This window comes from Streptomyces sp. Je 1-369 (assembly GCF_026810505.1).
Lineage (GTDB): Bacteria > Actinomycetota > Actinomycetes > Streptomycetales > Streptomycetaceae > Streptomyces.
In genome coordinates this window covers 2,904,419-2,960,349 of record NZ_CP101750.1, presented here as the reverse complement: position 1 = coordinate 2,960,349, position 55,931 = coordinate 2,904,419, and the positions used below count along the sequence as shown (strand labels likewise).

54 protein-coding genes (1 of these 54 cut by a window edge) are annotated in these 55,931 nt (G+C 71.0%); 26 read left to right on the top strand and 28 right to left on the bottom strand.

From position 1 onward, the window contains the following. Positions 1-44: 44 nt before the first annotated feature. The 3 genes from NOO62_RS13530 to NOO62_RS13520 all read left to right on the top strand — a co-directional run bounded on the left by NOO62_RS13530 (position 45) and on the right by NOO62_RS13520 (position 4,113). Complete coding sequence (locus NOO62_RS13530) at positions 45-2,144, top strand: MMPL family transporter (protein WP_268771146.1); 2,100 nt, start codon at positions 45-47, stop codon at positions 2,142-2,144. A 62-nt stretch (positions 2,145-2,206) separates the two neighbouring features. After that, entirely contained in the window at positions 2,207-3,433 is a 1,227-nt protein-coding gene (locus NOO62_RS13525) for a sensor histidine kinase (RefSeq protein ID WP_268771145.1), read from the top strand. 59 nt (positions 3,434-3,492) lie between these two features. Then, positions 3,493-4,113 (top strand): response regulator, encoded by a 621-nt coding sequence (locus NOO62_RS13520; RefSeq protein ID WP_414930988.1) that lies wholly within the window; start codon positions 3,493-3,495, stop codon positions 4,111-4,113. Between the two features lie 45 nt (positions 4,114-4,158). Here the strand turns inward: NOO62_RS13520 and NOO62_RS13515 are convergent, their stop codons facing one another. The 5 genes from NOO62_RS13515 to NOO62_RS13495 are packed head-to-tail and all read right to left on the bottom strand — an operon-like array spanning position 4,159 to position 10,828. Further along, positions 4,159-5,094, bottom strand: coding sequence for a dihydrodipicolinate synthase family protein (locus NOO62_RS13515; RefSeq protein ID WP_268771144.1), 936 nt, complete (start codon positions 5,092-5,094; stop codon positions 4,159-4,161). Further along, positions 5,091-6,158 carry an ABC transporter ATP-binding protein gene (locus NOO62_RS13510; RefSeq protein WP_268771143.1) on the bottom strand — a complete coding sequence of 356 codons (1,068 nt, stop codon included), beginning with the start codon at positions 6,156-6,158 and terminating at the stop codon, positions 5,091-5,093. The genes NOO62_RS13515 and NOO62_RS13510 overlap by 4 nt, the downstream gene beginning before the upstream one ends. Beyond that, a complete protein-coding gene (locus NOO62_RS13505; RefSeq protein WP_268771142.1) occupies positions 6,155-8,200 on the bottom strand; it encodes a dipeptide/oligopeptide/nickel ABC transporter permease/ATP-binding protein in 2,046 nt (681 codons plus the stop codon). Before NOO62_RS13505 ends, NOO62_RS13510 begins: the two co-directional genes overlap by 4 nt. Further along, positions 8,197-9,156 carry an ABC transporter permease gene (locus NOO62_RS13500; RefSeq protein ID WP_268771141.1) on the bottom strand — a complete coding sequence of 320 codons (960 nt, stop codon included), beginning with the start codon at positions 9,154-9,156 and terminating at the stop codon, positions 8,197-8,199. Before NOO62_RS13500 ends, NOO62_RS13505 begins: the two co-directional genes overlap by 4 nt. A gap of 28 nt (positions 9,157-9,184) precedes the next feature. Continuing rightward, positions 9,185-10,828 (bottom strand): ABC transporter substrate-binding protein, encoded by a 1,644-nt coding sequence (locus NOO62_RS13495; RefSeq protein ID WP_268771140.1) that lies wholly within the window; start codon positions 10,826-10,828, stop codon positions 9,185-9,187. A 468-nt stretch (positions 10,829-11,296) separates the two neighbouring features. Between NOO62_RS13495 and NOO62_RS13490 the strand changes: the two genes are divergently transcribed. Continuing rightward, on the top strand, positions 11,297-12,580 hold the full coding sequence (locus NOO62_RS13490) for an aminotransferase class I/II-fold pyridoxal phosphate-dependent enzyme (RefSeq protein WP_268771139.1): 1,284 nt from the start codon (positions 11,297-11,299) through the stop codon (positions 12,578-12,580). A gap of 2 nt (positions 12,581-12,582) precedes the next feature. Here NOO62_RS13490 and NOO62_RS13485 read toward each other — a convergent pair whose 3' ends face one another. The 4 genes from NOO62_RS13485 to NOO62_RS13470 all read right to left on the bottom strand — a co-directional run bounded on the left by NOO62_RS13485 (position 12,583) and on the right by NOO62_RS13470 (position 16,109). Beyond that, a complete protein-coding gene (locus NOO62_RS13485; protein WP_414930815.1) occupies positions 12,583-14,226 on the bottom strand; it encodes a PH domain-containing protein in 1,644 nt (547 codons plus the stop codon). Beyond that, positions 14,223-14,741, bottom strand: a complete 519-nt coding sequence (locus NOO62_RS13480; RefSeq protein ID WP_268771138.1) for a PH domain-containing protein — start codon at positions 14,739-14,741, stop codon at positions 14,223-14,225. Before NOO62_RS13480 ends, NOO62_RS13485 begins: the two co-directional genes overlap by 4 nt. Before the next feature lie 78 nt (positions 14,742-14,819). Continuing rightward, positions 14,820-15,497, bottom strand: a complete 678-nt coding sequence (locus tag NOO62_RS13475; protein WP_268771137.1) for an AIM24 family protein — start codon at positions 15,495-15,497, stop codon at positions 14,820-14,822. 39 nt (positions 15,498-15,536) lie between these two features. After that, positions 15,537-16,109 carry a class I SAM-dependent methyltransferase gene (locus NOO62_RS13470; RefSeq protein ID WP_268771136.1) on the bottom strand — a complete coding sequence of 191 codons (573 nt, stop codon included), beginning with the start codon at positions 16,107-16,109 and terminating at the stop codon, positions 15,537-15,539. 55 nt (positions 16,110-16,164) lie between these two features. On the opposite strand from NOO62_RS13470, the gene NOO62_RS13465 reads away from it, so the two are divergent. The 3 genes from NOO62_RS13465 (at position 16,165) to NOO62_RS13455 (ending at position 18,074) form a co-directional block, all read left to right on the top strand. Next, the gene (locus NOO62_RS13465; protein WP_268771135.1) at positions 16,165-16,980 is read left to right on the top strand and encodes an AraC family transcriptional regulator; all 816 of its coding nucleotides are present in this window, start codon (positions 16,165-16,167) and stop codon (positions 16,978-16,980) included. A gap of 45 nt (positions 16,981-17,025) precedes the next feature. Further along, positions 17,026-17,853 (top strand): isocitrate lyase/PEP mutase family protein, encoded by an 828-nt coding sequence (locus NOO62_RS13460; protein WP_268771134.1) that lies wholly within the window; start codon positions 17,026-17,028, stop codon positions 17,851-17,853. 74 nt (positions 17,854-17,927) lie between these two features. Then, positions 17,928-18,074, top strand: coding sequence for a hypothetical protein (locus tag NOO62_RS13455; RefSeq protein ID WP_268771133.1), 147 nt, complete (start codon positions 17,928-17,930; stop codon positions 18,072-18,074). Here NOO62_RS13455 and NOO62_RS13450 read toward each other — a convergent pair. Then, entirely contained in the window at positions 18,052-18,345 is a 294-nt protein-coding gene (locus tag NOO62_RS13450; RefSeq protein ID WP_268771132.1) for a DUF397 domain-containing protein, read from the bottom strand. The genes NOO62_RS13455 and NOO62_RS13450 overlap by 23 nt on opposite strands. Beyond that, entirely contained in the window at positions 18,327-19,160 is an 834-nt protein-coding gene (locus NOO62_RS13445; protein WP_268771131.1) for a helix-turn-helix domain-containing protein, read from the bottom strand. Before NOO62_RS13445 ends, NOO62_RS13450 begins: the two co-directional genes overlap by 19 nt. A gap of 336 nt (positions 19,161-19,496) precedes the next feature. Between NOO62_RS13445 and NOO62_RS13435 the strand changes: the two genes are divergently transcribed. The 4 genes from NOO62_RS13435 (at position 19,497) to NOO62_RS13420 (ending at position 21,627) form a co-directional block, all read left to right on the top strand. Continuing rightward, positions 19,497-19,727, top strand: coding sequence for a hypothetical protein (locus NOO62_RS13435; protein WP_398968689.1), 231 nt, complete (start codon positions 19,497-19,499; stop codon positions 19,725-19,727). Positions 19,728-19,898: 171 nt separating this feature from the next. Next, positions 19,899-20,030, top strand: a complete 132-nt coding sequence (locus NOO62_RS13430; protein WP_268771129.1) for a recombination protein O N-terminal domain-containing protein — start codon at positions 19,899-19,901, stop codon at positions 20,028-20,030. Next, positions 20,027-20,779, top strand: coding sequence for a DNA repair protein RecO (recO, locus tag NOO62_RS13425; RefSeq protein ID WP_268771128.1), 753 nt, complete (start codon positions 20,027-20,029; stop codon positions 20,777-20,779). The genes NOO62_RS13430 and recO overlap by 4 nt, the downstream gene beginning before the upstream one ends. 26 nt (positions 20,780-20,805) lie before the next feature. Then, the gene (locus NOO62_RS13420; protein ID WP_268771127.1) at positions 20,806-21,627 is read left to right on the top strand and encodes an isoprenyl transferase; all 822 of its coding nucleotides are present in this window, start codon (positions 20,806-20,808) and stop codon (positions 21,625-21,627) included. 82 nt (positions 21,628-21,709) lie between these two features. On the opposite strand, the gene NOO62_RS13415 is transcribed toward NOO62_RS13420, so the two are convergent. Genes NOO62_RS13415 through NOO62_RS13400 form a run of 4 tightly spaced genes read right to left on the bottom strand, consistent with a single transcriptional unit; the run spans position 21,710 to position 24,898 of the window. Then, positions 21,710-22,165: a Fur family transcriptional regulator gene (locus tag NOO62_RS13415; RefSeq protein WP_398969968.1), complete on the bottom strand. Its 456-nt coding sequence runs from the start codon at positions 22,163-22,165 to the stop codon at positions 21,710-21,712. A gap of 17 nt (positions 22,166-22,182) precedes the next feature. Beyond that, positions 22,183-23,073 (bottom strand): metal ABC transporter permease, encoded by an 891-nt coding sequence (locus NOO62_RS13410; RefSeq protein ID WP_268771124.1) that lies wholly within the window; start codon positions 23,071-23,073, stop codon positions 22,183-22,185. 23 nt (positions 23,074-23,096) lie between these two features. Next, positions 23,097-23,879: a metal ABC transporter ATP-binding protein gene (locus NOO62_RS13405; RefSeq protein ID WP_268771122.1), complete on the bottom strand. Its 783-nt coding sequence runs from the start codon at positions 23,877-23,879 to the stop codon at positions 23,097-23,099. 32 nt (positions 23,880-23,911) lie between these two features. Beyond that, a complete protein-coding gene (locus NOO62_RS13400; protein ID WP_268771121.1) occupies positions 23,912-24,898 on the bottom strand; it encodes a metal ABC transporter substrate-binding protein in 987 nt (328 codons plus the stop codon). Between the two features lie 209 nt (positions 24,899-25,107). Here NOO62_RS13400 and NOO62_RS13395 point away from each other — a divergent pair, with 209 nt between their 5' ends. Together NOO62_RS13395 and NOO62_RS13390 are read left to right on the top strand one after the other, a co-directional pair. After that, positions 25,108-26,490, top strand: coding sequence for a glycine--tRNA ligase (locus NOO62_RS13395; RefSeq protein WP_268771120.1), 1,383 nt, complete (start codon positions 25,108-25,110; stop codon positions 26,488-26,490). A gap of 121 nt (positions 26,491-26,611) precedes the next feature. Next, positions 26,612-26,827 (top strand): hypothetical protein, encoded by a 216-nt coding sequence (locus NOO62_RS13390; RefSeq protein WP_268771119.1) that lies wholly within the window; start codon positions 26,612-26,614, stop codon positions 26,825-26,827. Here NOO62_RS13390 and NOO62_RS13385 read toward each other — a convergent pair. Next, positions 26,760-27,635, bottom strand: a complete 876-nt coding sequence (locus NOO62_RS13385; RefSeq protein WP_268771118.1) for a helix-turn-helix domain-containing protein — start codon at positions 27,633-27,635, stop codon at positions 26,760-26,762. The genes NOO62_RS13390 and NOO62_RS13385 overlap by 68 nt on opposite strands. Positions 27,636-27,713: 78 nt before the next feature. Between NOO62_RS13385 and NOO62_RS13380 the strand changes: the two genes are divergently transcribed. Then, positions 27,714-28,139, top strand: coding sequence for a hypothetical protein (locus tag NOO62_RS13380; protein WP_268771117.1), 426 nt, complete (start codon positions 27,714-27,716; stop codon positions 28,137-28,139). A gap of 71 nt (positions 28,140-28,210) precedes the next feature. Then, complete coding sequence (locus NOO62_RS13375) at positions 28,211-28,852, top strand: class I SAM-dependent DNA methyltransferase (protein ID WP_268771115.1); 642 nt, start codon at positions 28,211-28,213, stop codon at positions 28,850-28,852. Positions 28,853-28,910: 58 nt separating this feature from the next. Here the strand turns inward: NOO62_RS13375 and NOO62_RS13370 are convergent, their stop codons facing one another. The 3 genes from NOO62_RS13370 to NOO62_RS13360 form a co-directional block, all read right to left on the bottom strand. After that, a complete protein-coding gene (locus NOO62_RS13370; RefSeq protein WP_268771114.1) occupies positions 28,911-29,498 on the bottom strand; it encodes a TetR family transcriptional regulator in 588 nt (195 codons plus the stop codon). A 23-nt stretch (positions 29,499-29,521) separates the two neighbouring features. Beyond that, positions 29,522-30,541, bottom strand: a complete 1,020-nt coding sequence (locus NOO62_RS13365; RefSeq protein ID WP_268771113.1) for an aldo/keto reductase — start codon at positions 30,539-30,541, stop codon at positions 29,522-29,524. A 91-nt stretch (positions 30,542-30,632) separates the two neighbouring features. Beyond that, positions 30,633-32,057 carry an MFS transporter gene (locus NOO62_RS13360; RefSeq protein ID WP_268771112.1) on the bottom strand — a complete coding sequence of 475 codons (1,425 nt, stop codon included), beginning with the start codon at positions 32,055-32,057 and terminating at the stop codon, positions 30,633-30,635. 108 nt (positions 32,058-32,165) lie between these two features. On the opposite strand from NOO62_RS13360, the gene NOO62_RS13355 reads away from it, so the two are divergent. Both NOO62_RS13355 and dusB read left to right on the top strand, forming a co-directional pair. After that, positions 32,166-33,122 carry a helix-turn-helix transcriptional regulator gene (locus tag NOO62_RS13355; RefSeq protein WP_414930987.1) on the top strand — a complete coding sequence of 319 codons (957 nt, stop codon included), beginning with the start codon at positions 32,166-32,168 and terminating at the stop codon, positions 33,120-33,122. Between the two features lie 31 nt (positions 33,123-33,153). Continuing rightward, a complete protein-coding gene (gene dusB / locus NOO62_RS13350) occupies positions 33,154-34,293 on the top strand; it encodes a tRNA dihydrouridine synthase DusB (RefSeq protein ID WP_268771110.1) in 1,140 nt (379 codons plus the stop codon). Positions 34,294-34,325: 32 nt separating this feature from the next. On the opposite strand, the gene NOO62_RS13345 is transcribed toward dusB, so the two are convergent. Beyond that, positions 34,326-35,594 (bottom strand): cytochrome P450, encoded by a 1,269-nt coding sequence (locus tag NOO62_RS13345; protein WP_268771109.1) that lies wholly within the window; start codon positions 35,592-35,594, stop codon positions 34,326-34,328. Positions 35,595-35,664: 70 nt separating this feature from the next. Beyond that, positions 35,665-37,017, bottom strand: a complete 1,353-nt coding sequence (locus NOO62_RS13340) for a glutamine synthetase family protein (RefSeq protein WP_268775604.1) — start codon at positions 37,015-37,017, stop codon at positions 35,665-35,667. Between the two features lie 775 nt (positions 37,018-37,792). Between NOO62_RS13340 and NOO62_RS13335 the strand changes: the two genes are divergently transcribed. Beyond that, on the top strand, positions 37,793-38,584 hold the full coding sequence (locus tag NOO62_RS13335; RefSeq protein ID WP_268771108.1) for an acetoacetate decarboxylase family protein: 792 nt from the start codon (positions 37,793-37,795) through the stop codon (positions 38,582-38,584). On the opposite strand, the gene NOO62_RS13330 is transcribed toward NOO62_RS13335, so the two are convergent. Further along, positions 38,581-40,026 (bottom strand): APC family permease, encoded by a 1,446-nt coding sequence (locus NOO62_RS13330; protein ID WP_268771106.1) that lies wholly within the window; start codon positions 40,024-40,026, stop codon positions 38,581-38,583. The two genes, NOO62_RS13335 and NOO62_RS13330, sit on opposite strands and share 4 nt — an antisense overlap. A 171-nt stretch (positions 40,027-40,197) precedes the next feature. Here NOO62_RS13330 and NOO62_RS13325 point away from each other — a divergent pair, with 171 nt between their 5' ends. After that, positions 40,198-40,776: a MarR family winged helix-turn-helix transcriptional regulator gene (locus tag NOO62_RS13325; RefSeq protein ID WP_268771105.1), complete on the top strand. Its 579-nt coding sequence runs from the start codon at positions 40,198-40,200 to the stop codon at positions 40,774-40,776. Here NOO62_RS13325 and NOO62_RS13320 read toward each other — a convergent pair. Continuing rightward, positions 40,773-41,561, bottom strand: a complete 789-nt coding sequence (locus NOO62_RS13320; RefSeq protein WP_268771104.1) for a gamma-glutamyl-gamma-aminobutyrate hydrolase family protein — start codon at positions 41,559-41,561, stop codon at positions 40,773-40,775. The two genes, NOO62_RS13325 and NOO62_RS13320, sit on opposite strands and share 4 nt — an antisense overlap. 146 nt (positions 41,562-41,707) lie before the next feature. Here NOO62_RS13320 and NOO62_RS13315 point away from each other — a divergent pair, with 146 nt between their 5' ends. From NOO62_RS13315 to NOO62_RS13295, 5 genes are read left to right on the top strand one after another with little or no spacing between them, the layout of a single operon-like run. Next, complete coding sequence (locus NOO62_RS13315; protein ID WP_268771103.1) at positions 41,708-43,246, top strand: aldehyde dehydrogenase family protein; 1,539 nt, start codon at positions 41,708-41,710, stop codon at positions 43,244-43,246. After that, the gene (locus NOO62_RS13310) at positions 43,239-44,153 is read left to right on the top strand and encodes a catechol 1,2-dioxygenase (protein ID WP_268771102.1); all 915 of its coding nucleotides are present in this window, start codon (positions 43,239-43,241) and stop codon (positions 44,151-44,153) included. The genes NOO62_RS13315 and NOO62_RS13310 overlap by 8 nt, the downstream gene beginning before the upstream one ends. Continuing rightward, the gene (locus NOO62_RS13305) at positions 44,150-45,007 is read left to right on the top strand and encodes a fumarylacetoacetate hydrolase family protein (protein WP_268771101.1); all 858 of its coding nucleotides are present in this window, start codon (positions 44,150-44,152) and stop codon (positions 45,005-45,007) included. Before NOO62_RS13310 ends, NOO62_RS13305 begins: the two co-directional genes overlap by 4 nt. A 49-nt stretch (positions 45,008-45,056) precedes the next feature. Further along, positions 45,057-45,245, top strand: coding sequence for a ferredoxin (locus NOO62_RS13300; protein WP_268771100.1), 189 nt, complete (start codon positions 45,057-45,059; stop codon positions 45,243-45,245). Between the two features lie 21 nt (positions 45,246-45,266). Next, on the top strand, positions 45,267-46,484 hold the full coding sequence (locus NOO62_RS13295; RefSeq protein WP_268771099.1) for an NAD(P)/FAD-dependent oxidoreductase: 1,218 nt from the start codon (positions 45,267-45,269) through the stop codon (positions 46,482-46,484). A 95-nt stretch (positions 46,485-46,579) separates the two neighbouring features. Here NOO62_RS13295 and NOO62_RS13290 read toward each other — a convergent pair whose 3' ends face one another. Beyond that, a complete protein-coding gene (locus NOO62_RS13290; protein ID WP_268771098.1) occupies positions 46,580-47,833 on the bottom strand; it encodes a PucR family transcriptional regulator in 1,254 nt (417 codons plus the stop codon). Between the two features lie 303 nt (positions 47,834-48,136). Between NOO62_RS13290 and NOO62_RS13285 the strand changes: the two genes are divergently transcribed. Together NOO62_RS13285 and NOO62_RS13280 are read left to right on the top strand one after the other, a co-directional pair. Then, the gene (locus NOO62_RS13285; protein ID WP_268771097.1) at positions 48,137-48,982 is read left to right on the top strand and encodes a DUF4394 domain-containing protein; all 846 of its coding nucleotides are present in this window, start codon (positions 48,137-48,139) and stop codon (positions 48,980-48,982) included. Positions 48,983-49,105: 123 nt separating this feature from the next. Beyond that, positions 49,106-49,501 (top strand): SCO4402 family protein, encoded by a 396-nt coding sequence (locus NOO62_RS13280; protein WP_268771096.1) that lies wholly within the window; start codon positions 49,106-49,108, stop codon positions 49,499-49,501. Positions 49,502-49,663: 162 nt separating this feature from the next. On the opposite strand, the gene ppdK is transcribed toward NOO62_RS13280, so the two are convergent. The 4 genes from ppdK to NOO62_RS13260 form a co-directional block, all read right to left on the bottom strand. Then, positions 49,664-52,399, bottom strand: coding sequence for a pyruvate, phosphate dikinase (ppdK, locus tag NOO62_RS13275; RefSeq protein WP_268771095.1), 2,736 nt, complete (start codon positions 52,397-52,399; stop codon positions 49,664-49,666). A 482-nt stretch (positions 52,400-52,881) separates the two neighbouring features. Then, positions 52,882-53,790 (bottom strand): carbohydrate ABC transporter permease, encoded by a 909-nt coding sequence (locus tag NOO62_RS13270; RefSeq protein ID WP_268771094.1) that lies wholly within the window; start codon positions 53,788-53,790, stop codon positions 52,882-52,884. A 5-nt stretch (positions 53,791-53,795) separates the two neighbouring features. Further along, positions 53,796-54,707 carry a carbohydrate ABC transporter permease gene (locus tag NOO62_RS13265; RefSeq protein ID WP_268771093.1) on the bottom strand — a complete coding sequence of 304 codons (912 nt, stop codon included), beginning with the start codon at positions 54,705-54,707 and terminating at the stop codon, positions 53,796-53,798. Continuing rightward, positions 54,704-55,931, bottom strand: the 3' portion of a protein-coding gene (locus NOO62_RS13260; protein WP_268771092.1) for an ABC transporter substrate-binding protein. The gene runs 38 nt beyond the window's last position; only the last 1,228 of its 1,266 coding nucleotides appear in the window; the start codon falls outside the window, past its right edge; its stop codon occupies positions 54,704-54,706. The genes NOO62_RS13265 and NOO62_RS13260 overlap by 4 nt, the downstream gene beginning before the upstream one ends.

Genomic DNA, 55,931 nt, shown 5'->3' with positions numbered 1-55,931 from the left:
AAGGGTGGAGCGTGAACCTGTCACTCTGCCGAAGGGGGCCCGTCATGGAGGCCGTACGGACCAAGGCCGCACCGGCGCGGCGACGGCGCGCCGTGCCCTGGGTGTTTCTGGGGCTGTGGATCGTCGTGCTCGCGGTCGCCTCACCGTTCGCGTCGAAGCTCGCCGACGTCCAGAAGGACCGGGCCGTCGACTACCTTCCGGCGAGCGCGTCCTCCACCGAAGTCGCCCGGTTGCAGGAGAAGCTGCCGGGCGGCGAGGCCACCGAGCTCGTGCTCGTGTACCACCGGGACGGCGGTCTCACCGCCGCCGACCGGAGGACCGCCGCGGACCAGGTCGCCGAGGTCGCCGAGGCCCACGAACTCGTGGGCAAGCCCGAGGCCGTGCCCTCCGAGGACGGCACCACCCTCATGTACCCCGTCGCGAGCACCGAGCCGGGGCAGGACGAGGACAAGCGGGACGCGCTGGTCAACGGCGTGCGGGACATCGCGCACGGCGAGGGCGGGCTGAGCGTCGACGTCGGCGGGGCGGGGGCCCTCGACACCGACGCGAGTGAGGTCTACAACTCGCTCGGCGGACCCCTGCTCTACACCACCGCGGGCGTCGTCGCGCTGCTCCTCATCGTCATCTACCGCAGTCCCTTCCTGTGGCTCGTGCCGCTCGCCGTCGCGGGCGTCGCCGACTATCTGGCGATGGGCGTCGCGTACGGCCTGAACCAGGGCTTCGGGACGTCGGTCACCGGACAGAGCTCGGGCATCATGACCATCCTCGTGTTCGGCGCGGGCACGGACTACGCGCTGCTCCTCGTCTCCCGCTACCGGGAGGAACTGCGCAAGGTCGAGCGGCCCTACGACGCCATGGTCGCCGCCCTGCGCGGCTGCGGGCCCGCCGTCCTCGCGTCCTCCGGCACCGTCGCCGCCGGACTGCTCTGCCTCCTCGCCGCCGACCTCAACAGCAGCCGCGGCATGGGCCCGCTCGGCACCGTCGGCGTGCTGTGCGCGCTCGTGACCATGCTGACGCTGCTGCCCGCCGTGCTCGTCCTGCTCGGACGGCGCGTGTTCTGGCCGCTCGTGCCCGCCTTCGGCAGCACCCCCAAGCAGCGGCGCGGCCTCTTCGCCGCGATGGGCGGCTCCGCGGGGCGCAGGCCGCTCACCGTGCTCGCGAGCGGAGCCGTACTGCTCGGCGCGCTCGCCCTCGGCGCGTTCAACCTGCCGGGCGCCCTCAAGCAGGAGGACTCCTTCACCAAGACCCCCGAGTCCGTCTCCGCTGTGCAGACCCTCGCCACCGCCTACCCCGAGCAGGGCACCCAGCCCATCACCGTGATGACCCCGGACGGGCGGGCCGGCGAATCCCTGGCGCGCATCCGCGACACGGAGGGCGTCGGCGGCGCCGAGCGGGGACGTACCGCCGAAGGCTGGACCGAGATCACCGTCACCGCGGCGTCCGCGCCCGAGTCCGCGGGCGAGACCGCGACCATCGAGGCGCTGCGGGACGGGCTCGACGGGTCGTACGTGGGCGGGCCGAGCGCCCAGCAACTCGACTTGCAGGACACCAACGTCCGCGACCGGAACATCGTCGTACCGCTCGTCCTCGGCGCCGTCCTGCTCGTTCTCGTGGCCCTGCTGCGCAGCATCGTCGCGCCGCTGCTGCTGCTCGCCGCGGTCGTCGCGGTGTGGGGCGCCTCGCTCGGCATCGCGGGCCTCGTCCTCGAGCCGCTCTTCGGGTTCGAGGGCACCGACCCGGGCCTCGGGCTGCTGTCCTTCGTCTTCCTCGTCGCACTCGGCGTGGACTACGGGATCTTCCTGATGCACCGGATGAGGGAGGAGTGCCTGAACGGCGCCGAACCGGGCGCCGCCGCGCTCACCGCGCTGCGCACCACCGGCGGCGTCATCGCCTCCGCGGGACTCGTCCTCGCCGCCACGTTCGCGGTGCTGACCAACATGCCGCTGGTCCAACTCGTCGAGCTGGGTTTCGTGATCGCCGTCGGCGTCCTGCTCGACACCTTCCTGGTCCGCACGTACCTGGTGACGAGCGCGAGCGTCGCACTCGGCAGGAAGGTGTGGTGGCCCGGACCGCTGTCCCGGCGTGCCGCGGCCGCGCCGCCGCCGGCCCACGAGGCCGAGCCCGTCCGGGTCCCCTCGCCTTGAGCCGGTCGTTCCGGGTGCCCCTCCTCTCCCGGAGGGGCACCCGCGTGCCCGAAGATGGTGCGGTGGAATCTCTCGTCGAGCGCGTACTCGGCCCGGCCGCCCCCGGCGAACGGCTGCGCACGGACGCGGTGTTCGCCCTCGCGATGGCCGTGAGCGCCGTCGTGGTCGTGCAGGTGGTGCGGGACAACGGGCGGACGCCCGACGTGCTCGGCTGGGCGCTGCTGCTCGTCGCGCACGTCGTCGTCGTGTGGCGGCGCCGCGCCCCGGTGCGCGTCATGGTCACCCTGATGGCGATCCTGCTGGCCTACCACTCCCTGGACAACAACCACACCGCGCCCATGGCCGTGTCGATGGCCGCGCTGTTCACCGTGGCCTCCCGCACCCGGCCCCGCAACACGCTCCTCATCGGCATCGGCGTCATGGGCATCATGCTGAGCGTGAAGTTCAGCGAAGGCATGGCCGAGGGCGCGGAGTCCCTGCGGATCTCCGGCTGGATCGTCGCGTTCCTGCTGCTCGGCGTGTACGTGCGCATCCACCGGCAGTACGTCGCCTCCGTGGTGGAGCGGGCCGAGCGCGCCGAACGCACCCGCGAGGAGGAGGCGCGCCGCCGGGTCGCGGAGGAACGGCTGCGGGTCGCCCGCGACCTCCACGACCTGCTCGCGCACAGCATCACGCTCGTCGGCGTCCAGACGTCCGTCGCCGCGCACGTCCTGTCCGCCGACCCGGACCGGCTCGACCGTGCCGCGGTCGCGAAGGCGCTCGACGACGTCGCGGAGACCTGCCGTACGGCTCGCGGCGAACTCCGCGCCACACTCCAGGTGTTGCGGTCCGGCTCCGACGACGACGAGGACGGGGCGGGCGCGGCCGAGGCGCGCGGGCCGCTGCCCGGCCTCGACGGCCTGCCCGACCTCGCCGACGCGGCCCGCACCTCGGGCGCCCGCGTCGAGCTCGCGGTGGCGGAGTGCCGGGCACCGGCCGCCGTGGGCGCCGCGGCCTACCGCATCGTGCAGGAGGCGCTCACCAATGTCGTACGGCACGCGGGGCCCGGCAGCACCGTGCGGGTGTCGGTGCGCGCCGAGGACGCGGCGCTGTGCGTGCGGGTCGCGGACGACGGGAGGGGCGCGCGCTCCCAAGGGGACGGGCACGCGCCGGGGTTCGGGCTTCTCGGCATGCGGGAGCGGGCCCGCACGGTCGGTGGCACCCTGGACGCGGGCCCGCGGCCCGAAGGGGGTTTCCTGGTGTCCGCGGTGCTTCCGCTCGCACCCGTTTCCCTGGGAGGTCTGTCGTGACGGTGCCGGTCCGAGTACTGCTCGCCGACGATCAGACGCTGGTGCGGGCCGCGTTCGCGATGCTCGTCGACTCGGCGCCCGACATGGAGGTCGTCGGGCAGGCGGGGACGGGGCGCGCGGCGATCGACCTTGCCCGCTCCGAACGCGCCGACCTCGTCGTCATGGACATCCGCATGCCCGACCTCGACGGCATCGAGGCGACCCGGCTGCTGGCCGCCGACGAGGACCTGGCGGGCGTGAAGGTCCTCATGCTGACCACGTACGACACGGACGAGCACGTCGTCGACGCGCTCCGCGCGGGCGCGTCCGGCTTCCTGGTCAAGGACACCAGACCCGCCGAACTCCTGGACGCCATCCGCACGGTGGCGGCGGGTGACTCCCTCCTGTCGCCGGGCCCCACGGCCCGGCTGATCGCCCGGGTGCTGCGGGCGCCGGACACCGATGTGCCGGTCGCGGGCGGGCCCGACGGGCTCTCGGAGCGGGAGCGGCAGGTGCTGCGGCTCGTCGCGCGCGGTCTGAACAACCAGGAGATCGCCGACACGCTGGGCCTCAGCCCGCTGACCGCGAAGACGCACGTCAGCCGCATCATGGGCAAGCTGGGCGCACGCGACAGGGCCCAACTCGTCATCATCGCGTACGAGTCGGGCCTGGTCGCGCCGGGTTCGGTGGTCTCGCCCTGAGGGGCGTCCTTCACGGCCGTCGGCCCAGGGCGATCGCGGCGTGCCTCACAGCAGCCCGGCTGTGGCCAAGTGCTTGCCCACCCGCTCGGTCTCCGCCGCCGACAGCGGGATCTGCGGCTCCGCCGTGGCCGGGCAGTCGATGACCCCGCGCAGGTGCAGCGCCGCCTTGAACGCGCCGAGCGCCGCGGAGCTGCCACCCATCCGCGTCCGATCGCCCACTGTCACCATCCCGAACAGCCCGCACAGCCGCTCCTGTTCGGCCCGCGCCCGTGCCCAGTCACCGTCCCGGCAGGCGCGGTGGAGCCGTACGTACCCCTCCGGGTCGACGTTCCCGAGCCCCGGCACGACGCCGTCCGCGCCCATCGCGAGCGCCGAGTCGACGGTGAGCTCCGACCCGGTGAGGACACCGAACCCCGCGAGCCCCGGCTCCGCCCGCTTGCCGAGGACCACGCGCCGGAAGGAGCCCTCGTCGCCGCTGGAGTCCTTCAGGCCCGCGAGCACGCCGTCCACGGCCAGTTCGAGGACCAGCTCGGTGGGCAGCTTCGTGTGTACGGCCACGGGAATGTCGTACGCGACGACGGGCACCCCGCACCCCTCGGCGACCAGCCGGAAGTGGCGGGCGATCTCGGCCGGGTGGGTGCGGGTGTAGAAGGGCGCGGTGACGACGACCGCGTCCGCGCCCGCCTCGGTGGCGGCCCGCGCACGGTCGAGTACCCGGGGTGTGGTCATGTCGATGGCTCCGGCGAGGACCGGGAGCCGTCCGCCGGCGTGGCGGACGACCGTCTCGACGACGAGGGTGCGCTGCCGGTCCGTCAGGTACGCGACCTCGGAGGTCGAGCCGAGCACGAAGAGACCGTCCACGCCGCCCGTGACCAGGTGGTCGACGAGCCGGGTGAGGGAGGGGACGTCCACCTCGCGGTCCGGTGTCAGGGGGGTGCAGACGGGCGGGACGACACCGGTCAGCGGGGCGGGCATGGTCATGGATGCTCCCTGGGGGTGGCGCCGCTGTGAGGGACAGGGGCGGTGGCCGTGGCGGCGGCCTGGGTGACGAGGTCGTGGGTCGATTCCCCCTCGGCCACGGGATGGAAACAGCGGAACCGGTGTCCCTCGCCCGCCGACCGGTTCTCCGGCATGGCGGTGGCGCACGCCTCGTCCGCCTTCCAGCAGCGGGTGCGGAACGGGCAGCCGCTCGGCGGCCGGGTCGCCGACGGCACGGGGCCGACGAGCGGGATCGGGTCGATGGGGTCGAGCAGCCCGGGCGTGGCGGAGAACAGGGCGCGCGTGTACGGGTGACGGGCGCGGGTCAGGCTCTCCCCGGCCGGTGCCTCCTCCACGATCCGGCCCAGGTACATCGTGACGACGCGGTCGCTCATCCTGCGGACGGTCTGGATGTCGTGGGACACGAAGACGAGCGCGAGCCCCAGCCGCTCCTTCAGGTCGAGGAGCAGGTTGAGGATCTGGGCGCGTACGGACACGTCGAGGGCGCTCGTCGGCTCGTCGGCGACGACCAGGTCGGGTTCGAGCGCGAGGGCGCGGGCGATGGCGACGCGCTGGCGCTGCCCGCCGGACAGCTGTCCCGGCAGCCCGTCGGCGAGGCTCTTCGGCAGGCCGACCAGCGACATCAACTCCCGCACGCGCTCGTCCCGTTCCCTCGGGCTGCCTCGTCTGTGTACGTCGAGGGGGTCCCGCAGGATCCGGCTCACCGGGAGGCGGCGGTTCAGGGCGGTCGACGGGTCCTGGAAGATCATCCCGGCCCGGGTCCCGATGGACGTCCGCCGTTCGGCGGGCGGCATCGTCCACAGGTCGCGGCCGCGGAACGACACGGTGCCCTCGCTGGGGCGTTGGGCGCCGACGAGGACCTTGGCCAGGGTCGACTTGCCGCAGCCGGATTCGCCGACGATGCCGACGGTCTCGCCGGGGGCGAGGGCCACGGTCGCTTCTGTCAGGGCGTACACGTGGTCGCGGGAGAGCAGGCCTCCCGAGCGGGCCTTGTGCACGACGTGGACGTTGTCCAGTGCCACGATGGGAGGCTTGGAGGGTGTCATTTCGGCTCTCGGTCTGTTGTGGCCGGTCGCGCGGTTCCCCGCGCCCCTGAAAAGCCCCCCGGGGGCGCCCCTGGGGCACTTGCCGGTTCCGCCGGGTGGTGGCATGCCGTGGAGTGTGCTGGCGCACCCGCCAGCCGCGGCGGCGTCTCGCGGCACACCTCGCTCGCCAGTGGGCAGCGGTCCGCGAATCTGCAGCCCTGGGGGAAGTCCGCCGGGGACGGCACCACGCCCTTGATCTGTGTGAGGCGTTGCGCCGCCGACTCCAGGGACAGCACCGAACCGAGCAGGCCCCGCGTGTAGTGGTGTGCGGGGGACTCCACCAGGTCCGCCGTCACGCCCGTCTCGACGATCTGTCCGCCGTACATCACCACCACCCGGTCGGTGACGTCGGCGACGAGTGCGAGGTCGTGCGAGACGAGGATGAGTGCGAAGCCCAGCTCCTCGCGCAGCCGCAGCAGGAGCTGGATGATCTGCGCCTGCACGGTGACGTCGAGCGCGGTCGTCGGCTCGTCCGCGACGATCAGTTTCGGATCGCGGGAGAGGGCCATGGCGATCAGGACACGCTGGCGCTGGCCGCCGGAGAGTTCGTGCGGGTAGCTGCGCAGGGTGCGGTCGGGGTCCAGGCCGACGAGTTCGAGGAGTTCGGACGCCGTGCGGCGGCCGCCTCGCCGTACGACCTGCTTGAGCTGCGAGCGGACCGTCATCGCGGGGTTCAGGGAGGACAGGGCGTCCTGGTAGATCATCGCCATGTCGTGGCCGAGCAGCTTGCGGCGGGCGCGCGTCGGCAGGCTGGTCAGGTCCTGTCCGTCGAAGGTGACGCGGCCGCCGACCCGGGCGCCCTTCGGCTCCAGGCCCATCACCGTGAGCGCGGTCAGCGACTTGCCGCAGCCCGACTCGCCGACCAGGCCGAGGACTTCCCCGGGCCGTACGTCGAAGCTGATCCCGTCGACGATGTCCACGCCCGCGTGCCGCTGCGGGAAGGAGATGGTGAGGCCGGTGACGGTGAGGACCGGAGTGCCCGTGGGGAGGGGGCGGGCGCGGGAGCGGAGGCGGTGGGCCGCACGGGTCAGGCCCGGCAGTTCGAGGACGCGGCCGCTGCCGGGTTCGGGGGCCTCCAGGCGGTCCTGGGCGCGGTCCGTGCCGGTGACGTCGCGGGTGGAGGGGGCGGCCCACGCGTCCGACACGCCTTCGGAGAGGACGTTCAGGGCGAGGACGGTGATCAGCATGAGGAGGCCGGGGAAGACCGTCGCCCACCAGCCGCCGATCAGGACCATGTTCTTGCCGTCCGCGATGACGCTGCCCCAGGACGGGTCGGGCGGCCGTACGCCCGCGCCGATGAAGGAGAGCGACGCCTCGAAGACGATGGCCTCGGCGACCTGCACGGTGCAGAAGACGAGGATGGGCGCGGCGCAGTTGACGGCGACGTGCCGGATGAGGATGTGCGGGGTGCGGGCGCCGACGATGCGTTCGGCGACGACGTAGTCCTCCCCGTACTGGTCGAGGACGTTGGCCCGTACGACCCGTGCGATCGGCGGGGTGAACAGGAAGGCGATGGCGCAGATCAGGACGGTGATGCCACCGCCGAACACCGCGACGAGCACGGCGGCGAGCGCGATACCGGGGAACGCCATGACGACGTCCAGGCAGCGCATCAGCGTCTCGTCGACGGCCTTGCGTGAGGTCGCGGCGACCGCGCCGATGACGGCGCCCGCGACGAGCGCGAGCAGCGTCGCGCCGAGCCCGATGGCGAGCGACCAGCGTGCCCCGTACATCAGCCGGCTGAGGATGTCGCGGCCCAGGCTGTCCTGGCCCATCCAGTGGTCGGCGGAGGGCGCGCCGGTGCCGCCGACCTGCGGCTGCTGGTCGAGCGGGTCGTGCGGGGCGAGCAGCGGCGCGAAGAGCGCCACGAGGACGACGAGCGAGACGACGCCGACCGCGATGCGGGACAGGATGGGGAGCTTGCGCAGGGAGCGGAGCCGGATGCCGGGCACGGAGAGCCGCTCGGCGAGCGCCTTACGCGACCGTGGCTGGATGTCCGTCAACTCGTCCCCCTCAGACGTGGGTTGACCAGCAGGTAGAGGACGTCGATGACGAGGTTCACGACCACGAAGCCGACGGCGGTGGTGATGACGACGCCCTGCACGACGGCCGGGTCGCCGTTCTTCACGGCGTCGATCATCAGCTTCCCCATGCCGGGCAGCGAGAAGATCGTCTCGATGACGACCGCGCCGCCGAGCAGGTAGCCGACGCGCAGGCCGAGCACGGTGAGCGGGTTGATGAGGGCGTTGCGCAGGACGTTGCGGCCGACGACGACCACCGGGGGCAGACCGTTGCCGATGGCCGTGCGGACGTAGTCCTTGTCGAGCTCCTCGACCACGGCGGTGCGGATGATGCGGGTGAGGCCCGCCGCCACGGGCAGCGAGAGCGCGAGGGCGGGCAGCGTCATGGTCTTGAGCCAGCCGGTGAAGGAGTCGGCGGGGTTGATGTAGCCGCCGGTCGGGAACCAGCCGAGGTCGACGGCCAGGTACTGGATCATCAGCAGCGCCAGCCAGAAGCCGGGCGCGGCGACGCCGGTCAGGGAGACGACGCGGATCAGCTGGTCGGGCAGCCGGTCGCGGTAGATCGCGGCGGTGACGCCGAGGCTGAGGGAGAGCACGACGGCGATGCCGAGACCGAGGAAGGTGAGCTGCATGGTGAGCGGGAGCGCGGTGGCGATCTGGTCGACGACGGGGGAGCGGTTGAGGACGCTGATGCCCATGTCGCCCTGGAGCAGGTCGCCGACGAACGCGAGGTAGCGGACGGGCAGCGGGTCGAGGAGCCCGTTCTCCTCCCGGAACTGATGCAGCTGCTCGGGGGTGGGGTTGGCGCCCTGGAAGAACGCGGACGCCGGGTCGACGTCGGAGAAGCGCATCACGAGGAAGACGAAGAGCACGATGCCGAGCAGCAGCGGCACGAGCAGGGCGACACGGCGTGCCAGGATTCTGAGGACAGCTGTCACGGGGTGCGGCTCCTGAACTCGCGCTCTGTCATACCCACTTGGCCTGCAACAGGTTGATCCCCGGGTAGGGCTGGGCCTTGACGCCGGTGATCTTCTTGGGGTCCCAGGCCGTCATGAGTTCGTTGTGCACGACCGGATAGAGCACGGCCTGCTGCGCCACGGTGTCGACGTAGTCCTGGATCATGGCCCGCTTCTTCGAGGCCTCGGGTTCGCGGGTGGCCTGGTCCATGTCCCTGAAGAGCTTCTTCGCGACAGCGTTGTCGGCCCAGCGCGCGTAGCCCATCCAGATGTTCCCGGGGCCGTAGTTGTAGTGCATGATCAGGTCGGCGTCGAGCCCGAACTGGTTGGGGTTGGAGGCGGCCGCGACGACCTGGAAGTCCTTCTTCTGGTCCAGCTTCGTGAAGACGGCGGTCGTTTCCTGCGGGTCGAGGGTGACGTCGACGCCGAGCTTCTCCCAGCCGTCCTGGATGGTGGGCAGACAGTCGACGATCCAGCTCACGTTGACGGCCATGAGATTGACGCTGAGCTTGCCGACGCCGGCGTCCTTGAGCAGTTTCTTCGCTCTGTCCAGGTCGTACCCGTACACGGTCTTGGCGGGCCGGTAGGTGGGGTTGGACTCGTTGAGGAACGAGGTCGCCGCCCTGCCGTGGCCCCTGAGGGCGGCCTGGATCATCTTCTCGCGGTCTATGGCGTAGTGCAGGGCCTGCCGGACGCGGACGTCGTCGAACGGTTTGTGGGCGGTATTGAACAGCAGGAAGAGATTGTTCATCCCGGCGCCGCCCTCGACGCTCATCCCGCTCTTCTTCAGCTGCCCGATGTTGGCGTACGGGATGTTGTCGGAGATCTCCGCCTCGGCGCTGCCGCCGGAGATCTTCGCGACGCGGGGTGCGGCGTCCACGATGGTCAGCCAGTTCATCTTCTTGAACGCGGCCTTGCGCGGGCCGTTGTAGTCGCCGAAGGCCTCGAACGTCGTGTTCGACTTCGGGTGGTGCGAGGCCATCTTGTACGGTCCCGAGCCGACGGCCTTCCCCTTGGTCGCGTCGTCCCAGGCGCCCGGCTTCGAGAAGACGTGCTTCGGCATGATCTTGGCGAGGGAGAGCCGGGCGGCGCCGTCGGGGAACGGGAATTCGAGGATCAGCTCGACGGAGGTGGCATCGACCTTCCTGACCTCCTTGAGCCACCCTTCGAAGAACCCCTTGGCGAGGGTCTGGGTCTTGGGGTCGAGGATCCGTTCGAAGACGAACACGACGTCGTCGGCGGTGACGGGCTTGCCGTCGTGCCACTTCGCCCCCGGGCGCAGCGTGAACTTCCACGTCGTCGCCTTCAGGTCGGTCGGGAGCTCGGTGGCGAGCGCGGCGTACGGCTCGCGGCTGATCGGATCGGTCCCGAGGAGCCCTTCGTAGATGTGCTCGTTCCCGGCCATCGCGAAGGCGGACGCGGTCTGGGTCGGATCCCAGCTCCCGTCGTTCCCGTACCCGATGACGGCGGTCAGCGTCGCACTCCCGCCCTGTCCGCCGCCCCCGGTCTCGTTGGTGGACTCGGGCCCCGAGGAGCAGGCGGAGAGCGTGGAGGTGACGGCGGCGGCCGCGCCCAGCGCCCCCGTGTACTTGAGGAAGGACCGGCGGTCCGGCAGGACGGCACGGCACGTGTGCAGAGAGGGCAGATCGGTCACTGTTTCTCCCTTGCCTACCTAAGAGGTCCCACGTCCTACGTCATGGGTGGCGAGGCGACGATAAGAGGGGCGGGAGGGCCGGTCAAGGTCTCCGGCACGGCGTCCCAGCAGTACTGGGCCGGATGGGGTGCGAGAAGGCCAACACGGTTGACGGGTACGGGTGTACGGGGCGCCGCAGCGGCAGGGATGGGAGTTCTGGCGGAGTAAAGGTCGGATGATGCGACCGGGGGGGCGTTCACGGCGTCGGAGGCCCGGCGCCCTCGCCCCTGTGCTCCTCATCACCCCCCACACACGGCGTCCGACCCCCGCACGCGGGTAGCAGCGCAGCGGAGCCGGGGTCTCGCGGTGCGGTCGTGCGCGGCGCGTTCCCGCGCCGGTACGTATCCTCGGCACGCTCCACCCACCGAAGTCCACGACCCGAAGTCCACGACGTCCGCCGAAGAAGCGGCACCTGCGAGAGGCATCACCATGACCACCGAGCTGAGCCCCGACGCCCCGGCCCTCGACGGCCTGCTGGAGCAGGCCCGGAAGGACTACGACGCCCTCGCCGCACGCGGGCTCTCCCTCGACCTGACCCGGGGCAAGCCCGCCCCCGAGCAGCTCGACCTCGCCGAGGAACTCCTCAGCCTGCCCGGCACCCGCCACACCGCCGCCAACGGCACCGACGTCCGCAACTACGGCGGGCTCCAGGGCCTCCCCGAGCTCCGCGAGATCTTCGCCGAGCTGCTCCAGGTGCCCGCCGGCCAGCTGCTCGCCCTCGGCAACTCCAGCCTTGAGCTGATGCACGACTGCATCGTGCACGCCCTCCTCGGCGTGCTGCCCGGCGCCGAGTCGCGCTGGGTGGATCAGGAGCGCATCGCGTTCCTGTGCCCCGTGCCCGGCTACGACCGGCACTTCGGCCTCTGCGAGCGGTTCGGCATCGACATGATCCCCGTGCCGATGACGGCCGCGGGACCCGACATGGACGAGGTCGAGCGGCTCGTCGCCGAGAACCCCGCGGTCAAGGGCATCTGGTGCGTGCCGAAGTACAGCAACCCCGACGGCGTCGTCTACAGCGACGAGACCGTGGCGCGCCTGGCCGCGATGCCCACCGCCGCCCCCGACTTCCGGATCTTCTGGGACAACGCGTACGCGGCCCACCACCTCACCGACGAGCCCGCCGAGATCGCGGACCTCCTGGCTGCCTGCGCCGCCGCCGGGCACGACGACCGCGCGTTCGTCTTCGGCTCCACCTCGAAGATCACCTCCGCGGGCGCGGGCGTCGCCTTCTTCGGCTCGTCGCCCGCCAACGTCAAGTGGCTGCTCGCCAACAACCAGAAGCGGTCGATCGGCCCCGACAAGGTCAACCAGCTGCGGCACGTCATGTTCCTCAAGGACGCGGACGGCGTACGCGCCCACATGGAGCGCCAGCGCGCCCTGCTCCAGCCCAAGTTCGAGACGGTCGCCCGGATCCTGGACGAGGAACTCGGCGGGACGGGCCTCGCGACCTGGACCTCCCCCAAGGGCGGCTACTTCGTCACCCTCACCGTCCCGGACGGCTGCGCCAAGGAGGTCGTGCGCCGCGCCGCCGAGGCGGGCATCGTGCTGACCCCGGCCGGCGCGACCCACCCGCACGGCAACGACCCGCGCGACGCGGTGATCCGCGTGGCGCCGAGCTACCCCGGCCTCCCGGAGCTCGATCAGGCGATCAAGGGGCTCACCGTGTGCGTGCGTCTCGTCGGGTACGAGAAGCAGGCTCAGGCAGCCCGCTAGGTTCAACCGGACGTGTGCCGGGAACTGTGCGGGCCCGTCGTGGCCGGTCGCGCAGTTCCCCGCGCCCCTTCAGGGCTCGGGCCCCGAACCAGGAACGGGCCGACCAGTCCCGGTACCGCTTGCTCCGCGAAGGCGAGACCCTCCGCTTCCCCCACGTCGTACGCCGCGTACGCCTGCGCGCCCGCCGCCGTCGTCGCGCTCAGCGTCACCAGACCGGCGCGGCGCTGCAACACGGACTGTTTGACGGTCCAGCCGATGACCCCGCCGCGCCGCAGCGCCACCGTGGAGCGGCGCAGGGTCCCGGACCGTACGACGAGATAGTCGGCGTCGAGCGCGTGTCCCAGGCTGCGGTACGCGTCGCGGGCGAGCGCCACCGCGACCGGCAGGAGCACGACCGCGGTACCCGCCCCGAGGTACGTCAGGACGGCCAAGTCGAGCAGCGCCCCGAGCGGCAGCAGGACCAGCGCGGGCGCCAGCGCCGCCGACACCGCCCACCGGATGCGGCGGGCCCGCGCCGCCCGCGGATGCGGCGCGAGCGGCACCGCCGTGGGCGTCACCGGCTCCCGCAGGACCCGCGCCGCCACCTCGTCGGCGAGCCGCCGGGGCGCGGCGGGCAGCAGCGTGCTCGGCCCCGCCTGGTCCTCCTCGTCGCGGTGGGACAGACCCGTGGCGACCGCGTCCACGCGGGCCGCGCCCGACAGCCGCAGGCCCAGCGGCTCCACCACGTCGACACCGCGCAGCCGCGCCTCCTCCAGGGAGATCGAGCGGGTCGTGAGCAGCCCGCGCCGCACCCGAAGCGTCCCGCCGGGCTCCCGCTCCAGCCGGTAGTTCCACCACATCTCGATCCACAGCCCGAGCGCCCCCACCGACCCGGCGGCAAGCCCGATCCCGATCAGCGCCAGCACCATCCCCGTCACGGACATCCCGCGGAACACGTCACCCACCCACTCGATGACGTCCTCCTGCACCCCGAACCACTCACTGACCTGCATCACCGCGCCACCGGCAGCGGCGGCGAGCGCGGAGGTGACGAAGGAGAGCGGGGCGTACCGGATCCAGCGCGGGTCGAGGGAGGCGATCGTGCCCTCCGCGTCGGACGCGCCGCCCGTCGCCGCCCGGCTGAGCAGCTCGCGCCGCAGCCGCTCGCCCTCCGCCCTGCGCACGGGCCGCAGTTCGAGCGTGGCCTCCTGGCCCGCGCTCTGCTCGCCGGTGCCTATACGGACCTCCACCAGACCGAGGAGGCGCAGCAGCGGGTGGGCGACGAGGTCGACGGAGCGTATGCGCTCCCGGCTCAGGGAGCGGTGCTTGACGAAGAGGATGCCGCTGCGCAGCTCGGCCCGCTCGGGCCCGACGCGGTACCGGCTGTGGCGCAGCCGCAGCGCGTCGATGCCGACGCCGCTCCCGATGACGAACAGGCCGATGCCCACCGCCCAGGCGATCACGGGCCCCATGGCCACCCACCCCTGGAAGCTGAGGGTGATCGGCACACCGATGGCCGTCACGACGCCGCCGGTCATCTGGACGGTGACGAGCAGCGAACGCCGGTCGAGCCGCCGCCAGCGCACGTCCTCGGCGGCGTCCGGGCCACCCGGGCCGTCCGGGCCATCCGGTTCCGCCGCCGGTTTCGTGGCCGCGAGCCCGCTCACGTGGCGTCCCCCGGCGTCGCCTGGGTGACGAGCGCCAGCCGCTCCGCGAGCTCGGTGGCCGTCGCGTGATCGAGCCCCTTGACCTTCAACGCCCCCCGGGCGGACGCCGTCGTCACGGTCACCGTGGTCAGCCCGAAGATCCGCTGGACGGGCCCGCGCATCGTGTCGACGGTCTGCAACCGCGACATCGGCGCGATGCGCCCCTCCATCCAGAAGAACCCGGTCCTTACGTACACCGCGTTGTCGGTGACCTCCCACCGGTGGACCCTGTACCACCACAGCGGCAGCAGCACGCCGACGAGCAGCCCCGGCACCGCGATGACCACGGCGGGCAGCAGCAGCCAGAAGCGGGCCGGCGCGATGAGCGCGCCGAGCAGGCCGAGGACGGCGACGGGTGCGGCCACCGTCAGCAGCAGCTGCGTACGCCACCAGGCGACGGCGCGTCGGTCCAGGGGATGGCGCGGCGGACGCAGCCGCAGATCCTGCTTCCGCTGGTTGCCTTGGTCAAGAACCATGAGACGAAAGGTACTTGCCACAGGTGACCGCCTGCGCACCGGCGGTCCCCGGCGGCCCCGGCGGCTACTGGTGGACGCTCAGTGCTGCTGCGCCTTCTGCGGAGTCGCCTCGCTCGGCCGCACGATGACGTACCCCTCACCCTCCAGCTTCAGCTGCACGGCCTCGCCGGAGCCGCCGCGGATCATCGAGCCGATGGACTGCGAGCGGTGCAGGGAGGTGGAGAGGTGGGCGGTCCAGCCGACCACCGCGTCCGTGTCGACGTACACGGGCTGCTGCGGCGACACGGGGATCACCAGCGGCGTGCCCTCGCAGACCAGGCCGAGGCGGCCCGCGCCGGTGAAGACGCTGTTGAACAGGCCGCCGCCGGTCATGCCCGCGCCCTTCACCGTCTTGATCTCGTACGAGAGGGTCGCGTCGAAACAGAGGACGTTGCGGCCGTTGACGGTGAGGACGTCGCCGGGCTCGATGTCGACGATGAAGCAGTTCTGCGCCTCGTGCGCGAACCACGCCTCGCCCTGCCCGCGCACGGCCATCAACGGCAGCCCCTCGCCGGTCACCGCCCGCTTGAGCATCCCGCCGACGCCCTGGCTCTTCCGCTCGAACTGGAGGTCGCCCCGGTAGGCGATCATCGCGCCCTGCCGGGCGTGCATCTCGCCGCTGACCGCGTACTTGATGGATTTGGCGCTCTGGAGGGTCATGCCGGGCGCGTGGGCGGGCTGGGCCATGTGGTCGCTGGAGAACAAGTCACTCTTCATGTCCACATCTTGAGCTACGCCTTGAGCGCGCGGAAGCAGCTACGCCTTGTGCGCGCGGAAGCGCAGCGCACCGCTGCGCGGATGCAGACCGACGGCGACGTCCGAGAACCCCGCGGCTTTCAACCGGTCGGGGAGCCGGGCAGGGTCCACAGTGTTCCGGGTGTCGCGGATGTGCAGAACCCGGAACGCGAGGCTCGGCTGCCCGTCGCTGCCTGCGAAGACGCCACCGGGCCGCAGCACGCGGAACGCCTCGGCGAAGATGCGGTCCTGGAGTTCGTCCGTAGGGACGTGATGAAGCATCGTGAAGCACACGACGGACGAATACGCCTCGCCCGGCAGCGGCATGGCGGCGCCGTCCGCGTGCAGGACGCGTGCGCGGTGCCCCCAGCGCCGCTCCAGGAGCCGCGCGGTCTCCGCGTCGATCTCGACGGCGGTGAGGTGGGGCGTGAGCTCGACGAGCGCGCGGAGATTGGCCCCGTACCCGGGCCCGATCTCCAGTGTCTCGTCACCGAGCAGGACACCCTCAAGTGCCCAGGGCAGCACGTGTTCCTCGACCATCCGCGCCCATTTCTCGGAGCTGCAGAATTTCCGGTGTGCGAAGTTCATCGGCATACGTCGATGCTGCGCCCGGTCCCGTACGGGCCGCCACGGGCTAGGCTGCCGACCCATGTCGCGCAACGGACAGCGGAGGCCGCCCGAGCAGGCAGGCCCGACCGTCCCGATCTTCCCGATCGCCCCGACCGTCACCGCGCTCTTCATCGGCGACTTCCCCATGCCACGCGGCCACGCACTCCCCACGCACCGCCACACGTCCCACCAACTGGCGTGGCCCGCACGCGGCTTGCTCCGCATCCGCACGGACCTGGGCTCCTGGCTGCTCCCGCCGTCCCTGGCCCTGTGGATCCCGGCGGGCGTGGCGCACGCGCCGGAGTCCGAGGGCGACGCGGTGCTTGGCAGCCTGTACCTGCGCCCCGAGCGCTGCCCGGCGTCCACGTCCTGGCAGGCTCCGACGGTCCTGACGGCCGACCCTCTCCTCCGGGCGCTCCTCGACCACTTGATCCGCGACGACTTGGCGCCGGAGGCACGCGCCCGCGCGGAGGACGTGCTCTTCGACGTGCTGAGCCCGGTGCCGGTGACGGACGTGTCCGCACCGGAACCGAAGGACGTGCGGGCGCGGGGAGTGGCACGGGCGCTGGCGGCGAACCCGGCGGACGGCAGGGCTCTGTCGGCGTGGGGTTCGGGGGTTGGCGCGAGCGCCCGAACGCTGGCGAGGCTCTTCGCCACGGAGACGGGACTGTCCTTCGGCCAGTGGCGCCGGCGCCTGCGGATGCGCGCGGCCATGCCGCTTCTGGCCGAGGGCCTGCCGTTGGAGGCGGTGGCGCGGCGAGTGGGTTACGCCTCCGCGAGTTCGTTCGCGGCGGCGTTTCACGAGGTGGTGGGCCTGACGCCGAGGCAGTACTTCCCGCTGGGCGGGGAGGGTTGAGACATGTCGGCGGGCGGCGAAGGGTCCTGCCCTTACGGTCGTGGCATGACGACGCTTGCGTACGACGGACTCCCCTACGAGGAATTCCGCGCCCTGCACCGCGCCGGTGCGCCCCTGCTGTTGCCCAACGCATGGGACCACGCGTCCGCCGCGGCTCTGTCCGCCGCCGGGTTCCGCGCGGTGGGGACGACCAGCCTGGGCGTGGCGGCCGCGGCGGGCCTCCCCGACGGTACGGGCGCGACACGGGCGGAGACGGTGCGCCTTGCCCGCGGCCTGACCCGCCTGGACGCGCTGATCAGCGTCGACGTCGAGGGCGGCTTCAGCGACGAGCCGGGGGACGTGGCGGCGCTGGCGGCGGAGTTGGCGGAGGCGGGCGCAGTCGGCATCAACATCGAGGACGGCCGCGCGGACGGCACGCTGCGGGATACCGGGCACCAGGTCGAGATTCTGGCGGCGGTACGGGAGGCGGTGGAGGGTCGCTTGTTCGTGAACGCGCGGACGGACACGTACTGGTTGCGGGGCGCGGGGAAGGCGGCCTCGGAGACGGGGGAGCGGCTGGAGGCGTACCGGGGGGCGGGCGCGGACGGGGTGTTCGTGCCGGGGCTGGGGGACCTGCGGGTGATCGCGGAGCTGACGTCGGCGTCGGGCGACACCCCGCTCAACGTCCTCCACGCCCCTGACGGACCTTCGATGCCGGAACTGGCGGAGGCGGGGGTGGGCCGGGTCAGCTGTGGCTCGCTGCTCTTCCGGGCGGCGCTGGGGGCGGCGGTGACTGCGGCGCGGTCCGTGGCGGACGGCGCGGGCAGCCTTCCGTCGGCCGAGGACGTCCCCTCGTACGCGGAGACGCAGGCGTTGGCGGACGGGTTCTCCTAGCGTCGCGCCGGTGGAGGACAACGAACTGACCGATGCCGAGCGGCGGGTGTGGGAGACGTATCCGTACGGGCGGGATGTCGACTTCCGGGAGCGGGCCCACGCGGGCGGCGGCGTGGCTGCTGTCGCTCGTGCTGGTCGGCACGGTGACGTTCGCGCTGCGTCGACCGCCGGCGCTGAAGCCGGAGGAGTCCCCGGAGTTCAACGCGCTCGCGTACACGTAGCGGCGGCGTGTGCGACGAACGCGGTCCAGGCGGCGGCGCCGATGACCAGGGCGGGGCCCTGGACGACCTTGCTGTCCCGTACGGGGACGACGCCGGGGACTCCGTCGGCGACCTCGACGCAGTTGTCACTGTCGTCGCCGCTGCTGTAGCTGCTCTTGCGCCAGCGGGCGGCGCCCACGAAGTCGTACGAGACCTCGACGCAGCTGCCGCCCTCGCCGTTGCTGTAGCTGCTCTTGCGCCAGCGGGCGTTGGTCAGGTCGTACTCGTGCATCGTCTGTAGTCCTCCGCCGCCGACTCGACCATGGCGAGGGATGCCTCCGGCGACAGCGCGGCTCCCCTGAGCAGATCGTATGCGCGCTGCGCGCGCATCACCACAGCCGGTTCGTCGACGAGAGTTCCCGAAAACGAGGTCTCTGTATAGGCGGTTGGCGGCGCATCCTCGAACCCCATGAGTGTCAGCATCCCGCCCATCGTGGCGTGCGCCCCTGCCCCGTACGGAAGCAGCATCACCAGTACCTGCCGCTCCCGCATCAGCGCCGCCACGTGGTCCAGCTGCTCGGCCATCGCCGCTGAACCGCCCACCGGGATGTACAGCACGTTCTCGTGCAGGACGACCCAGTACTCGGGCCTCGTCGCGTCCTTCAGGACTCCCGCCCGTTCCAGTCGAGCGGTGACGATCTCCTCGACGTACGCGTCCGTGACGAACGGATTGGCCGCGAGCGTCACCGCTCGCGCGTACGCGGCGGTCTGCAACAGGCCCGGGACCAACGTCGGCGCGAACTCGCAGATCCGCGTCGCCAGCGCCTCCAGCTCGACGACCGCCGCGAAGTAATCCGCGTACCGTTTGTCATCGATCAGTTTCCGGCACATTCGCTCGAAAAAACCATCGGTTTGTAGCACCTCATCAATACGTTGAGCCACATCCAGCTGAGGTTTTCGAATCGCCTGCTCGAACTGGCCGATGTAGCCGCCGGAAACGAATACGCGGAGGCCCAGCGCCGACTGGCTGAGCCCCGCGTCCTCCCGTCTCCGCTTCAGCTCCGCGCCGAAGAATTCCCACGCCGCCTGCCTCGAACCATTGGCCATGGCCAACCGCCTTTCGCTGCCTCGCAGTTGTAGAGGGCAGACTCCTGCCGAGTGTAGGTCGAGTGCGTCACCGTAGGGGCGAGAAGAGTGAAATCCGAAGGTAAAGGGGAGCCACGTGAAGGCGGACGGAAAGCAGCACGCAGTGGCATGTATCGAACAGGCGGAGGACACCGTGAAGGAATTGCGCGCCGCACTCGCACGGGTGGGAATTACCCTGCCGTCGCTGAGGATGGACCCCTCGTCGCTCGCGAGGGAAATCCCGTGTCCGAGGATCGAATTGGGAGGTTGTTCGGTCGACGCGACGGCACGACTCGCCGCCGTGCTGAGGAGTGCGCCATGAATGACCTTCCGCTGAACCCGCCCGTAGGGGCGTACGTCGTGGATACGCGGAGCGGCGAGGTGGGCCGGGTGATGGGCCACGAGGGCCCGTACGTCCAGTTGCGCCCCTACGGGGGCGGCCGGGAGTGGGACTGCGCCCCGGAGGCGGTCCGCACGGCGACGACCGCGGAACGGCTGCGCGCGGCGACGGCGTACGCGAACGCGAGGAGCCGGGGCGAGGTGCCCTGACGGTCAGCCGTACCGGCCGGTCACGGACCGGCCTCCGCTTCCGCCGCGTCCCGAATGGGCTGTGCGCTCACGGGGGCGTCCGGCGCGGGACGCGGAGGGCGTACGTGGCGAACCGGTCCCGGTCGGGCACCCGGGCCCGGCGACCCGGCGGCATACGCGAGAATGGACCCCATGAGTCTGTTCCGCGACGACGGCATCGTGCTGCGCACCCAGAAGCCGGGTGAAGCGGACCGCATCATGCCGCTGTCTCCCGGGGGGCCACCCCCGTACCACCGACCGGACACCCGGGGTGGCAGGCGGTGAGCCTCTTCAGGGACGACGGTGTCGTCCTGCGCACCCAGAAGCTAGGCGAAGCGGACCGCATCATCACCCTGCTCACCCGCGGTCACGGCCGCGTCCGCGCCGTCGCGCGCGGTGTGCGGCGGACCAAGTCGAAGTTCGGGGCCCGCCTTGAGCCGTTCTCCCACGTCGACGTGCAGTTCTTCGCGCGGGGGAGCGAGCTCGTCGGGCGGGGGCTGCCGCTCTGCACGCAGAGTGAGACCATCGCTCCTTACGGTGGCGGCATCGTCACCGACTACGCCCGCTACACCGCCGGTACGGCCATGCTGGAGACCGCCGAGCGGTTCACGGATCATGAAGGCGAGCCCGCCGTGCAGCAGTACCTGCTGCTCGTCGGCGCCCTGCGCGTCCTGTCGAGGGGCGAGCACGAGCCCCACCTCGTACTCGACGCCTTTCTGCTCCGCTCCCTCGCCGTCAACGGCTACGCGCCGAGCTTCACCGACTGCGCGAAATGCGGCATGCCGGGCCCCAACCGGTTCTTTTCGGTCGCCGCGGGCGGATCGATTTGCGTCGACTGTCGGGTGCCCGGCAGCGTCGTCCCGTCGGCGGAGACGCTCACGCTGCTCGGCGCGCTGCTCACCGGCGACTGGGAGACGGCGGACGCGTGCGAGGCGCGGCACGCCAGGGAGGGCAGCGGGCTTGTTTCCGCCTATCTGCACTGGCACCTGGAGCGCGGACTGCGCTCATTGCGTTACGTAGAGAAAAGCACGTGAACAGCTAGGTAGGAGAGAGACCCCCCATGGCACGACGCGGAATCCTCGGACGGTCCCGCCGCGAGTACCAGCTGCCCGAGCCGCACCCCTCGGGCGCGCGACCGCCGAAGATCCCCGGCGAACTGGTCCCGCGGCACGTGGCGATCGTCATGGACGGGAACGGACGGTGGGCCAAGGACCGCGGCCTGCCGCGCACCGAGGGGCACAAGGTCGGCGCCGAGCGCGTCCTCGACGTACTGCAGGGCAGCATCGAGATGGGCGTCGGCGCGATCTCGCTCTACGCCTTCTCCACCGAGAACTGGAAGCGGTCCCCGGACGAGGTGAAGTTCCTGATGAACTTCAACCGCGACTTCATCCGCAAGACCCGCGACCAGCTGGACGACCTGGGCGTACGCGTGCGCTGGGTGGGCCGGATGCCCAAGCTGTGGAAGTCGGTCGCCCGGGAGCTGGAGATCTCCCAGGAGCAGACCAAGGACAACGACAAGCTGACCCTGTACTTCTGCATGAACTACGGCGGCCGCGCCGAGATCGCTGACGCGGCCCAGGCCCTCGCCGAGGACGTGAAGGCGGGGCGGCTCAACCCGTCCAAGGTCAACGAGAAGACGTTCGCGAAGTACCTGTACTACCCGGACATGCCGGACGTCGACCTCTTCCTCCGCCCGAGCGGCGAGCAGCGCACCTCCAACTACCTCCTCTGGCAGAGCGCCTACGCCGAGATGGTCTTCCAGGACGTCCTGTGGCCGGACTTCGACCGGCGCGACCTGTGGCGCGCCTGCCTCGAATACGCCTCGCGCGACCGCCGCTTCGGCGGCGCGATCCCCAACGAGGAGCAGATCGCCAACAGTTAGAGATGCTCGTAGCTCGTACGTGAGAGGGGCCCGCACCGTCAGACCGACGGTGCGGGCCCCTCTCACGTACACCTGCGTACCGCTACTTGTTCGCGCACTCCCGACACGTCCCGAAGATCTCCACCGTGTGCGCCACGTTCACGAAGCCGTGCTCCGAGGCGATCGCCTCGGCCCACTTCTCGACCGCGGGGCCCTCCACCTCGACGGCCTTGCCGCAGACGCGGCAGACCAGGTGGTGGTGGTGGTCGCCGGTCGAGCAGCGGCGGTAGACCGTCTCGCCCTCGCTCGTGCGCAGCGCGTCGACCTCACCGGCGTCGGCGAGGGACTGGAGGGTGCGGTAGACCGTGGTCAGACCGACCGAGTCGCCCTTGTGCTTGAGCATGTCGTGCAGCTCCTGCGCACTGCGGAACTCGTCCACGTCGTCGAGTGCCGCGGCCACCGCCGCACGCTGGCGGGTAGACCTGCCTCGAACCGGGGCTCCCACGGTTGCCTCCTCGCGTCTGCGCTCTGGTCTGGGCCTGCCGGGCCATTGTGCCAGGTCGGCCTGGACGCAGGTCAGGTCTTGGCCACCGGCTGGGCCGGTACCGAGCACTCCGCGGGATCACCGGCCGCCTCCGCCGCGGCCGCCGCCCGCGCTCTGCGCCTGGCCAGCGGCGTCGCGAGGACCGTGAGGGCGATGAAGACGCCGATGGTGAGCAGCACGATCGTCGCGCCGGGCGGCACGTCCTGGTAGTAGGACGTCACCGTTCCGCCGAGCGTCACCGAGATGCCGATCGCCACCGAGACGGCGAACGTCGCCGCGAAGCTCCGGGTGAGCTGCTGGGCGGCCGCCACCGGCACCACCATCAGCGCGGAGACCAGGAGCAGGCCCACGACGCGCATCGCGACAGTGACCGTGACCGCCGCGGTGACGGCGGTGAGCAGGTTGAGGGCGCGGACCGGCAGGCCGGTGACCCGCGCGAACTCCTCGTCCTGGCTGACCGCGAAGAGCTGGCGGCGCAGCCCGACCGTGACGAGAACCACAAACGCGGCGAGCAGGCAGATCGCCGAGACGTCCTCCTCGGAGACCGTCGAGAGCGAGCCGAACAGGTACGACTGGAGGTTCGCGTTCGAGCCGCCGGGGGCGAGGTTGATGAACATGACGCCGCCCGCCATGCCGCCGTAGAACAGCATCGCGAGCGCGATGTCGCCGCGCGTCTTGCCGTACCAGCGGATCAGCTCCATGACGACGGCGCCGACGATCGCGACCGCCGTCGCCATCCACACGGGGGAGGTGGAGAGCAGGAAGCCGAGGCCGACGCCGGTCATCGCGACGTGGCCGATGCCGTCGCCCATGAGGGCCTGGCGGCGCTGGACGAGGTAGATGCCGACGGCGGGCGCGGTGATGCCGACCAGGACGGCGGCGAGCAGGGCCCGCTGCATGAAGGCGTAGTTGAGGAGTTCCATGACTGACTCTCGCGTCCTCAGGCTCAGGTGAGCAGGCCGGTACGGACCGGCTCCGCGTCGGCGGTGTGCGGGTGGACGTGGTCGTGGCCGGGCAGCGCGTGCTGGCCGACCGCGCGCGGCGGCGGGCCGTCGTGCAGGACGCAGCCGTCGCGCAGGACCACGGCACGGTCGATCAGCGGCTCCAGAGGGCCGAGCTCGTGCAGGACGAGCAGGACGGAGGCACCGGCCGCGACCTGCTGGCGCAGGGTGGCGGCGAGGACCTCCTGGCTGGCCAGGTCGACGCCCGCCATCGGCTCGTCCATGATCAGCAGCTCCGGCTCGGAGGCCAGCGCGCGGGCGATGAGGACCCGCTGGTGCTGACCGCCGGAGAGGGCGTCGACGGAGTCCTTGGCGCGGTCGGAGAGCCCCACGAGGTCGATGGCGCGGGCGACGGCCTCGCGGTCGGCCTTGCGCAGGATCCCGAGGCGGGCACGCGAGAGCCGCCCCGAGGTGACGACCTCGTTGATGGTGGCGGGGACGCCGCCCGCGGCGGTGGTGCGCTGCGGTACGTACCCGACGCGGGCCCAGTCGCGGAAGCGGCGGCGCGGGGTGCCGAAGATCTCGACGTCGCCGCCGGTGACGGGGACCTGCCCTATGACCGTGCGGACGGCCGTGGACTTGCCGGAGCCGTTGGCGCCGAGGAGGGCGACGACCTCGCCGCGGCCGACGGTGAGGTCGATGCCGCGCAGCACGGGGCGCGAGCCGAGCTCGGCCGTCACCTTGCGCAGGGATATGACGGCGTCGCCGGTGTCGGCCTTCTTGTTCATGGCTCGTGCCTCCGTAGCCGCGGGAGTGGGGGTCACTTGGCGCCCAGGGCCTTCTGCAGGGCCTTGAGGTTGGACTCCATGACCTGTATGTAGTCGTTGCCCTTGGAGTCCTCGGTGATGCCCTCGATGGGGTCGAGCACGTCCGTCTTCAGGCCGGTGTCCTTGGCGAGGGTCTGTGCCGTCTTGTCGCTGACGAGGGTCTCGTAGAAGACCGTGGTGACGCCGTCGGCCTTCGCCATCTTCTGGAGGTCCGTGACGCGCTTGTTGCTCGGCTCGCCCTCGGGGTCGAGGCCGCTGATGGCCTCCTCGGTGAGGCCGTAGCGCTCGGCGAGGTAGCCGAAGGCGGCGTGGGTGGTGATGAAGACCTTGGAGTCGGTGTTCTTCAGGCCGTCCTCGAACGACTTGTTCAGGCCACCGAGCTTCTTCACCAGGGCCGCGGTGTTCTTCTCGTACGTCTTCGCGTTCTCCGGGTCGGCCTTCTCCAGGGCCTTGCCGACGCCCTCGGCGACCTCGGAGTACTTCACCGGGTCCAGCCAGATGTGGGGGTCGGCGCCTTCGTGGGAGTGGCCGTGGTCGTGTCCCTCGTGCCCCTCCTCGTCCTCGGCGTGGTCGTGCTCCTCGGCGTGCCCGCCGACCTCGTTGCCGTGCTTCTCCATGCTGGTCAGCGACGCGGCGTCGACCTTGGTCCTGATGCCGGACTGGTCGATGGCGTCGTCGACGGCGGGCTGCAGGCCCTTGAGGTAGAGGGCGACGTCCGAGTCCTCCAGCTCGCCGCGCTGCCGGGCGGAGATGTCGAGGTCGTGGGGCTCCTGGCCGGGCTCGGTGAGGGTGGTGACGGAGACGTGGTCGCCGCCGATCTGCTCCGCGAGGTACTGCATCGGGTAGAACGACGCCACGACGTCCAGCTTGCCGTCCTTGTCGTCCGCGGCGGAGGTGGAGCAGGCGGTCAGGGCGGTGAGGCCGAGGACCGTGGCGGAGGCGAGGGCGGCGGTGGGTATCAGGCGTCGTCGTACGTTCATGACACTCATTTTCAACAAATATGGAAACGATTGTCAACAAGGTCTCTGTGAGGTCTCTGTGCGGGCGTGCGCGGGGACGTCCGCGGGGACGGGTACGGGGAACCGATTTGATTAGGGGGGTAAGGCCGCCGGTAACCTGAAGCATTCGCTCCCGAAGCCGTTGCTCCAGCAGCACTTGCTTCGTCCGCCGTCGTAATGAAGAGAGCACCGTGGCCGCCGACAAGATCGACACCATCGTCAGCCTGAGCAAGCGCCGTGGCTTCGTTTTCCCCTGCAGTGAGATCTACGGCGGTCAGCGCGCCGCCTGGGACTACGGACCGCTGGGCGTCGAGCTGAAGGAGAACCTCAAGCGCCAGTGGTGGCGCTACATGGTCACCTCGCGCGAGGACGTTGTCGGTATCGACTCCTCGGTGATCCTGGCGAGCGAGGTCTGGGAGGCCTCCGGCCACATCAAGACCTTCTCCGACCCGCTCACCGAGTGCCTCTCCTGTCACAAGCGCCACCGCGCCGACCACCTGGAAGAGGCCTACGAGGCCAAGCACAACCGCCCGCCGGCCAACGGCCTCGCGGACATCAACTGCCCCAACTGCGGCACCAAGGGCCAGTTCACCGAGCCCAAGCAGTTCTCCGGCATGCTCGCCACGCACCTCGGCCCCACGCAGGACAGCGGCTCCGTCGCCTACCTGCGCCCCGAGACCGCGCAGGGCATCTTCACCAACTTCGCCCAGGTCCAGCAGACCTCGCGCCGCAAGCCGCCGTTCGGCATCGCGCAGATGGGCAAGTCCTTCCGCAACGAGATCACGCCCGGCAACTTCATCTTCCGGACCCGCGAGTTCGAGCAGATGGAGATGGAGTTCTTCGTCAAGCCGGGCGAGGACGAGAAGTGGCAGGAATACTGGATGGAGCAGCGCTGGAACTGGTACACCGGCCTGGGCCTGCGCGAGGAGAACATGCGGTGGTTCGAGCACCCGAAGGAGAAGCTCTCCCACTACTCCAAGCGCACCGCTGACATCGAGTACCGCTTCCAGTTCGGCGGCAGCGAGTGGGGCGAGCTCGAGGGCGTCGCCAACCGCACCGACTACGACCTGGGCGCGCACTCCAAGGCGTCGGGCCAGGACCTGTCGTACTTCGACCAGGAGGCCGGCGAGCGCTGGACCCCCTACGTCATCGAGCCCGCGGCGGGCGTCGGCCGCACCATGCTCGCCTTCCTCCTCGACTCCTACATCGAGGACGAGGCCCCCAACGCCAAGGGCAAGCTGGAGAAGCGGACGGTCATGCGCTTCGACCACCGCATCGCGCCGGTGAAGGTCGCGGTGCTCCCGCTCTCCCGCAACCCGGAGCTCTCCCCGAAGGCCAAGGGCCTCGCCACGGCCCTCCGCCAGAACTGGAACATCGAGTTCGACGACGCGGGCGCCATCGGCCGCCGCTACCGCCGCCAGGACGAGATCGGCACGCCGTACTGCGTGACGGTCGACTTCGACACGCTGGACGACAACGCGGTGACGGTGCGGGAGCGCGACACGATGAAGCAGGAGCGGGTGTCTCTCGACCAGATCGAGGGCTACCTCGCGACGCGCCTCGTGGGCTGCTGACGCTTCGACCGAGTGACCGCGTGACGGGGTGACCGTGTGACTGGGTGACCGTGTGACTCGGCGGGAAGCCCCCGGTTCCGAATCCTGGAACCGGGGGCTTCCGTGCGTGCACACTGAGCGCATGTCTACGCCCACGACCACGAGCAAGGTCAGACGATGGGACCAGCACGGACGTGAGCACGTCGTCCAGGTCCAGAAGGCGGGTGTGCTGCGCCAGTTGAGCTGCGACACCTGCGGGTGGCGCAGGAAGGCGCAGTTCCTGCCGTGGCTCAAGGCCGAGGAACACCTGACGCTGGAGCATCAGGCGACGGTGAATCCTTCGTCGCCGGTTCCGTAAGGGACTTGGGGGTCATGACGAGGATGACGGCGCCCTCCGGCCCCTGCGGGGTGAGCAGCAGGTTCATGCCGTACGAGCGCGGTGTACGACCCCGGTGAGAGGTGAGCCGGACGGTCCGCGGGGCGAAGTCCCCGACGGATCGGCAGGCCCACCAGTCGTCGAGCTCGGGCCGGGCGCTCCGCAGCCGCGCGGTGAGCCGCTCGAACCCCTCGTCTCCGGGACGGCGGTCGGCGCGGCTGCGCAGCTGCCGGTACAGATCGACGACGACGGGCTCCCACTCGCTCAGCACGCGCTGATGAGCCTCGTCACCGGCGAGCAGGAGCAGCAGATTACGCCGACCGTCTGCGGGGACTCCGGCCGGATCGGGCCATACGTCGACGTAGGCGCGGTTCCAGGCGAGGAGGTCGAGGGCGGGTCCGAGGACGACGGCGGGGCTGTCGGACCAACGGTCGATCATGTCGACGAACCCCGGCTCGACCACTGCCGGGACGTCGGCCGCCGCCGCCTCGCCGGGGGCGAACCCGGCGAGGGCCAGCGCGTGCCGGTGGGCCGTGTCGTCGAGGCGCAGGGTGCGGGCCACGGCGTCGAGCACCTGCCTGGACGTGTCCACGCGGCCCTGTTCCAGCCAGGTGTACCAGGCCACGGAGACTCCCGAGAGCGCGGCGACCTCTTCGCGGCGCAGCCCCTTCGCGCGGCGGCGGGCGGTGTCCGGGAGCCCGACGTCACCGGGGGAGAGGCGCTCGCGATGGGCGCGCAGGAACCCGCCGAGTCCCAGTCGCAGCTCCGAGGCCGCCTTCATGGTTGCCATGACCTCAGGGTATGACCTGGGGGCACCCCCATAAATCACCGACTGGTCGGTGCGGTTGTGGAGGGCGAGCCTGAACCCATGACTGAGACCCCGACGATGTGGCGTCGCCGCACCGACTCCACGAACCTGCCCGAGCCCCGCCCCTTCATCCGCGTCTACACACCGCCCGGCACGCTGGACTCCCTGGCGTCGTCCTACGAGCGCCTGCTCGACATGGAACGGGACATGTGGTTCGCGTACCCGGAGAAGGGACTGAACCTGGCGGTAGTGGGAGCGTTCCTCCTGATAGAGGGCACGGAGGAAACCCTGTCCCCCTTCCGCGCCGTCGACGGCACGCTGCTGGTCGACTCGGCCCAGACGTACCTGACGCGCCTTGCGGCGGAAGGCGCGGAGATCACGGCTCCCCTGATCCGGGTCCCCACGGGCTCGGGCTTCACGGCCCGCCACCGGGACGGCACGGTGATCGAGTACGTGGAGCACAGGCCGACGGAGGAGGGCCTGTAGGAGGGCCTGTAAAAGGGCCGGTAGGGGGGCCTGTAGGGGTGCTTGTCAGAGGCAGCCCCTAGGGTCCACTCGTGACTACCACTCCCTCCACACACCTCACGCAGACAGCAGACGCCTACGACTCCATCGCCACGGTGTACGCGGGCCTGCCCCGCGACGACCTGCGATCCCCCTCGCTGGACCACGCGTGGATCACCGCGTTCGCCGAACGGGTCCGGGCCGAAGGCGGGGGCCCCGTCGCGGAGTTCGGCTGCGGGCCGGGCCCGGTGACGGCACTCCTCCGGGACCTGGGCCTGAACGCGTTCGGCATCGACCTCTCCCCGGCGATGATCGACCTGGCCCGAGAGGCCTACCCGGACATCCGCTTCGAGGTCGGCTCGACGGAGGCGCTGACCCTGCCCGGCGAGGAGTTGGGCGGCATCGTCTCCTGGTACTCCCTGATCCACACGCCCCCACAGGAACTCCCCTCATACTTCGCGGAGTTCCACAGGGCTCTGGCCCCCGGCGGCCACCTCGTGCTCGCTTTCTTCGAGTCGGAGAACGCCCCGCTCACCCCGTTCGACCACAGGGTGACAACGGCGTACCGCTGGCCGATCGACGACCTGGCGGGCCTCGCCCGCGAGGCGGGCTTCACGGAACTGGGGCGGATGCTGCGGGAGCCGGGGGAGGGGGAGCGGTTCAGGCGGGGGCATCTGCTGATGCGCCGAGGGTGATGCGGGGGGTTTACCGCTGTTCGGCGGTGATGGCCGCCCGCCGCGGCGGGACCTCTACTCAGGCCCGCAGGCCGCGGAGGGTGAGGTCCAGGACCGCCGTGAACGCGTCCTCGATGCCGGGGCGGGACCAGTGGGGCGCGTAGCACGGGTCGTGGAAGCGGGACGTGGCGTCGAAGACCGCTCGGGCCGAGAGGGTGGGGTCAACAGACGTGAAGTCGCCTGTTTCCGCGCCCTCTTGGATGATCGACGTCAGTTGGGACGTCAGGTCCGCGATGTGCGCGTCCACCACTTCGCTGTTCTCGTCGACCAGGACCGAGTACGTGGCGAAGAGTTCGGGGTCGTCGCCCGCCTTGTGCTGCTTCGCGGCGAAGAGGCCCGCCAGCCACAGGCGGAGCTTCGCCTCGGGGGACTCCGGGCCGGTGACGATCGTGGAGAGCGTCTGCGACGTACGGTCCAGCCAGCGCCGCGTCACCGCGCCGCGCAGCTCCGCCTTCGTGCGGAAGTGGCGGTACACCGTGCCGTGGCTCACCCCGAGCGCGCGGGCCACGTCGACCACCGTGGCCTTGGCCGCGCCGTGCCTGCGCAGCACCTCCTCGGTCGCTTCGAGGATGCGCTCGGGGGTCAGGGGAGCCGCGGTTGCTGCCATGGCTAGACCGTACCCGGGGGCGATCAGTGCTCGCTGTCGAGGTGTGCCATCTGGGAGTCCGGGTAGCGGGCTCCGGCCGCCGCGCCCGCGGGGACCGCTGCCTCGATCGCGGCCAGGTCGGCGGCGTCGAGCGTTACGTCCAGGGCGGCGAGTGCCTCTTCGAGGCGGGCGCGCGTACGAGCGCCCACCAGCGGCACGATCGACGCGCCGCCGTGCCGGGTGCCCTGCGCCAGGACCCAGGCGATCGCGGTCTGCGCCACGCTCACGCCCTTCTGGTCGGCGATCTTCCGCAGCGCGTCGACCAGGTCGAGGTTGCGGTCGAGGTTCTCGCCCTGGAAGCGGGGGCTCATCGAACGGAAGTCGTTCGCGGCCAGCTTGCGGTCGCGGGTGAAGTGGCCGGAGATCAGGCCGCGCGAGAGGACCCCGTACGCCGTCACGCCGATGCCGAGCTCCGCGACCGTCGGCAGGATCTCCGCCTCGATGCCGCGCGAGATGAGGGAGTACTCGATCTGGAGGTCGGAGATCGGTGCCGTGGCCGCCGCCCGGCGGATCGTGCCCGGGCCGACCTCGGAGAGGCCGATGTGCCGTACGTAACCTTTCTCGACCAGTTCCGCGATGGCGCCCACCGTCTCCTCCACCGGTACGTCCGGGTCGATGCGAGCGATGCGGTACACGTCGATGTGGTCGACGCCGAGGCGCTGGAGCGAGTACGCGGCGAAGTTCTTGACCGCGGACGGGCGGCCGTCGTAACCCGACCAGCCGCCCGCCGGGTCGCGCAGCGCGCCGAACTTCACGCTGGTCAGCGCCTGTTCGCGGCGGGCCGCCGGGGCGGAGCGCAGGGCTTCGCCGATCAGCATCTCGTTGTGGCCCATCGCGTAGAAGTCGCCGGTGTCGAGGAGCGTGACGCCCGCCTCCAACGCGGCGTGGATCGTCGCGATCGACTCCGTGCGGTCCGCTTCCCCGTAGAGCGCGGACATGCCCATGCAGCCGAGGCCGAGTGCGGACGTCCGGGGGCCGGTGTTTCCAAGAGTGAGAGTACGCATGCCTTCACCATGGCATGACGGATGACAGATTTCAATATCTGTCATCCGTTATCTGTCATCCGTCATCTGATACCGGTCACGTGTCCGGCGCTCAGGTCATTGCTCGCGGCAACCGCAGGCTCAGGCCCGCAAGCCCCAGAAGTCCCACCAGCTGCACCCCCAGCGCGCCCACGAACGCGTCCCGCATGCCGATGTCCGGCACCAGTGCCAGGAAGAGCGAGCCGACCGTCGCCACGCCCAGGGCCAGGCATGATTGCTGCACCGTCGCGGCCAGACCGCTGCCCGCGCCCGCCCGCGCGGCAGGCACCGCCGAGAGCGCGATCCGGTAGTACAGGGCCAGCTGCACGCCCTGCCCGAGGCCGCACAGGAGCAGCCCGGGGGCGAGGGCGAGCGGAGGGAGGGTGGACCACCGCACCGTCAGGGCCAGGACCGTCAGGCCCGCGGCGTGCACCAGGGCCGCGCGCGTCATCGCACGCGTACCCCAGCGCCGCACCAACCGCGGCACGAGCATCGCCGCCGGGACCTGCGTCAGACCCATCGGGATCACGGTCAGGCCCGCCTTCAACGCCCCGTAACGCAGGCCCTGTTGGAGGACGATCGCGAAGCAGAACATGAAGCCGCTGAAACCGACGAAGATCGGCAGGCCCAGGGCCAGGCTCTTGCGTACGGCGGGCTCGCGCAGCAGCGACGGGGGCAGTAGCGGGCTGCCGCCGGTACGTTCGGCGCGGCCCTCCACCGCCCCGAACGCCCAGCCGAGCAGCGGCGCCGCGAGCAGCAGGAGCACGGACCACAGCGGCCAGCCCGTCGTACGCCCCTCCGTCAGCGGCAGCAGGAGCGCGGTCAGCGCGGCGGCGAACAGGACGGTGCCCAGGACGTCGCCCCGCGCGGGCCGCTCCGCGCGGCTGTCGGGCACCGCCCGCACCCCGACGAGCAGGGCCGCGGCCGCGACCGGCACGTTGACGAGGAACGCCGCCCGCCAGCCGGTGCCGCCCAGGTCAGCGGCGACGAGGGCGCCGCCGAGTGCCTGGCCGAGCAGGCCCGCGATGCCGCTCACCGCGCCGTACAGCGCGACGGCCCGGGCCCGGCGCTCGCCCCGCGTCGTCGCGTGCAGCGTGCCGAGGACCTGCGGCAGCATCAGCGCGGACGCGGCGCCCTGCGCCACCCGCGCCCCGACCAGCCACCACGCGCCCGGCGCGAGCCCGCAGGCCAGCGAGGTCACGCCGAAGGCTGCCACGCCCCACAGGAACAGCTTCCTGCGTCCGTACGTGTCGCCGAGCCGGCCGCCGAGCACGAGCAGCACGGCGTACGCCACCGCGTACCCCGCCACGACCATCTCCAGCGTGGCGGGGGAGGCGTGCAGGTCGCGCTCGATGCTGGGCAGGGCGACGTTGACGATGAAGAAGTCGATGCTGGAGAGGGAGGCGCCGAGGAGGAGGGTGAGCAGGCCGGGGGTCGTGAGGGGAGACGGGGGGCGGGTGGGGGTGGGGGCGGCGAGGGAAGGGGGTGTGAGAGTCACGGGTATGAGGGTGGGGCGGGCCTCCAGGGGGGTACCAGAGTCTCTTTATCCTGGTAGCAGGCGCACCTGGAAACAGGCTGCGGTATGGGTCAGTCTTGAACGGTGACTATTACAACGGGGACCTCAGGGGCCGGGGCGACGGATCCCGCTGAGCCCGCCGCCGACATCCGCCGCCAGGAGCTCGCCGCATTCCTCCGCAGCCGCCGCGAGCGCGTCACGCCCGAGCAGGTGGGGCTGGTCCGCGGGACCCGACGCCGCACTCCGGGGCTGCGGCGCGAGGAGGTCGCGCAGCTCTCCAACGTGGGCGTCACCTGGTACACGTGGCTGGAGCAGGCCCGGCCCATCAAGGTGTCCGCGCAGGTCATCGACGCGATCGCGCGGGCGCTGCGCATGGACCCCAGCGAGCGCGCGCACCTCTTCGCACTCGCCGGTGCCATCGACACGCGCCCCGAGGCGGAGTGCAACGCCCTCTCCGCGGAGGTGCGGCGACTCCTCCGCCGCCTCACGCCCTACCCGGCCACCGTGCAGAACGGCCGCTACGACGTCCTCGCGTACAACCGCTCCTGGACCCACGTCTTCGGCGACTTCGACGCGATGGAGCCGCGCGATCGCAACTGCCTGTGGCTCCTCGCCACCAGCGGGAGCTGGCGGGAGACCTTCCTCGACCGGGACGAGATGCTGCGCGACCTCGTCGCGAAGTTCCGCGGCTCCATGGCCGAGCACGGCGCCGAGCCCGCGTGGAAGGAGCTGCGGGACCGGCTCGTCGGGGCGTCCGCGGAGTTCCGCGAGCTGTGGGAGCGGCACGAGGTCGCGACGATGTCGCCGCACGTCAAGCGCTACCAGCACCCGAAGGTCGGCCTGCTCCGCCTGGAGCACCGGATGCTGTGGATGGCCCCGCTGGTGCAGTCGTACCGCCTGATCGCGTACGTCCCCGCCGACGACGCGACCGAGGAGCGGCTGGAGAGGCTGGCCGAGTTGTCGGAGCCGCCGAAGCTGCCAGTGGGGGAGGGCGGGGCGGCCGTCGGTACCGGGGGAAACGGGCGGTCCGCGCGTGAGGGACAATAGAGGGTCCCGTCGTCCGTCCCGGAGATCATCGATGCCGTCCCTGCCGAAGCCCCTGTCGATCGGCCCGCACACCGTGCAGCCGCCCGTCGTGCTCGCCCCCATGGCGGGCATCACGAACGCGCCGTTCCGGACGCTGTGCCGCGAGTTCAGCGGCGGCAAGGGCCTCTTCGTCAGCGAGATGATCACCACGCGCGCCCTGGTCGAGCGCAACGAGAAGACCATGCAGCTGATCCACTTCGACGAGACGGAGAAGCCCCGCTCGATCCAGCTGTACGGCGTCGACCCCGCCACCGTCGGCAAGGCCGTCCGCATGATCGCGGAAGAGGGCCTCGCCGATCACATCGACCTGAACTTCGGGTGCCCCGTACCCAAGGTCACCCGTAAGGGCGGCGGCTCCGCGCTCCCGTACAAGCGGCCGCTGCTGCGCGCGATCCTCCGCGAGGCCGTCAGCGGCGCCGGGGACCTGCCCGTCACGATGAAGATGCGCAAGGGCATCAACGACGAGCACATCACCTTCCTGGACGCGGGCCGCATCGCGGTCGAGGAGGGCGTCACGGCGATCGCCCTGCACGGCAGGACGGCCGCCCAGCACTACGGCGGCACCGCCGACTGGGACGCCATCGCCCGCCTCAAGGAGCACGTCCCCGAGATCCCCGTGCTCGGCAACGGCGACATCTGGTCGGCGGCCGACGCGGTCCGCATGATGAACGAGACGGGCTGCGACGGCGTCGTCGTGGGCCGCGGCTGCCTCGGCCGCCCCTGGCTCTTCGGCGACCTGGTCGCCGCCTTCGAGGGCACGGGCGCGCCCAAGGCGCCGACCCTGCGCGAGGTCTCCGCCGTCATGCTGCGCCACGCGACGCTCCTCGGCGAGTGGATCGGCGACGAGGCGCGGGGCGTCATCGACTTCCGCAAGCACGTGGCCTGGTACCTGAAGGGCTTCGCGGTCGGTTCGGAGATGCGCAAGCGTCTCGCGATCACCTCCTCGCTCGCCGAACTGGAGGACGGGCTCGGCGAGTTGGACCTGGACCAGGCCTGGCCCGTCGGGGCCGACGGTCCCCGTGGACGTACCTCCGGGAACAACCGCGTCGTGCTGCCGGACGGCTGGCTGAAGGACCCCTACGACTGCGCGGGCATCAGCGAGGAAGCGGAACTGGATACGTCGGGCGGCTGAGGTCCTCAGGTCTGAGATTGAGGTCCTCAGGCCTAAGTGAGTGTCACCGTCACGGGAAGCTCCTTGATCCCGTTGACGAAGTTGGAGCGTACGCGCCGCACCTCACCCGCGACGCGGATGTCCGCGAGTCGCGGCAGCAGCTCCTCGAACATGATCCGCATCTCCAGGCGGGCCAGGGAGTTGCCGAGGCAGAAGTGGGGGCTGCCCTTGCCGAAGGTGACGTGGTCGTTGTTCTCGCGGGTGACGTCGAAGCGGTACGGGTCCGGGAAGGCGTCCTCGTCGCGGTTGCCGGAGGCGAACCACATGACGACCTTGTCGCCCGCCCTGATCAGCTTCCCGCCGAGCTCGACGTCGCACGTCGCCGTCCGCCGGAAGTGGTAGACGGGCGAGGCCCAACGCAGGCACTCCTCAACGGCGTTCGGTATGAGCGAGGGGTCTCGGACGAGCCGCTCCCGCTCCTCCGGGTGCTCGATCAGTGCGAGCATGGAGTGCGAAATGGCGTGCCGGGTCGTCTCGTTGCCGGCGACGACGAGCAGCAGGAAGTAGTTGTCGAAGTCGGTGGCGGAGAGCGGCACGCCGTCCTTGGGTGAGCTGTTCACCAGCGCCGTCACGAGGTCGTTCCCGCCCCCGCCCCGCCGCCGGGCTGCCAACTCCCGCCCGTACGCGAAGACTTCGAGGGAAGCGGGGGACCTGAAGGGAAGATTGCGGTACTGCCCGCTCTCCTCGCTCTCCAGGAGTACGTCGGCGTAGTCCGGGTCGGTGTTGCCGATGATGCGGTTGCCCCAGTCGATGAGCTGCTGCGTGTCGCCTCCCGGGACGTCGAGCATGCGGGCGAGCACGTTGATGGGGAAGTCCGCGGACACCTCACGCACGAAATCGAACGTGCCTTTGGGCAGGGCGGCGTCGAGCGTACGGGCGGTCAGGCCCCGCAGGAACGTCTCGTACGTGGCGACGGCGCGCGGCGTGAACCGCTTCTGCAGGATGAGCCGCATCGCCCGGTGCCGGAGCCCGTCGGTTTCGAGGAGCGACCGGCGCACAGCGATGTAGTCGTCGTCCACCTCCTCCAGGTTGGTGAACATCTCGGAGGTGAAGGTCTCGGGGTCGCGGTCGACGCGCACGATGTCGGCGTGCCGGGTGACCGCCCAGAAACCGGAGTTGGGCGGGGGCTCGGGCTGCCAGTGGACGGGGTCCTCGCGGCGCAGCACGTCGAACATGCGCCAGGGCAGCTCGCGGTCGGTGAACCGGTCGTTGTCGGCGAGGTCGACGTCGGCGAGAGGGAGGGGCGGGGTGTCCGTACGCATGGGGATGCTCCCTTTCGAGGCTCGGGTTCGGGCTTTCGGGGCTCGGGGGTGTCGACCCGGCGCCCGGCGGTCAGATGAGGAGTGCGTACTCCTCGAACTCCCAGTCCGTGACGGCCTGTTGGTACCGCTCGACCTCGTTGCGCTTGTACGTCAGGAACGCGCGGGTGAAGTCCGCGCCGAGGAGGCCGGTGAGCGCCTCGTCGGCCTCCAGGGCGTCGAGGGCCTCGGGGAGCGTGGCGGGGAGGCGGGGTGCGGAGGACTCGTCGTAGCCGTACCCCTCCAGCGGGGCGGGCGGTTCGGGGCGGTCGCGCAGGCCGAGCAGGACGGCGGCGACGGTGCCGGCGACGAGGAGGTAGGGGTTGGCGGAGGCGTCGCCGAGGCGCAGCTCCAGGCGGGTTCCGGTGCCGCGCTCGGGCGGGATGCGGACCATGGCGCTGCGGTTGTCCAGTCCCCAGTCGATCAGCCAGGGGGCGAGGGTGTCGGGCCCGAAGCGTTTGTACGAGTTGACCGTCGGGTTGAGCAGGGCGGCCAGCGCGGGGGCGTGCCGCAGGACGCCGCCGACGGCGTGCCGGGCGGTGGCGGAGAGCCCGTACTCGGCGCGCGGATCGTCGAAGACGTTCCGCCCGTCGCTGTCGACGAGCGACAGATGCACGTGGAACCCCGACCCGCCGAGCCCGTTGAACGGCTTGGCCATGAAGGTCGCGAGGCGCCCCTCGTGGCGGGCGGTCTCCTTGACGGCGGCCTTGAAGAAGAAGGCGCGGTCGGCGGCGTCCAGGGCGCCGGAGTGGTCGAGGTTGATCTCGAACTGCCCGCCGTCGAACTCGTGGTTACCGGCGATGACGCCGATGCCGAGTGCCTCCAACTGGCGGAGCGTGCGCAGCAGATGGCCGTCCGGGTCGCCGCGTCGTCCGGCGCTGTAGACGTTGCCGGTGGCGGCGCCGTACGGGGTCCAGCCGGAGGGGGCGGTGGGGGAGGAGTCGCAGAGGAAGTACTCCAGCTCGGGGCCGACGATCGCGGCGAGGCCGGGGTGTCCGACGGTGCCTTCCTGTCCTGAGGTGTAGTCGTCGGCGTGCGCGAGTACGCGCTTCAGCAGGGCGCGTGGGGACTCCGGTACGGGTCCTTCGGTGAGCGGGTCCAGGCTGTCGCCCAGGCACCAGGCGACGCCGGGCTCCCACGGCAGGGGCTTCAGGGTGGCGAGGTCCGGCTGTACGCAGATGTCGGGGAGTCCCGCGTCGAGTCCGCCCGCGACGGGGACGACGTCGCCTCGCGGGGTGGTGTGGTAGACGGCCCTGCAGAAGGTCAGGCCGTGTGTGCAGGCGCTCGGCAGCTGGCCCAGGAGGACGTCTCTGCCTCGGTCGGCGCCCAGGAGGTCGGGGTAGACGACGCGGACGACGTCGGTGCCGGTGGCTCGGAGGTTCTCCACGGTGACCGTGGCCGTGGCCTGAACGGTCTTCGCCTTGCCCTGTGATGGTGCGCTCGCTTCACTCACCCGTGTCCCAGCCTTTCCGGGGGCGCGGTGCGCGATTTGTTTGACTCCAAACGGTAGGGAGGGCGGGGCGGGGCCGCAAGTGTCTGTGCGGGTGGGTTTGTTGCCGTGACCCCCTGCGACGTCCTGCGCGGGTAGGAGCGCCGAGCCCGCCGCTTCGCGGCGGATCACTCCCGCCCGCCCGCCCGTTCACCCCGCGACGCCGTGTGCGGGTAGGGGCGCCAAGCCCGCCGCTTCGCGGCGGATGTTCCCCACCCGCCCGCCCGTTTGCCCCGCGACGTCCAGCGGGAGTAGGGGCAGGGGCGGCGGTCCCACCGGGCCGCAGTCGCGAGCGCGCCGGAGGGGACGTGGGGGTATGTGCGCACGGAGCACCGAGCACACCCCCACGGCCGGGAATGTCGGGCGCGGCGCAGGGATAGCGAGTACGTACATACCCGCGCGGCCCCGCCCCCACAGACGAACCGAAGGCGCACCCACCCCCACCGACCCGCACCGACCCGCGAGACGCGAGGGGACACAGGGGTATGTGCGCGCGGCCGCAGGGACAGCGAGTACGTACATACCCGCGCCGCCCAGCCCCCCGCTCCCCCCGCCCCCCGGCGGGCCGAGGCGCAGACCCCGCCCGAGGCGCCCCCGCCAGAAACCGTGACAGCCCCCCGCCCCCCGGCGTATCGTACGGCCTCAAACGACACCGAATGGGGGTGCGCCGATCATGATCGGAGTCCGTGGGTTCTATCCGCCCAAGAGCGCCACCGGCCGCTCCTCCCTGATCCCCGCACCCCCTTGGCGCTACTCCGGCGACCTCCTCACCATCGAGTACCGCACCAACCCCGCCCGCGTCCGCGAACTCCTCCCCGAGCCGCTGGAACCGGCCCCCGAGGACCCCGGCGCCGTCGCCCTCATCTGGGCCGACTGGCAGTCGTGCGGGGATGACAGGGCGGAGCTGCTCGACCCCGTCCGCGCCCAGTACAAGGAGTGCTTCGCGGTGGTCCGCTGTGCCTACCGCGCCCGCACCTACTCCCGCTGCGTGTACATCTGGGTCGACAAGGACTTCGCCGTCGCCCGCGGCAATCACCAGGGCTACCCGAAGAAGCTCGGCTCCATCCACCTCACCCGGCCCCACCCCTACGGCCCCGCCCCCCGCATCGAGCCCGGCGCCGCCTTCGGTGCCACGCTCGCCGCCGCCGACCGCCGCCTCGCCCAGGCCGTGGTGACACTGCGGGAGCCGTCCGAGACCAACGGGTTCGTGAACGCGCATCCCATGGCCCACCACCGCCAGCTTCCCGCCATCGACGGCAAGGGGCTCGCCCTCGACGAGCTGATCGCGTCGGGCGCCGCCGCGTTCGAGGGCGGTCAGGCGTGGTCGGGCGACGCGGACCTGGCCCTCTTCGACGCGCCCACGGAGGAGCTGGCCGAGCTCACGGTCGACGAGCCCATCGGCGCGTACTACCGCCAGGTGGGCGTCACATGGAACGGCGGCACCTTGCTGGAGCGAAACCTCTAGCCACCCACGACGCGCCTTTCCTCCCCCTCCCCGACCCCCGCATAGATCTCCGGCCGCTCGACCCGCAGCCAAGCTCCCCACCCGACCCCCACCCCCGCCGCGACCAGAATGAGCCCCGGCAGGATCCACCGCAGTGGGTTGTCCGACGAAACCCCCAGCTGGACGCTGAAGTTGGTGAGGGCGAGCCAGAAGATGACGGCGAGTGCGGCGCCCGAGAGGACGGGTGCGATCAGCCGGTGCCAGAGGGGCTCGCCCAGCTCGGGCCGGCGCGCGAAGTACGCGACGACGGACGCCGACGTGGCGAACAGGAGCAGGATCACACCGAGCGCGCCGAGGTTGGTCAGCCAGGTGAAGACGTCGGCGACGGGGTCGCGCCCGGCCAGGGCGAAGACCCCGATGACGGTGGCGGTGACCGCGGTCTGCAGGAGCGAGCCACGGTGCGGCGAGGAGTGCCGCCGGTGGAGGACGCCGAGGCCGCGCGGCAGGACACCTTCCCGGCCGAGCGAACGCACGTACCGCGCGACGGCGTTGTGGAAGGAGAGCAGCGCCGCGAGCAGGCTGGTGATCAGGAAGAACTGGGCGAGGTCGGAGAAGACCGTGCCGAGACTGGAGTCGCTGAGCGAGAACATCATCTGCGGCCCCTGCTCCGCGGCGACCCGCGTAGCCCGCCCCGTCCCCGCGCCGCTGACCATCGCCCAGGCCGTGGCGGCGTAGAAGACGCCGATGAGCCCGACGGCGATGTACGTGGCGCGCGCCACGGTGCGGCGCGGATCCCGGCACTCCTCGCTGTACAGCGCGGCCGACTCGAAGCCCATGTACGCCGCGAACACGCAGCACAGCGCGACGCCGAGTGAGCCGTCCGTGGCGGCGCCCCAGGTGAGCGGCGCGGCCGAGACGCCCTCGGGGGCGTGGGCGAACGCGCCGATGTCGAAGACGAGCACCGTGCCGAACTCCAGGACGAGCAGCACGGCGAGGACCCGTACGCCCACGTCGACGCGGCGGTAGCCGAGCGCTCCGACGACCGCCGTGCAGGCGAGCACGAGGACCCACCAGGGGATCTCCACCCCGGTCCGCGCGTCGATGAATTCCGCGGTGGTGGCGCCGAAGAGGCCCGCGATGCCGATCTGCATGGCGTTGTACGAGAGCAGCGCGACGAAGGCCGCGCCGACGCCCGGGATGCGGCCGAGACCGCGGGCGGTGTACGCGTAGAACGCCCCGGCACCCGTGATGTGGCGGCTCATCGCCGCGTATCCGGCGCTGAAGAGCGCGAGTACGACGGCTGTCAGGAGGTAAAGGAGGGGTATCCCGAGGATGCCCGTGATGCCGAGGGACTGCGGGACGCCGCCCGCGGCCACGGTCAGCGGCGCGGACGCGGCGATCACGACGAAGACGATGCCCGCGACGCCGATGCGGCGTTCGGGGACGGTGGGGGAAGCGGGCATGGTGGGGGGAGTGGGGGGTGTGGGTGTGGCGGGGGAGTCGAGGGCCATGCCGAACTCCGTTGAGAGGTGGGCGCATCCGCTCGGGACGCGTTATCGTTTGAGCCCGTACGAAATTCGAGTGGCGCCGATGGTACGGAGGCGCATGCACCGCGGCAAGAGGGGGACACGGACGTGACGGGCGATCGCACCATCCACGAGACCGAGAAGGCGGTCAGGGCCAAACTCGGCGGCACACCCATGGCGTACGAGCAGATGGCCGCCGTGTCGAACATCTACCGGGCGGCCGCGGCCGTCCGCCAGCACTTCGAGAACTCCGTCCTGCGCGGCGCCGAACTGACGTGGACGTCGTTCGTCGTGCTCTATGTGGTCTGGATCTGGGGCGAGATGGAGACGCGGTACGTCGCCGAGGAGGCGGGCATCTCCAAGGGCACGCTGACGGGTGTCGCCCGTACGCTCATGGGCCGGGGCCTGCTCGAGCGCCGGGGGCACCCGGAGGACGGCAGGCTCGTCCTGCTCCGCCTCACGGACGAGGGGGAACGCATGATGGGAGAGGTCTTCCCCGCCTTCAACGCGGAAGAGGCGTTCGTGACGGAGGGGTTGACGGACGCGGAGTGCGAAACGCTCGCGGACCTGCTCCGCAAGATCGTCGTACGGACGGAGGAGAAGGGCGACGACCGCAGGCAGAACCTCCTGAACGGCGCACCCCCCACCCCCCGCCGCAGCGGCCGCAAGCCTCGCCCGGTCAGCTAACCCAACAGCCCCACCCCCGCCCCCCGCCCCGCCCACGCCTCCGCAGCCTGGACCAACCCCCCGAACAACCCCTGCTGTCCCCCGTCCACGGCCGCCGTGTCCTCCGGGTGCCACTGGACAGCCGCGAACCACCCCCGCGCCTCCGGCAGTTCGAGCGCCTCGACCGTCCCGTCGTCCGCCCATGCCGAGGGGACGAGCCCTCGCCCGGGCCGCTCCACGCACTGGTGGTGGTAACAGGACACGTCCGTCTGCGCGGCACCGAGCGCCCGCCCCACCACCGACCCCGCCGCCACCCGCACCGCATGCACCTTGTGCCGGTGCTCCGCCGCCGGGCCGCCCATGTCCTGGCGCAGCGTGCCGCCGAGCTCGACGTTGACCACCTGCATGCCCCGGCAGACCGCCAGGGTCGGGAGCCCGCGCGACAGTGCGCAGCGGGCGAGCGCGAGGTCGAACTCGTCCTGCGCGTCGTCGACGTCGTACACGGCGCCGTGCACCTCGACCTCGGCATCGGCCTCGACCTGCGCACCGGCCTCGGCCGCGTACCGCCAGGGCGCGACGTCCCCGCCGCCGGGGAGCAGCAGCCCAGCGCAGCGTGAGAGCCGGTCGGCCGCCTCGTCCGGTGGCCCGGGATGCATCATGAACGGTTCGCCGCCCGCGCGGACCACCGCGTCGGCGAGGGCGCGCGCGGTGACGACGGCGGCGTAGCGCAGGGCGGAGGTCGTCGCGGCGTACCGCTGGGGGAGGGCGATGAGGGGGCGAGCGTGCGCGGGCCGGGGCATCGGCATGGCTGGCTCCCGGAAGCGGACCTGTCGTGCGGGTACAAACTCGTTTGGATTCAAACAATAACTCAACACCGAACCCGCTACGAGGGGTTGACCCCACCCCAACCCCTCCCTAATGTTGTTTGGGTTCAAACGAATTGGAGGCAGTGATGGCTCCTCCCACCCCCGCACCCACGGGGCACCCGCCGCACACCGCGACCGTCGCCGGCGTGCCCGTCGACACCCGCCACTGGATCGACGGCACCCGAGTCGCCTCGCCCGCCGCCTTCACCGACCACTCGCCCATCGACGGCACCCCGCTCGCCGGGATCGCCCGCGGCACCGCCGCCGAGGCCCGCGCCGCCGTGGCCGCCGCCGACGCCGCCTTCACCGGCGGGTCCGGCCGGACCGGCTGGGCCGCGACGCCCCCCGCCGAGCGCGCCGCGCTGCTGCACGCCGTCGCCGACGGCGTCGACGCCCGCGCCGAAGAGCTCGCCGCCGTGGAGACCGCCGACAACGGCGCCCTCCTCCGCTCGCACCGCCGAGGCGTACTGCCCCGCGTCGCCCACAACTTCCGCTACTTCGCCGACCGCCTCCTCGCCCTCTCCCACGACGACTTCGACACCCGCGGCCACACCAACCACGTCAGCTGGGACCCGGCGGGCCCCGCCGTCCTCATCACGCCGTGGAACGCGCCGCTGATGCTGTCCAGCTGGAAGATCGCCCCCGCGCTCGCCGCGGGCTCCACCGTCGTGCTCAAGCCCTCCGAGTGGACCCCGCTCACCGCCTCCCTCCTCGCGGACATCACGCACGAGGCGGGGCTGCCGCCCGGGGTCTTCAACGTCGTGCAGGGATACGGGGACGAGGCCGGCGCGGCCCTCACCGCCCACCCCGACGTGCGCCGCATCAGCTTCACCGGCTCCGTGCCCACCGCTCGCCGCATCGCCGCGGCCGCCGCCGCGCACCTCGTCCCGTGCGGCTTCGAGCTCGGCGGCAAGTCACCGCTGCTCGTCCTCGCCGACGCCGACCTGGACCTGGCCGCGGACCTCGCCGTGGAGCAGTACGACAACGCGGGCCAGATCTGCCTCGCCGCCACCCGCATCCTCGTAGAGGAATCCGTGCGCGACGCCTTCCTCGGCCGCTTCCTCGACCGCGCGGCCAAGCTGACCCAGGGCGACCCGCGCGACGAGGCCACCGACATCGGGCCCAGCATCCACCCCCGGCACGTGGAGCGCGTCGACGGATTCGTGCGCCGCGCACTGGCCGCGGGCGCCACAGCCGTCATCGGCGGCGCCCGCGGCCCCGGGCCGACCGACGCACCGGGCGGAAACTACTACCTCCCCACCCTCCTCACCGACGTCGACCAGGACTCCGAGATCGTCCAGGAGGAGGTCTTCGGACCCGTCCTGACCCTCCAGACCTTCCCCGACGGCGACGAGAACGAGGCGGTGCGCCTCGCCAACGGCACCCGCTTCGGGCTCGCCGCCACCCTCGTCGCGGGGGACCGCGAACGCGCGGCGCGGATCGGCGCTCGGCTCGTCGCGGGCACGGTCTGGGTCAACTGTTTCTACGTACGCGACCTCTCCGCACCCTTCGGCGGTGCACGCCGCTCCGGCATCGGGCGCGAGGGCGGCGACTGGTCCTTCGACTTCTACTGCGACCTCAAGAACACCGTGACCGCGCCGAAGGGCTGGGCCGACCATGGGTGAGATCGTCGGAGCCGGGCTCCTCGCCCACGTCCCCACCATCGTGCTGCCCGAGTCCACCCGCAAAGAGCTCAACGAGGGCCGCGAGATCAGCCTCGTCCCCGGCCTGCGCAAGCTGCGCGCCGACGTCTTCGAGACGCTCGACTACGACACCGTCGTCGTCCTCGACTCGCACTGGGCGACCACCGTCGAGTTCGTGATCTCCGCGCAGCCCCGCCGGGCAGGCCTCTTCACCTCCGAAGAGCTGCCGCGCGGCATGTGCCGCATGCCGTACGACTACCCCGGCGACCCCGAACTCGCCGCCTCCGTCGCCCGTTTCGCGGAGAAGCACGGCACCTGGATCACCCCGATCGACGACCCCTTCCTGCCCGTGTACTACGCCACCATCAACCTGTGGACGTACCTGGGCCACGGCCTCCCCGCGAAGAAGTGGGTCTCGATCGGGGTCTGCCAGACCGGTGACGCCGAGGACCACCTGCGGCTCGGCCGGGCGCTCGCCGACGGCATCGGCGCGCTGCCCGGACGCAGGGTCCTGCTCATCGCGTCCGGCGCCCTCTCGCACACGTTCTGGCCGCTGCGCGAACTCCGCGCCCACGAGTCCAGCGACCCCGCCCACATCCGTACGCCCGAGGCACGCGCGGCCGACCACGCACGGATCGAATGGCTCGAACGCGGCGACCACGCCCAAGTCCTGCGCACGATGCCGGAGTTCCTCACCCACAAGCCGGAAGCGCGGTTCGGGCACTACCTGATGATGATCGGCGCCCTCGGCGAGGAGCGCTGCACCGCGCCCGGGCGGGCCTACAGCGCGTACGAGAACTCCATCGGCACGGGACAGATGCACCTGTGGTTCGACCGCCCGGCGTCCGGCTGGACCGGCTCGACCCCCGAAGCGGAGGCGACGGCATGAGGGCGACCGCGACGGAATACCGCCGCATCCTGCTCGACGGGTCCGCCGTCCAGGTCGTGCGCGAGGGCGACGAACTGATCGCCGCGGACGGCCGCCGCGTCAAGACGTCCGAGGCCCACCACCTCCCGCCCGTACGCCCGTCCAAGGTCATCGCGGTCCACCTCAACCACCGCAGCAGAGTCGAGGAATTCGGAGCCACGCTGCCACCCGCACCCACCTACTTCCACAAGCCGGTCTCCGCCCTCAACAGCCACGGCGGCGCCGTCGTACGCCCCGAAGGCTGCAAGTACCTCAACTACGAGGGCGAGATCGGCATCGTCATCGGCCGCACCTGCCGCAACGTGGCGCCGGACGAAGCCGCCGCGTACATCGCGGGCTTCACCGTCGCCAACGACTACGGCCTGCACGACTTCCGCGACACCGACGCCGGTTCGATGCTCCGCGTCAAGGGCTCCGACACGCTCTGCCCACTCGGCCCGGGCCTGGTCACCGGCTGGGACTTCCACGGAAAACACCTCCGCACGTACGTCAACGGCGAGCTCGCGCAGGACGGTTCGACCGACGAGATGCAGTGGGACATGCACTACCTCGTCGCCGACATCGCCCGCACGATCACCCTGGAGCCGGGCGACGTCCTGCTCTCCGGAACACCCGCGGGCTCCCGCCCGGTCAGCCCCGGCGACGTCGTCGAGGTCGAGGCGGAGGGCCTGGGACGCCTCACCAACCACATCGTCACCGGCCCGACGGCCATCCGTCCCGATGTCGGGGCCCAGCCCACGGAGTCCGAGGAGGTCCTCTCCACGGCGCTGGGCGGCGACTGGGAGTTCCGAGGCGTCAGACCGCCGCGCCGCTGAGCGAACCCACACCCAAAAGGGCAACCCATCAAAGGAGTTGATCAGCTAAATGAGGGTGATAGTCGACCTGGACGTCTGCCAGGACCACGGGCAGTGCGTCTTCGCCGCGCCGGACATCTTCCGGCTCGACGACGAGGGCCGCCTCGCTTACGTGGACGCGCCCGACGCGGCGCTGCGCGCCGACGCCGAGGACGCCGCCGACGTATGCCCGTTGCAGGCCATCCGGGTCGAGGGCTGAGACATGGAGGGAACGGGCACCGTGCAGAGGCCACGCGGCGACGAGACGCACGGCATCGCGGTCGTGGGCGCGTCGCTCGGCGGACTGCGCGCGGCCGAACAGCTCCGCGCCGCGGGCTGGCACGGCCCGATCACCCTCTTCGGTGACGAGCCCCATCTCCCGTACAACCGCCCGCCGCTCTCCAAGGCCGTACTCGCGGGCCACGCGCCCGCGGCCGGCACGGAACTGCGCAGGCGCCCCAGCGTCGAGGACGTCGAGTGGCGGCTCGGTTCAGCCGTCACGGCCGCGGACCTCACGACGCGCACGCTCACACTGACCGACGGATCGGTCCACATGTACGAGGGTCTGGTGGCCGCGACGGGGGTGCGGCCACGCAGACTCCCGATGCCCGGGGGCCCGCCCCGGCACGTCGTCCGCACGCTGGAGGACTCGGCGGCCCTGGCCGCCGGACTGGCGGCGGGCGCCCGGGTGCTAGTGATCGGATCGGGTTTCATCGGCTGCGAGGTGGCGGCCACCGCGCGCTCGGCGGGGTGCGCGGTGACCGTCGTCGCGCCGGAGACGGAACCGATGGTGCTCGCGCTCGGCCCGCACTTGGCGCGGGCGCTGCGCCACCGCCACGAGGCGCGGGGAGTACGTTTCCGCATGGGCTGCCTGGCGACGGAACTGACCCCACAGGGCTGCCTCCTGAACGACGGCACCGAACTACGGGCGGACCTGCTCGTCGAAGCGATCGGCTCCCTCCCCAACACGGAATGGCTGGCGGCAACGCCCGGCCTCGACCTCACCGACGGCATCCTCTGCGACGCCCACCTGCGCATAGGCGGCATCCCGCACGCGGTGGCGGTGGGCGACGTCGCCCGCTTCCCCAACCCGCGCTACGGTCCCGTGCCACGCCGCGTGGAGCACTGGTCGCTCCCCGGCGAAACGGCCCGCCACGCGGCCCGCACCCTGGTCGCGGCCCTCACGGACACCCCCCGCGACCCGGCGCCCTGCGCCCCGCTCCCCTCCTTCTGGAGCGACCAGTTCACGCTCCGCCTCCAATCGTTCGGCCAACCCGCACTGGCCGACCGCTGCGAACTCCTCCAAGGCGACCCCGCCGCACCCGAAGGGGACCTCCTCTACGCCTACTACCAGGGCGCCCGCCTCATCGGCGTAGCCGCGCTGGGCGGCCCCTCGGCAGCGGCCGCGGCAGCCCGCCACCGCGCCCACCTCATGACGCTGCCGGAGCCGGTGGTCTGACCCGGCACAGGTATGCGGAAGGGGCAGCACCTCTGGCCGGGTGCTGCCTCGTCACGTCCCCATGACGACGGTCCGCATCAGCCGACATGCGGGCTTCAGTGCCACGCTTCCGACAGGCGCCGCGTGACGACCGAGCTGAGAATGCGCACGCCGCGCGTCGAGCCGGGATCGATGCCGGTGAGCTCCCGCACCCGGCGGAGGCGATAGTCCAGGGTGCGGGGGTGGACGTTGAGGGCCGCCGCCGCGGCGCCGCGGTGCATGTCGTGGCGGTAGTACGCGTCAAGCGTGACAACGAGGTCCGGACCGGGCCGCAGGCTCCGGCCCACGGCGCGGAGCCATGCGTCGACGAACGGCGCGTCGGCGACGGCGAGTTCCACGAACACGTCCGACATGGTGTGCGGCCGCGGCCGAGCGGACGCCCGTCGCAGCGGCGCCGCCCTGCTGACCCGCCGGGCCAGGTCGAGGGCGTCGGCAACCTCGGACAGCGATGAGGTGACGGTGCCGGCGGCGCAGGGGCGACCCAGGGCCTGGGCGAAGTCCCGTACGAGATCGGATACCGGGTCGGGCACGGAGTGCGGCTGTACGGTCTCGGCGTTACCGGACCCCGTAGACGCCGGGGGTGCGGCGGGACGTAAGGGAATCAAGGCGATCAGCTCACCGCTCCTGCTTCCCTTGCCCGGCCACCATGTGATCGGCGCGTGGTGGGTTTTCACCAGCACTTCGATCTCGCTCTCCAGGTCGCGATCGCCGACGGGACGGTCCGGCACCCGGATCACCGTCACCGCGCAGTGCTCGGGCAGTTCTATGCCCAGGGCCGAGGCGAGTCCCGCCGATATGGGGTCTCCTTTCAGCAATGACCTGGCCAGCAGGGCGGCCTGTTCGACGTACGGCAGACGGTGTCGCAGCGCCGTCACGAATCCCTGACTGTAGGCACGGATACCGCGTTCTCCCTGCGGGGCGAACCAGTGCATCATCCGCATGAGTTCGCCGACTCCGACGCCGACTCCGACGCCGCGCTGAGCGTCGGTCGCTTCGTTGATCTCGCGCAGCATGAGTGAGGTGTGCAGTCGCAGGACCCGCTGCCGTGCGTCCAGCGACATCCCCGCCGCGGCCCTCGTCTCGCCGATCGCGGCGATGTAGCCGAGGTCGTCGTCGCTCAGTTCGCTGTTGTCCGGGGAGAGTTCGATCGTACGGCGGCGGAACCACAACGCGTACTCCAGCGTCTCGGCCCGTGCCCGGGAGTTCGTGTCCAGGAACTCGAGCTCCGCGATCTCGCGCGCGTACGCCTCGACCTCCCGGCGCGCGTTGGCCGACGCCTGCCGGGCCAACTCGGCGAAAAGGCTCTCCATGGGCGCGAGCATGCCATTCCGGTCGAAGAAGCCCCAGGGGAAATCCAGACGGCATTCATCACTCTGCGCACATCGGAGACGACCACGTCTGGGGCGCTTTGTCACAGTGCGCAAAATCCCTTGATCGGAGCATAACCATCGCCTGTTCTCCTTGTGGAGGCACTGCGGACCGGCATTAATTGGAACCGCGTATCGGTACGTAAATCTCTTATCTGCGCGCCACTCAATGGTGCTTGCTCAATCGGGAGGGAAACACCGATGAAAGCAGGAACGAGAAAGAGAATCGCGGCGGCGGTAGCGGTCATGGCCACGTCGACAGCACTCATGCTGAGTGCGCCGGGCAGCGGTTCGGCCGCCCCCGCCGCCGCTCCCGGCCTCCGCGCGTTCGGGATCACGGGTGACGGCACCCAGATGGCCACGTTCACCACCGACCGGCCGAATGTGCTCGACTGGGTCAGGGACATCGTCGGCCTCAGTGGCGACACGGCTCTGATCGGCATCGACTTCCGGGTGCAGAACGGCCTCATGTACGGCGTCGGCGACAAGGGCGGCATCTACACGATCAAGACCCCGCCCGCCACCCCCGACGTCGTGATCACCAAGGTGTCCCAGCTCCAGTACTCGCTGCACGGCACGAACTTCGGCGTCGACTTCAACCCGGCCGCCGACCGGCTGCGCGTGGTCAGCGACAACGGCCAGAACCTGCGGCACAACCTCAACGACCACACGACCATCCAGGACCTGAACCTCACGACCCCGCCGGCCGAGGGCACGACCAAGGGCGTCTCCGCCGCCGCCTACACGAACAACGACCTCAACGGGGCCACCGGGACCACGCTCTTCGACGTCAACACGGCCGGCGACCAGATCGTCATCCAGTCGCCGGCCAACAACGGCACGCTGGCACCGACCGGCAGCCTCGGCATCGACGCGCAGACCAACGCGGGCCTGGACATCTTCAGCAGCCCGTCGGGCGGCAAGACGGTCAGCAACGCCGCCTACGCCACTCTCACCGCCTCCGGCGCCACCAGACCCTCCCTCTACAGCATCAACCTCTTCACCGGCGAGGCCACGCCCGTGTCCGACGCCCTCGGGTCCAGGTTCCCCCTGAACATCACGGACCTGGCCATCTCCCTCACCGGCAACTGAGCCCCTCCCACGGGTCACCCGCTCGCCGCGGACCCGGCTGCCCACGGACCGCGGCGAGCTCCGCCCACTGATCGCTGCCGCGGTGCCTGAGTCACCGCCCTGTCGGCTGCCTAGGCTGGGGCCATGAACGACGATGCGCGATGCCTGGCGAACTCCCGGGTCAACCTGGTGCCGGCGGTGCTGTCGCTGGCCAATCCGCCCTGGCAGCGGGACGTCTGGCTCGACCCGACGACGTTCGAGAACCTGGACCACATCTTCCACGTGCTCTTCGACGACTTCTGCGACGCCGACGAACCCGAGCGCTACCTCGGCACGAGTCTGCGGACGCAGGAGGAGGTCACCCTCATGCGGGAGCTCGGCGCGGCACTCAACACGGCCGCGGGCGAGGCGCCCCATGACACCGATGCCGAGCACCTCATGGCGGCCTCCTGGCCCGACGTCGTGGCCGTCGCCGGACGGCTCGCTCACGTCATGGTGGGCAACGACCTGGCGGAACTCGTCGCGCTGCACGAGGCCTGACCCGCGAGCAACGCGAGCAACGCGTGTAACGCAGGAAGAAGCGGCACCCCCGCACAGGATGCCGCCCCTTCATCGCGAACCGGAACCGCCGCCGCATCGGTACTGAGGGTCGGGGACACGGCGGCGGTCCCGGGGTTTGGTTACCGGTGGTCTACCGGCGGGCTATCGGTGGTCGCTGCCCGTGGAGTGGGACGCGGCGCGGCCGGCCTCCAGGCGGGCCACCGGGATGCGGAACGGGGAGCAGGAGACGTAGTCCAGGCCCACCTCGTGGAAGAAGTGCACGGACTCCGGGTCGCCCCCGTGCTCGCCGCAGACGCCGAGCTTGAGGTCGGGGCGGGTGGCCCGGCCCGCCGCCACCGCGTCGCGGACCAGCTTGCCGACGCCGTCCTTGTCGATGGTCTCGAAGGGGGAGACCCCGAAGATGCCCTTCTCCAGGTACGCCGTGAAGAACGAGGCTTCGACGTCGTCGCGGGAGAAGCCCCAGACCGTCTGCGTGAGGTCGTTCGTGCCGAAGGAGAAGAACTCCGCGGCCTCCGCGATCTGGTCGGCCGTGAGGGCCGCGCGCGGGAGCTCGATCATCGTGCCGAGCGCCAGCTTCAGGTCGACGCCGGTCGTCTCGATGACCTCGGCGATGACCTGCTCGGCCTCCTCGCGGACGATCTCCAGCTCCTGGACGGTGCCGACGAGCGGAATCATGATCTCGACGCGCGGGTCGCCCTTGGCGTTCTTGCGTTCGGCCGCGGCCTCGGCGATCGCACGGACCTGCATGGTGAACAGGCCGGGGATGACCAGGCCGAGGCGTACGCCGCGCAGGCCCAGCATCGGGTTCTGCTCGTGCAGGCGGTGGACGGCCTGGAGCAGGCGCAGGTCGTTCTCGTTGGCGTCCTTGCGGGACTCGGCGAGGGCGACGCGGACCGAGAGTTCCGTGATGTCGGGGAGGAACTCGTGCAGCGGCGGGTCGAGGAGGCGGACCGTGACCGGGAGGCCGTCCATCGCCTCGAAGAGCTCCACGAAGTCCCGCTTCTGGAGCGGGAGGAGTTCCTTCAGCGCGTCCTCGCGCTCGCCGTCCGCGTCCGCGAGGATCAGGCGCTCGACCATCTCGCGGCGTTCACCGAGGAACATGTGCTCGGTGCGGCACAGGCCGATGCCCTGCGCGCCGAAGCGGCGGGCACGGAGAGCGTCCTCGGCGTTGTCCGCGTTGGCGCGGACACGGAGCCGACGTACCCGGTCCGCGTACGCCATGATCCGGTGCACTGCGGCGACCAGCTCGTCCGCGTCGTCGGCGCCCGCGTGCATGCGGCCCTCGAAGTACTCCACGACGGGGGAGGGGACCACGGGCACCTCGCCCAGGTAGACCTTGCCCGTCGAGCCGTCGATGGAGACGACGTCGCCCTCCTCGACGACGGTCTCGCCCACCGTCATCCGGCGGCGCTTCGTGTCGACCTCCAGGTCCTCCGCGCCGCACACACAGGTCTTGCCCATGCCGCGCGCCACGACGGCGGCGTGGGAGGTCTTGCCGCCGCGCGAGGTCAGGATGCCCTCGGCCGCGATCATGCCGTCGAGGTCGTCGGGGTTGGTCTCGCGGCGGATCAGGATGACCTTCTCGCCCGAACGCGACCACTTGATCGCGGTGTACGAGTCGAAGACCGCCTTGCCGACCGCGGCACCGGGTGACGCGGCGATGCCACGGCCCAGCTGCTCGACCGACGCGCCCTCGTCGAAGCGGGGGAACATGAGCTGCGCGAGCTGGGCGCCGTTGACGCGCTGGAGGGCCTCGGCCTCGTCGATGAGGCCCTGGTCCACGAGCTGCGTCGCGATGCGGAAGGCGGCACCGGCGGTGCGCTTGCCGACGCGGGTCTGCAGCATCCACAGCTGGCCGCGCTCAATGGTGAACTCGATGTCGCACAGGTCCTTGTAGTGCGTTTCGAGGGTCTCCATGATCTGCATGAGCTGGTCGTACGACTTCTTGTCGATCTGCTCCAGATCGGCGAGCGGGACCGTGTTGCGGATGCCCGCGACGACGTCCTCGCCCTGCGCGTTCTGCAGGTAGTCGCCGTACACGCCCTGGTGGCCGCTGGCCGGGTCGCGGGTGAACGCGACGCCCGTGCCGGAGTCGGGGCCGAGGTTGCCGAAGACCATCGAGCAGACGTTGACGGCCGTGCCGAGGTCGCCGGGGATGCGCTCCTGGCGGCGGTAGAGCTTGGCGCGGTCGGTGTTCCACGACTCGAAGACCGAACGGATCGCGAGGTCCATCTGCTCGCGCGGGTCCTGCGGGAAGTCCCGCCCCGCCTCCGTCTTGACGATCTTCTTGAACTTGGTGACCAGCTTCTTCAGGTCGGCGGCCTCGAGGTCCGTGTCGACCGTGACCTTCTTGGTCTCCTTGGCCTTCTCCAGGGCGTCCTCGAAGAGTTCGCCGTCGACGCCGAGGACGGTCTTGCCGAACATCTGGATGAGCCGGCGGTAGGAGTCCCACGCGAAGCGGTCGTCGCCGGACTGCTTGGCGAGGCCGGTGACCGACTTGTCGGAGAGTCCGATGTTCAGGACCGTGTCCATCATGCCGGGCATCGAGAACTTGGCGCCGGAGCGGACCGAGACGAGCAGCGGGTCGTCGGCCTGGCCGAGCTTCTTGCCCATCTTCTTCTCGAGGGCGTCGAGGTGCGCACTCACCTCGTCCCGCAGCTCGACGGGCTCCTCGCCGCTGTCGAGGTACGTCTTGCAGGCCTCGGTGGTGATCGTGAAGCCCGGAGGGACGGGCAGCCCGAGGTTGGTCATCTCGGCGAGGTTCGCGCCCTTCCCGCCGAGAAGGTCCTTGAGGTCCTTGTTGCCCTCGGTGAAGTCGTAGACGAACTTCACGCTCTCGCTCGTGTGAGCTACGTGGGGATCTTTGTTTTCCGACACGGGTCTCGACTCCTCGAGAGCTCGGTGGCTGCCCTGACGGCGAGGAACATACCCAGATCGAAGGCACCTGGGTACGTCCACTTGTGCGTCATGCGGCCGTAACCACCCGTCCGCCGCTAGATCGAAAGTGACTGGGCGGTAGCCGAGATCTCGATCATGTGTTTAAGTCTTGAACGCTCACCCTCCCCGTTACCCACTAAACGCTCAGATGAGCGGCTAGAACTCAGATGTGAGTTCACGTCGTGAATGATCGAGCAGTGGCACTGAGTGCCACCCCTTGGAGAAGTGCAGCCGCGCACGAAGCGCTCATCTGAGCGCAACCCCTATCAGGGGTGGCGAGAATCACGCCGTTTCAAGCGGCCCGATGTCAGCATCCGGACCCCCTGTGGACGGCCTGCGGGCGGTCCGGGCTCCCTGAAGTGCGGTGGAGTGCTTCGCCGACGGCGGCGAGGGAACGGAGTTCCGGACAGATCTCGGCGATCTCAGTCGTCGATCCCCGACCTCTCCACCCCCGCCACGATCCACCGCTGGAAGAACAGGAAGACCACGAGCAGCGGCACGATCGACACCGCGGCCGCTACGAACAGCACGTGCAAGCGGATGACCTGGGACGTCGTGAACGTGGCCAGGGCGACCTGGACCGTCCAGGCGTCGCGGTCCTGGCCGATGACCAGGGGCCACAGGAAGGAGTTCCACGCGCCGATGAACACGATCGTGCCGACGGCGGCGAAGGCGGGGCGGGAGTTCGGGACGACCACGCGCCAGTACGTACGCCAGTAGCCCAGGCCGTCCACCCGTGCCGCGTCCTCCAGTTCCCTCGGGAAGCCCAGGAAGTACTGGCGGAAGACGAAGCACGCGAAGGCCGAGAAGAGGGTCGGGACGATCAGGCCGCGCAGGGTCGAGACCCAGCCGAGGGACGAGACCAGGACGAAGCTCGGGACGAAGGCGACGGCCGCCGGGACCATCATCGTGCCGAGGATGGCGTAGAAGACGTGGTCGGCGTAGCGGTAGGGGATGCGGGCCAGGCCGTAGCCCGCGAGGGAGGCGAGGAGCAGGGTGCCGATCGTTGTCGCGATCGCGATCAGCGAGGAGTTGAGCAGGGCCCTGGCCATCGGGACCGTCGGGTCGTCGAAGAGCTCGGTGATGTTCGACCAGTGCAGCGTGGAGGGGAAGAACGTCCAGTCGGGGGACGTGATGTCGTCCTCGGACGCCAGGCCGTTGCGTACGAGGAGGTAGAAGGGGATCAGGAAGAGGAGTGCCAGGGCGATGAGGAGGGCTACGCGCAGGGCGCGGCCCGCTCTGACCAGGGCGTCGTCCGTCGACCTGTTGCGGGGTGCGGTCGCGGAGCGTTTTGCGGGTGCGGTCGCGGGACGTTTGACGGGTGCGGTCATGGGGGTCAGTCCTCCTTTCTGCCCAGGCCGAACCAGCGCGCCTGGCCGATCGTCACCACCGCGATGATCAGTGCGAGGAGCACGGCGCCCGCGCTGCCGAGTCCGAGGTTCTGCTCGCGGCCGAGCGCCGTGTAGTAGAGGTAGACGAGCGGCGGGCGGGCGTGCGGCGGGTAGCCGCTGGAGGTCGAGAGCAGGTTGTAGAACTCGTCGAAGGCCTGGAACGCGTTGATGACGAGCAGCAGCGTGACGGCGACGGAGGTCGCGCGCAGCTGGGGGAGCGTGATGTGGCGCAGGACCTGCCAGCCGGGCCGGGCGCCGTCCACCGCCGCCGCCTCGTAGAGGGTGGGGGAGATGCGTTGCAGGCCCGCCAGGAACAGGATCATGTAGAAGCCCGCCTGGAGCCAGAGCCGTACGGTGACGATGACCAGCCAGTACCAGGGCGGTTCCGTGGTCGACAGCCATGCCGTCTGGTCGACGCCGAACCAGCCGAGGACGGTGTTGGCGAGCCCGAACCGCACCCCGTTGAAGATCGACAGCTTCCAGATCATCGCCGCCACGACGTAACTGCACGCCGCCGGTAGGAAGAAGACCGAGCGGAAGAACGCCTGGGCGCGGCGCAGGCGGTTCACCATCAGGGCGAGCGCGAGCGACAGGACGAAGGTCGTGGGGACGATGAACGCCGAGAAGACCGCGAAGGTGACGAGGCTGTCGGTGAACGCGTCGTTCCGCAGCATCGACGTGTAGTTGTCGAAGCCGATGAAGTCGTCGGGCGAGACGGTGTTGTGGGCGTCGAAGAAGCTGAGGTAGACGCTCCAGGCGAGCGGCACGTACGTGAAGAGGATCAGGCCCAGCGCGAACGGCCCGACGAAGACCCAGAACCAGAGGGTGCGGTTCTGACTGCCCAGGAGTCGGCTCACGAGTCCTTCTTGACCCGGTCCAGTTCCGCCCGCACCTTGCGTACGACGGACTTGAGCTCGCTCTCCGGGTTCGCGCCGGACTTGATGATCCGGCTCAGCGCGTCCTGGTACGCGGTGCGGCTCGCCGGGGTCCACAGCAGCGGCTCGGAGTAGCCGTACTCGGTGGAGTAGCGCACCGCGTCCGCCGCCGCGCCCTCCTTCAGTTTGGCGGCCTTCTTCGCGAGGGAGAGTCTGGCCGGGATGTGGAAGCCGTACGAGAGCGCGAAGTCCTCCTGGTAGTCGGACTTGTCGATCCAGAGCCACTTGAGGAAGTCCTTCGCCTGCTCCTTGTGGTCGCTGCGGGCGCTCACCGCCGCGCCGTACGACCCCACGGGCAGCGACGGCTTCCCGTCGGTGCCGTCGGCGGGCAGCGCCAGCACGCCGAAGTCGTCGCCCAGCTCCTTCCGCACGGCGGGCAGCGCCCACAGACCGCACCACTGCATGGCGCACAGCTCCTGCACGAACGCCGACGGGTCCGACCAGTCGGCGGGCGCGCCGAGCAGCAGCGACTTGTCGGCGTACAGCTGGCGCAGCTTGCCCAGGGCGCGGGCGGCCGCCGGGTCGTCGAAGCCGACCTCGCCGTCCTCGGTGACGGAGGACAGGCCCGCCGCGTACAGGGGCGTGACGCCGAGGGCGCCCGCTCCGCCGTCGTTGCCGAGGAAGAGGCCCTTCACGTCCTTCGTGGTCAGCGCCTTCGCCGCGTCGACCAGCTCGTCCAGGCTCTTCGGCGGCTCGACGCCCGCGTCGTCGAGCAGGCTCCTGCGGTAGTAGAGCAGGTGCATGTCGACGACCTGCGGGATCGCCCAGATCTTCCCGTCGTACGTCTTGGGGGCGAGGACCGCCGGGTTGAAGTCGTCCTTCACGCCGTCGAACAGCTCGGTGAGGTCGACGACCTGGCCCTGCCTGATCTGGTCCAGGGACGGGCCGTTGACCTCGAACACGTCGGGGCCCGAGTCGGTGAGGAGCGCGGCCGCGGTCTGCTCGTCGTAGTTGCCGGGGCGCCACTGGACGCTGACGTTCGCTTTCTTGTACGCCGCCGCGTACCGCTTCACGGCGTCCTCGGTGCCCGGTTCGCCGTACTGGTGGTACCACTGCGCGAGCCGCGGGCCCTTGCCGCCCGAGCCGCCGCCGTCGCGTCCCGTGTTGGACCCGCACGCGGTGAGCAGCCCGAGGGCGGCGCCCGCC

Coding starts and splice junctions, on each gene's coding strand:
- NOO62_RS13530 (WP_268771146.1), top strand. CDS start 45: ATGGAGGCCGTACGGACCAAGGCCGCACCGGCGCGGCGACGGCGCGCC.
- NOO62_RS13520 (WP_414930988.1), top strand. CDS start 3,493: ATGCTCGTCGACTCGGCGCCCGACATGGAGGTCGTCGGGCAGGCGGGG.
- NOO62_RS13515 (WP_268771144.1), bottom strand. CDS start 5,094: ATGACCATGCCCGCCCCGCTGACCGGTGTCGTCCCGCCCGTCTGCACC.
- NOO62_RS13510 (WP_268771143.1), bottom strand. CDS start 6,158: ATGACACCCTCCAAGCCTCCCATCGTGGCACTGGACAACGTCCACGTC.
- NOO62_RS13490 (WP_268771139.1), top strand. CDS start 11,297: ATGACCACCGAGCTGAGCCCCGACGCCCCGGCCCTCGACGGCCTGCTG.
- NOO62_RS13480 (WP_268771138.1), bottom strand. CDS start 14,741: ATGGTTCTTGACCAAGGCAACCAGCGGAAGCAGGATCTGCGGCTGCGT.
- NOO62_RS13475 (WP_268771137.1), bottom strand. CDS start 15,497: ATGAAGAGTGACTTGTTCTCCAGCGACCACATGGCCCAGCCCGCCCAC.
- NOO62_RS13470 (WP_268771136.1), bottom strand. CDS start 16,109: ATGCCGATGAACTTCGCACACCGGAAATTCTGCAGCTCCGAGAAATGG.
- NOO62_RS13465 (WP_268771135.1), top strand. CDS start 16,165: ATGTCGCGCAACGGACAGCGGAGGCCGCCCGAGCAGGCAGGCCCGACC.
- NOO62_RS13460 (WP_268771134.1), top strand. CDS start 17,026: ATGACGACGCTTGCGTACGACGGACTCCCCTACGAGGAATTCCGCGCC.
- NOO62_RS13455 (WP_268771133.1), top strand. CDS start 17,928: ATGTCGACTTCCGGGAGCGGGCCCACGCGGGCGGCGGCGTGGCTGCTG.
- NOO62_RS13450 (WP_268771132.1), bottom strand. CDS start 18,345: ATGCACGAGTACGACCTGACCAACGCCCGCTGGCGCAAGAGCAGCTAC.
- NOO62_RS13445 (WP_268771131.1), bottom strand. CDS start 19,160: ATGGCCAATGGTTCGAGGCAGGCGGCGTGGGAATTCTTCGGCGCGGAG.
- NOO62_RS13435 (WP_398968689.1), top strand. CDS start 19,497: ATGAATGACCTTCCGCTGAACCCGCCCGTAGGGGCGTACGTCGTGGAT.
- NOO62_RS13430 (WP_268771129.1), top strand. CDS start 19,899: ATGAGTCTGTTCCGCGACGACGGCATCGTGCTGCGCACCCAGAAGCCG.
- NOO62_RS13420 (WP_268771127.1), top strand. CDS start 20,806: ATGGCACGACGCGGAATCCTCGGACGGTCCCGCCGCGAGTACCAGCTG.
- NOO62_RS13410 (WP_268771124.1), bottom strand. CDS start 23,073: ATGGAACTCCTCAACTACGCCTTCATGCAGCGGGCCCTGCTCGCCGCC.
- NOO62_RS13405 (WP_268771122.1), bottom strand. CDS start 23,879: ATGAACAAGAAGGCCGACACCGGCGACGCCGTCATATCCCTGCGCAAG.
- NOO62_RS13400 (WP_268771121.1), bottom strand. CDS start 24,898: ATGAACGTACGACGACGCCTGATACCCACCGCCGCCCTCGCCTCCGCC.
- NOO62_RS13390 (WP_268771119.1), top strand. CDS start 26,612: ATGTCTACGCCCACGACCACGAGCAAGGTCAGACGATGGGACCAGCAC.
- NOO62_RS13385 (WP_268771118.1), bottom strand. CDS start 27,635: ATGGCAACCATGAAGGCGGCCTCGGAGCTGCGACTGGGACTCGGCGGG.
- NOO62_RS13380 (WP_268771117.1), top strand. CDS start 27,714: ATGACTGAGACCCCGACGATGTGGCGTCGCCGCACCGACTCCACGAAC.
- NOO62_RS13370 (WP_268771114.1), bottom strand. CDS start 29,498: ATGGCAGCAACCGCGGCTCCCCTGACCCCCGAGCGCATCCTCGAAGCG.
- NOO62_RS13365 (WP_268771113.1), bottom strand. CDS start 30,541: ATGCGTACTCTCACTCTTGGAAACACCGGCCCCCGGACGTCCGCACTC.
- dusB (WP_268771110.1), top strand. CDS start 33,154: ATGCCGTCCCTGCCGAAGCCCCTGTCGATCGGCCCGCACACCGTGCAG.
- NOO62_RS13345 (WP_268771109.1), bottom strand. CDS start 35,594: ATGCGTACGGACACCCCGCCCCTCCCTCTCGCCGACGTCGACCTCGCC.
- NOO62_RS13335 (WP_268771108.1), top strand. CDS start 37,793: ATGATCGGAGTCCGTGGGTTCTATCCGCCCAAGAGCGCCACCGGCCGC.
- NOO62_RS13330 (WP_268771106.1), bottom strand. CDS start 40,026: ATGCCCGCTTCCCCCACCGTCCCCGAACGCCGCATCGGCGTCGCGGGC.
- NOO62_RS13320 (WP_268771104.1), bottom strand. CDS start 41,561: ATGCCGATGCCCCGGCCCGCGCACGCTCGCCCCCTCATCGCCCTCCCC.
- NOO62_RS13315 (WP_268771103.1), top strand. CDS start 41,708: ATGGCTCCTCCCACCCCCGCACCCACGGGGCACCCGCCGCACACCGCG.
- NOO62_RS13310 (WP_268771102.1), top strand. CDS start 43,239: ATGGGTGAGATCGTCGGAGCCGGGCTCCTCGCCCACGTCCCCACCATC.
- NOO62_RS13305 (WP_268771101.1), top strand. CDS start 44,150: ATGAGGGCGACCGCGACGGAATACCGCCGCATCCTGCTCGACGGGTCC.
- NOO62_RS13300 (WP_268771100.1), top strand. CDS start 45,057: ATGAGGGTGATAGTCGACCTGGACGTCTGCCAGGACCACGGGCAGTGC.
- NOO62_RS13290 (WP_268771098.1), bottom strand. CDS start 47,833: ATGGAGAGCCTTTTCGCCGAGTTGGCCCGGCAGGCGTCGGCCAACGCG.
- NOO62_RS13285 (WP_268771097.1), top strand. CDS start 48,137: ATGGCCACGTCGACAGCACTCATGCTGAGTGCGCCGGGCAGCGGTTCG.
- NOO62_RS13280 (WP_268771096.1), top strand. CDS start 49,106: ATGAACGACGATGCGCGATGCCTGGCGAACTCCCGGGTCAACCTGGTG.
- NOO62_RS13270 (WP_268771094.1), bottom strand. CDS start 53,790: ATGACCGCACCCGTCAAACGTCCCGCGACCGCACCCGCAAAACGCTCC.